Annotated in this window: 26 protein-coding genes and 1 tRNA gene; 9 read left to right on the forward strand and 18 right to left on the reverse strand. The window is 41.1% G+C overall.

Annotated features, from left to right (window positions below):
- The first annotated feature begins 542 nt into the window (after positions 1–542).
- The gene (locus BSCG_RS27045) at positions 543–1751 is read left to right on the forward strand and encodes a hexokinase (RefSeq protein ID WP_008774529.1); all 1209 of its coding nucleotides are present in this window, start codon (positions 543–545) and stop codon (positions 1749–1751) included.
- 154 nt (positions 1752–1905) lie between these two features.
- Here BSCG_RS27045 and BSCG_RS27040 read toward each other — a convergent pair whose 3' ends face one another.
- The 9 genes from BSCG_RS27040 to BSCG_RS27000 all read right to left on the reverse strand — a co-directional run bounded on the left by BSCG_RS27040 (position 1906) and on the right by BSCG_RS27000 (position 17560).
- The gene (locus BSCG_RS27040) at positions 1906–3897 is read right to left on the reverse strand and encodes a glycoside hydrolase family 97 protein (protein WP_008774530.1); all 1992 of its coding nucleotides are present in this window, start codon (positions 3895–3897) and stop codon (positions 1906–1908) included.
- 115 nt (positions 3898–4012) lie between these two features.
- Positions 4013–5107: a cellulase family glycosylhydrolase gene (locus tag BSCG_RS27035; RefSeq protein WP_032849250.1), complete on the reverse strand. Its 1095-nt coding sequence runs from the start codon at positions 5105–5107 to the stop codon at positions 4013–4015.
- A gap of 126 nt (positions 5108–5233) precedes the next feature.
- On the reverse strand, positions 5234–7345 hold the full coding sequence (locus tag BSCG_RS27030) for a beta-galactosidase (RefSeq protein ID WP_008774532.1): 2112 nt from the start codon (positions 7343–7345) through the stop codon (positions 5234–5236).
- 135 nt (positions 7346–7480) lie between these two features.
- Positions 7481–9529: a DUF5125 domain-containing protein gene (locus BSCG_RS27025; protein ID WP_008774533.1), complete on the reverse strand. Its 2049-nt coding sequence runs from the start codon at positions 9527–9529 to the stop codon at positions 7481–7483.
- Between the two features lie 26 nt (positions 9530–9555).
- Entirely contained in the window at positions 9556–10554 is a 999-nt protein-coding gene (locus tag BSCG_RS27020; protein ID WP_008774534.1) for a family 43 glycosylhydrolase, read from the reverse strand.
- A gap of 31 nt (positions 10555–10585) precedes the next feature.
- Positions 10586–12241, reverse strand: coding sequence for a RagB/SusD family nutrient uptake outer membrane protein (locus tag BSCG_RS27015; RefSeq protein ID WP_032849251.1), 1656 nt, complete (start codon positions 12239–12241; stop codon positions 10586–10588).
- Positions 12242–12251: 10 nt separating this feature from the next.
- Positions 12252–15617, reverse strand: coding sequence for a SusC/RagA family TonB-linked outer membrane protein (locus BSCG_RS27010; protein ID WP_008774536.1), 3366 nt, complete (start codon positions 15615–15617; stop codon positions 12252–12254).
- 267 nt (positions 15618–15884) lie between these two features.
- Positions 15885–16898, reverse strand: coding sequence for a FecR family protein (locus BSCG_RS27005; protein ID WP_008774538.1), 1014 nt, complete (start codon positions 16896–16898; stop codon positions 15885–15887).
- Positions 16899–16969: 71 nt separating this feature from the next.
- On the reverse strand, positions 16970–17560 hold the full coding sequence (locus tag BSCG_RS27000) for an RNA polymerase sigma-70 factor (RefSeq protein WP_008774539.1): 591 nt from the start codon (positions 17558–17560) through the stop codon (positions 16970–16972).
- Positions 17561–17748: 188 nt separating this feature from the next.
- On the opposite strand from BSCG_RS27000, the gene BSCG_RS26995 reads away from it, so the two are divergent.
- Positions 17749–19263 carry an SLC13 family permease gene (locus BSCG_RS26995; RefSeq protein ID WP_008774540.1) on the forward strand — a complete coding sequence of 505 codons (1515 nt, stop codon included), beginning with the start codon at positions 17749–17751 and terminating at the stop codon, positions 19261–19263.
- A 61-nt stretch (positions 19264–19324) separates the two neighbouring features.
- Here BSCG_RS26995 and BSCG_RS26990 read toward each other — a convergent pair whose 3' ends face one another.
- The 7 genes from BSCG_RS26990 to BSCG_RS26960 form a co-directional block, all read right to left on the reverse strand.
- The gene (locus BSCG_RS26990) at positions 19325–23353 is read right to left on the reverse strand and encodes a hybrid sensor histidine kinase/response regulator transcription factor (protein WP_032849252.1); all 4029 of its coding nucleotides are present in this window, start codon (positions 23351–23353) and stop codon (positions 19325–19327) included.
- A 242-nt stretch (positions 23354–23595) separates the two neighbouring features.
- Positions 23596–26121 (reverse strand): family 20 glycosylhydrolase, encoded by a 2526-nt coding sequence (locus BSCG_RS26985; RefSeq protein ID WP_008774542.1) that lies wholly within the window; start codon positions 26119–26121, stop codon positions 23596–23598.
- A gap of 7 nt (positions 26122–26128) precedes the next feature.
- Positions 26129–27202: a cellulase family glycosylhydrolase gene (locus BSCG_RS26980; protein WP_008774543.1), complete on the reverse strand. Its 1074-nt coding sequence runs from the start codon at positions 27200–27202 to the stop codon at positions 26129–26131.
- A 34-nt stretch (positions 27203–27236) separates the two neighbouring features.
- Positions 27237–28715, reverse strand: coding sequence for a BACON domain-containing protein (locus tag BSCG_RS26975; RefSeq protein ID WP_032849253.1), 1479 nt, complete (start codon positions 28713–28715; stop codon positions 27237–27239).
- 46 nt (positions 28716–28761) lie between these two features.
- Positions 28762–30177 carry a DUF5125 domain-containing protein gene (locus BSCG_RS26970; protein WP_008774545.1) on the reverse strand — a complete coding sequence of 472 codons (1416 nt, stop codon included), beginning with the start codon at positions 30175–30177 and terminating at the stop codon, positions 28762–28764.
- Positions 30177–31820: a RagB/SusD family nutrient uptake outer membrane protein gene (locus tag BSCG_RS26965; RefSeq protein ID WP_008774546.1), complete on the reverse strand. Its 1644-nt coding sequence runs from the start codon at positions 31818–31820 to the stop codon at positions 30177–30179. The genes BSCG_RS26970 and BSCG_RS26965 overlap by 1 nt, the downstream gene beginning before the upstream one ends.
- Positions 31821–31852: 32 nt before the next feature.
- Positions 31853–35269, reverse strand: a complete 3417-nt coding sequence (locus BSCG_RS26960) for a SusC/RagA family TonB-linked outer membrane protein (protein ID WP_008774547.1) — start codon at positions 35267–35269, stop codon at positions 31853–31855.
- A 327-nt stretch (positions 35270–35596) separates the two neighbouring features.
- Between BSCG_RS26960 and BSCG_RS26955 the strand changes: the two genes are divergently transcribed.
- Complete coding sequence (locus BSCG_RS26955; protein WP_008774549.1) at positions 35597–36184, forward strand: RNA polymerase sigma-70 factor; 588 nt, start codon at positions 35597–35599, stop codon at positions 36182–36184.
- 53 nt (positions 36185–36237) lie between these two features.
- A complete protein-coding gene (locus BSCG_RS26950; protein WP_008774550.1) occupies positions 36238–37281 on the forward strand; it encodes a FecR family protein in 1044 nt (347 codons plus the stop codon).
- A gap of 108 nt (positions 37282–37389) precedes the next feature.
- Here the strand turns inward: BSCG_RS26950 and BSCG_RS26945 are convergent, their stop codons facing one another.
- Positions 37390–39588 carry a GH92 family glycosyl hydrolase gene (locus BSCG_RS26945; RefSeq protein WP_008774551.1) on the reverse strand — a complete coding sequence of 733 codons (2199 nt, stop codon included), beginning with the start codon at positions 39586–39588 and terminating at the stop codon, positions 37390–37392.
- 32 nt (positions 39589–39620) lie between these two features.
- A complete protein-coding gene (locus tag BSCG_RS26940; RefSeq protein ID WP_008774552.1) occupies positions 39621–40895 on the reverse strand; it encodes a histidine-type phosphatase in 1275 nt (424 codons plus the stop codon).
- A gap of 230 nt (positions 40896–41125) precedes the next feature.
- Here BSCG_RS26940 and sppA point away from each other — a divergent pair, with 230 nt between their 5' ends.
- The 5 genes from sppA to BSCG_RS26915 all read left to right on the forward strand — a co-directional run bounded on the left by sppA (position 41126) and on the right by BSCG_RS26915 (position 46098).
- A complete protein-coding gene (sppA, locus tag BSCG_RS26935; RefSeq protein WP_004310621.1) occupies positions 41126–42904 on the forward strand; it encodes a signal peptide peptidase SppA in 1779 nt (592 codons plus the stop codon).
- 10 nt (positions 42905–42914) lie between these two features.
- Positions 42915–44045, forward strand: a complete 1131-nt coding sequence (gene lpxK, locus BSCG_RS26930) for a tetraacyldisaccharide 4'-kinase (RefSeq protein ID WP_004298941.1) — start codon at positions 42915–42917, stop codon at positions 44043–44045.
- On the forward strand, positions 44002–44811 hold the full coding sequence (locus BSCG_RS26925) for a purine-nucleoside phosphorylase (RefSeq protein WP_004298940.1): 810 nt from the start codon (positions 44002–44004) through the stop codon (positions 44809–44811). Before lpxK ends, BSCG_RS26925 begins: the two co-directional genes overlap by 44 nt.
- 16 nt (positions 44812–44827) lie before the next feature.
- Entirely contained in the window at positions 44828–45865 is a 1038-nt protein-coding gene (thiL, locus tag BSCG_RS26920) for a thiamine-phosphate kinase (protein WP_004298938.1), read from the forward strand.
- A gap of 160 nt (positions 45866–46025) precedes the next feature.
- Positions 46026–46098 (forward strand) — tRNA-Phe (locus tag BSCG_RS26915).
- Positions 46099–46111: the final 13 nt, after the last annotated feature.

The following is a 46111-nucleotide window of genomic DNA, read 5'->3' on the forward strand; positions in this document are numbered from 1 at the left end:
GTAGGAAGGAATGAAAATGATTAAGGAAAAACATAAAGATATAAGGTGAATGATACACAGGAAAGCAGTAAACAATAGGAAGTTGATTAATAAACAACACAAGGAAAGGAATAATCGTAAGTCCGGCGAGAGTTCGGGAAAAGCCACAGCCATCATGCATGAGAAATGAGCAAAATAGATAAAAGGAGTATGAGAATAAGAGGAGAAATGAGTTGAAACCGATGAGAAATGCAGCTTTTTTAAGGATAAATGATGGAAATACTATGAGAAATACCATTTTACAGTTTATTTCTCATAGCATTATATTATTGATTTACAAACAAATACCATACCACTTATGAGAACATGAGAAATGAAAATGAAAAATCATTTGCAGGAGAACTTGAATTCAACGAAAGGTTATTTTTTAGGAAAGAGCAAAAAAGAAAGAGATAAATCAGGAATCCGGCCGAATCCATATACCGTATACCGACCGACCGAGCAAAATTCCTTTTCAGTTGTTATTCATATATATCATAGTATACACAATAAAAGTCAATATCATGGAGAAGAATATTTTTCAGTTAGATAATGAACAACTCAAAGAAATTGCCCGTTCATTCAAAGCAAAAGTAGAAGAGGGATTGAACACTGAAAATGCAGAGATACAATGCATTCCAACTTTTATCACTCCGAAAGCAAGTAGTATTAATGGTAAATCGTTAGTGCTTGATTTGGGAGGAACCAATTATCGGGTGGCAATCGTTGACTTCAGTAAAGTTCCTCCAACCATTCACCCCAACAATGGTTGGAAGAAAGACATGTCGGTTATGAAATCTCCCGGCTATACCCGCGAGGAGTTATTCAAAGAATTGGCAGACATGATTACCGGAATAAAACGGGAGAAAGAAATGCCAATCGGATATTGCTTTTCTTATCCGACAGAGTCTGTGCCAAGCGGAGATGCCAAACTATTGCGCTGGACAAAAGGAGTTGACATAAAAGAGATGATCGGAGAAGTGGTAGGAAAGCCTTTACTGGATTATCTAAACGAAAGAAATAAAATCAAGTTTACGAATATAAAAGTACTTAATGACACCGTAGCCAGTTTATTCGCAGGACTTACCGACAGCAGTTACGATGCATATATAGGTCTGATTGTGGGAACAGGTACCAATATGGCTACTTTTATTCCGGCTGACAAAATTAAGAAGTTAAGTTCGTCACATAAGGTTGATGGCTTGATTCCCGTTAATCTGGAGTCAGGGAACTTCCATCCGCCATTCCTCAACGCAGTAGATAATACGGTAGATGTAATCTCCGACAATCCGGGAAGACAACGTTTCGAGAAAGCTGTATCCGGCATGTACTTGGGAGACATTCTAAAAGCGACTTTCCCTCTGGAAGAATTTGAAGAAAAATTCGATGCACAAAAGCTTACCTCTATCATGAACTATCCCGATATTTATAAAGAAGTGTATGTGCAGGTAGCACAGTGGATATATGGCAGATCAGCGCAATTGGTTGCAGCTTCACTTACAGGGCTTATCATGTTGCTAAAGTCATACAATAAGGAGATAAGGAGAATTTGCCTGGTTGCCGAAGGAAGTCTTTTCTGGAGCAAGAACAGAAAAGATAAAAACTATAATATGATTGTCATGGAGAAATTACGGGAACTCTTCAGTTTATTTGGTTTGGAAGACGTAGAGATCGACATAAAAAGTATGAATAATGCCAATCTGATAGGAACAGGTATTGCGGCATTATCCTGACACGTTCTAATTTGTCATTGCACGGCAGGTCCTCAATCGGCCTGTTCATAAAAATTCGATGCTGTATCAAATTTACTGATACAGCATCGAACCTATTTCAGACTTATTAAATCCGGTTCAATATTTAGATAGAATATAGAACCTAAAGTAGCTATTATTTGATCTTCAGTGCAAAACCGCCTCCGGGTGCCAAATGAATCTTCAACTTACTGTCATTCTTTATCCGGAAAGATTCACATTTATAATCACGTCCAACCCGGTGGGCATTCACTCCATCCTTAAATAATGTAGCATCGTATGTCTTGTCGCCCAAGAAGGAACAATCTACTTCAATATCACGTGCCGTCCAATCGGTAATTCCACCTACATACCAGACATTTCCTGCCCGGCGTGCCGTTACGATGTACTCTCCCATTTTGCCATCAAGCACGATACTTTCATCCCATACGGTCGGAATATTGGCAATAAATTCGGTCGATTCCAGTTCGCGCATATAGTTGCTTGGCGCATCGCACAGCATATTGAAAGGAGACTCGAATACCACATACAGAGCAAGTTGGCGACAGCGAGTTCCCTGGCTCATAGGTTCCGAGTTACAAGGATAATAGTTACCTTTCGAAGCATTACGCATCGCGCCTTGGGTGTAATCCATCGGACCGGAAACCTGACGGGTGAAAGGCAACAGTACGTCATACTTCACCTGATCGACCGAAGCCGGACTCCATTTCATCTGTTCCAAGCCATTAACCCCTTCAAAGTTCAACACATTCGGATAGGTACGATTCAAGCCGGCCGGTTTATGCGTTCCATGCAAATCGAGAATCAATTTATATTTAGCACACATTTCGGCAGCCCGATAATTGAATGCTGTCATATACTGATCGTCACGATCCATAAAATCGACCTTAAAGCCTTTGACTCCCATGTCGGCAAAATAACGGCAAACGTTCTCCATATCACGATCGAAGGCATAATAACCAGCCCAAAGAATGATACCTACATTTTTGGAAGCTGCATAATCTACCAGTTCTTTCAGATTAATATCTTTCACTACTTGCATCAAATCCGCCTGCAGGTTGACTGCCCAACCTTCATCAAGGATTACATATTCTATTCCGTTTGCAGAAGCGAAATCAATATATGCTTTATAAGTCGGATTATTTACTCCGGTGATAAAATCAACGCCATCCAAGTTCCAGTTATTCCACCAATCCCATGCCACTTTACCGGGCTTGATCCATGAAATATCCGTCAGACGGGAAGGAGCAGCCAACAAATAGCTCAAGTTGCTTGCCGCCAAATCTTTATCGGAAGTGGTAACAATGCTCATTCGCCATGGAAAACTTCGGGGGTTATCTACTTTGGCAATGTAAGCTTCACGCTCTTTCACCAACATCTGAAGTTGATTGTGTCCGCCCTGCACCGTCTTCTTGGGATAAGGAGCGAATTGACCCGTCAACCGTTTTTCCCCTTCAGCAGATAAATAGAGACCGGGATAATTCTCCAAACCGGATTCTGTGATACAAATCTTGACACCTTCACCAGCATCCACTACTAACGGCAGAAACATCAAACGTTTTTTATTCAGTTTCGATAATCGATCAGTAGTATAAGTGTTCTCGAAAGAATTGAAATATTGGGATTCGTAATCACCGTCTTTCCCCGCTTTTACATACGGAACAGAGGCTACCATATCGGACGGGAAACGGTAATCTACAGTTTCATCCACTACATTGAAAGGTTTCTTCGACCGGCTGACAAAGCGATATGCAATACCATCATTGTAAGCACGAAACTCTACGTTCCAATCTTTCTTAAACCGGAGAGTCAGTTCATTATAGTAATCTCTTAGTTCGTTGGCGCGATAGAAAGGAGAAGGAACCATCTGATCTACTTTTTTCCCGGAAGTGCCGGCCAACTTTGCTTTCTCTCCCCAAACTTCTCCATTCTCCAATGTCATTGAAATTGGAGAAGAAGCCAGTATCTGACGTCCGTCACAATGGATGTCATAAGTCAACTTATCACCGACGGTAATAGTTGTTTGGAGTTTCCCATCCGGAGAGTTCAAGGTAAATTGTTTTTGTGCTTGTACCGTAAGCGTACATGCGACAACACATAGAAATAATAAAATCTTCAGTTTTTTCATGGTTTTAATTATAGTAGTTATCAAATCATAAGAAGAACGATGCAAAAATAAAATAATATATTATAGTAACCTATATGAAAACTAAAAAACAGAAATGAAAAATGAATACGGGATTCTATCTTTTTCCTATCAGAGATTTTATGCAATCGACTTCTTCCCGCTGAAAAGGTACTCCGTTAGAACGATAAATATCATGGAACCATAACTCCGGCTCTTCTCCCGACGGAATCACTTCATCCCAGGCAAAAATAGTATTTGTCTTTCCCGCAACAAATCCCCAATTAATGGCTCCTACCTTCTCTTTTTTCATCAAAGGAAGAACATTGCAAAAGCGGCTGTCATTGCGACGGGCCATATATTCGGTACAGATTAACGGACGATTAAGCATCTTTAGAAACTTGATGCACTCGGCATGCCGTGCCTCATCATCGTAATTATGATAAGAGATAATATCCGAATGATTCAGCATAAATGCATTCAGAACATTTTTGCGAGGAGAATTATAGTCCCAAACACCGGCAGTAATCGGTTGTGACGGTTTACAGTCGCGTACCCAACGAAAAACATTGGTCAATAAAGGCAAAGAGGTTTCTTCGTGTTTACTATTTCCGGGTTCATTATACAAATCCCACATCAATATCCGATCATCATGAGCGTAAGTGCGTACAATATCTTTGATATACTCTTGTAGAAAAGGATACAAAGTCAACGTATCCTTGCGCAAGCTGCATGAAGGGTCCTGCACCCAGCCGGAATTATGAACTCCCGGCTTCGACTCTGGTTGTTTGCCATAAGCCGACTCTGGATTCCAACAATCATCAAAGAACACAAACATAGGACGGATTGAATACTTCCGACAAATATTCAAGAATTCATCCACACGTTTTTTCATTCCTGTTGCATCATTTTGCCATACAACACTGCTCAAGAAAACGCGTAAGGTATTAAAGCCTAGTTCATGTGCCCATGAAAGTTCTTTGTCTATCTGCTCAGAATCGAAAGTAACCGCACTCCACATTTCTATCTGATTGATTGCCGTTGCCGGAATATAATTGCAACCTACCAACCAAGGCTGATTGTCATACCATTCCTGTATCTTCTCTTCCGACCAACGGCTGTTGTTTGAAGAATTAGAATCCTGTGTACAGGCGCATACACATATCCCAAAAAAGAATAAAAACACAACATTAACACACCATTTATTTTTCATGCTATTTCAATTGATTAATATATAAATCTATTTGTTCATTTTTTATCTTAAGATCAAACAAAGAGAGTAAACCCGTAAAGGGTATAAAAGACCAAATTCTTTATCTTCATTTTTCCTGTTAGCTGATTATTTATGCCTGTTGTCTGATTTTTCTTTCCACACCACTACTCCCGCAGCTTCGAGGCGTGCACTGCCGATCAGTATCTCCGCCTTGTCGAGAATGGCTATTTCCTGAACGTCCGATGTATAATTTAAAGCGATGTAAAAACCGTCGCGCCATTCTTTCACTACTCCGTACGGCAGATCTTCGGTCGATACTCCTGCTTCCGTATATACACGACGCACTACCTCTTTTTCTAGTTTGCCGTCATCGGTATCCGTTCCGATATAAGTGACCGTTCCTTTACCCAGTTTGCGGTGTATCACGGAAGCAGCTCCCTTATAGAACTGGTCTGTATAGACAGCCCACACATCTGTTCCGGCAGCCGGTGTCAGTACGTCTCCCCAATTATTCCAGGCAAATTCCTTACCCTCGAAATCGATCTTTCCGTACAGATTGTGGGGCAGATGGTCATAATACAGGCTATTTATTCCGGCTAGTTGATGAATCGGAGCAGCCAAAGGAGCCTCCCACAGTTTGGCGTCACGGTCTTTCTGACCGGTACGGCAAGTCAGGATCAGATGTCCTCCCTTCTTCACATATTCAGTCCAACGTTCCACCAGCTTGTTGTCAAGCAACTGATAGGCAGGAGCTATCAAGAAAGGATAACCGGAAAAATCCTCTTTCTCCGAAATCACGTCTACCGGAGCTGCAAAAGATTTTAGCAGATTGTAATATTTATGCACGTGAGCCATCGTCCGCCATTGATCCGTCTGCCGCTGAAACTCCATTTCCCAATAATTACTCATATCGAAAAGTAAACCAATACGCCGGGAGGCCAGTTGACCGGGCATACGATTTTTCTTATCGTAGGCGGCACGCAGTTTTTTCATCTCCTGCGTAATGCGTACATATTCTTCACCGCCCGGAGAAAGAGTTACTCCATCAGTCATTATCATACCGTAATGATATTGCTCACTGCCTTTCAGAGGTTGACGGAAACGGTAATTGCATACGAATTTCCCACCACCTGCAAAGACGTGATACACCCACATACGGATGGCACCGGGTAAAGGTTGGGGGTTATACACTCCCCAGTTCACCTGCCCGGGTTGGAGTTCCATAACTCCAAAGGCTTTACCTACGCGATTACGGAACTGGTCGTTTGAGAAACCGAGATCTTCCGGAATACCCATCCGGAAACCCTGGCTGCCTATTCCCTGATTATGTCCGGTCACCAGATAGCGGGTGTAGGTCAGGAAGTCCGGATGATCGATCCGTACCGGATCGACCGGATTGAAAATAGGTATCAGGTTGGTAGTGATCCATTGGTCTTTGTGGATATGCCGCCGAAGGATGTCTGCCTGCATATTGACAAAGCCTGCCAGTTCATCCGCCATAAAGCGGTTCAAATCGAGCATGGCGTGAGGATTGGCCTTATCAGGTACTTCCTGCTGGTTGGGAAGGCGAACCTGCTCGAAGTTCTGATAGGTTTCACTCCAGAAAGAGGCACCCCAGGTATCATTCAGTTTGTCAATAGTGCCGTATTTCTTCTGTAACCAGATACGGAATTTGGCTTGTGCATTTTCACTGTAATCTACCACCCCGTAGTGTCCCGGTTCATTGTCAATCTGCCAGCCGATAACAGTGGGATTATTGCCATAATGTATTGCCAGGCGGGAAACGATATTTTCTACATAATGACGGTAGCGATCGCTACTCCAGGAAGCGTGCTGACGTCGTCCGTGTTGAATAGTCACTCCATTATCCCGTTGAATCAGTATGTCGGAATATTTTTTCGACAGCCAGACGGGAGGCGTGGGGGTAGGTGTACACATGATTACTTTCAGACCATACTTCTCCGCCAGAGAGACTGCACGATCCAGCCATTCAAAATGATATTCTCCCTCTTCCGGTTCCATCATAGACCAGGCGAACTCTGCAAAATGGGTGAATTTGATGCCCATTTCCGACATTTTCTTCAAATCACGCTCCCATTGGGAGGAATCCCATTGCTCGGGATAATAGTAAGAGCCCAAAGCAAACAACTCTTCCGGAGGAAAAGACTTATCGACCGGAGACTGGGAAAAGGATGATAATGAAAACAATAAAGTTAAGACAAATAGGAAATTCTTCATGAATATTATTTTTAGAATCTATATAATAAGACATTTCTGAAAGAAAAAGCCACATTGCTATTTGTATAAAGAGGTCGTGTTTCGGTGAAACCCGGCCTCTTTATCTTATGTAACACTAATACCTATGTCAGACTATTATCTCTTTGTAAACGTACAGGTATTTGTATTCATATCCAGTTTGACATGATATATACCGGCTCTGAAATTATTTCCCGGTCCAAAGTTCTCTGTTTCCTTCCATTGATCTCCATCCCAATAACCGCCCCGGGCTATTAAATCACCTTCAGATACGATGGTCACATCAAACGAAGTAATTTCATTATTCCAACCTTTTCTTTTATAAAATCTGAACATGAAATCGTTGTTCAGAAGGAGGTTAGTTTCATATACACGATCTCCGGTCTTCACACAACAAATAAAGTCTTTTGGATTATCCCATCCCCAATTTCCAATGTCATCGGGAAGGAGTCCGCTGATTCTAGGATGGCCGAAGGCAGCTCCAGTTATCCATACTGTTTCCGGGAATTCCGTATCGGTCGTTTTCTCTACATATATAAGTTCTCTATCCTTATTATATGAAATCCGATACTTACCGTCCGGAGCGTTAAACTTATATTGTCCATTTTCATTCGTAAAGTATTCCGGTTGAAGCATATAGTCCAGATAACTAAATCCTTCGAAATCGACCACTTGTCCTTTCGTGAGGTTTAACTCTACAGCGGTATAGCTTGGATTAGTAGATTGAGTCAGTTCCGTACCATTTATTTTATAAGATTCCGGTCCAAGTTGTCCTTCATCCACCTTATCAATAAACATACATATATTCTTATTCAAATCTATCCGGACACGATATACTCCCGGTGTGAAATCCGGTCCGGCTACAAAATCACCGGTAAAATGTCCGCCACCAGTGCCACCTGTTGCCGGATCACTGTAATACCATCCCTTACCCAATAAATTAACAGGTTGCGTATTGACAATAGTACTAGCCAGTTCACCTCCCCAAGGACGTTGTTTGTAGAATTTAAACTGGAAATCTTTAACCAGATAAAGGGTGGTTTCAAAAATATTGTCTGCTACCTTCACACACTGGAATGCATCACTCGGCAAGTTGAAAGTCCATGCACCGACAGTCACCCGTCCGGCTTGAGGATGTCCGAAACTGGATCCGCAAACCCATAACCCATCCGGATAATTTACCGAGCGGTTTTCCAGATATGTCAGTTTGTTTATCGGATCATAATACAATTTATAGTTTCCGTCTACTCCTATAAATGTAGCTTTATCTTTTGTTATGTTTTCAAAGAAATCCGGTTGAAGCATCTTTCTCACATCACCAAAATTGCTGAAAGTCACTTCATCACCTTTATGAAGTTCCAAAGCAATGCCCAGAAAAGATGAAGCCTCTTCTAATATACCCATTTCCTGACCGTTAACTAGGAAAGATTGTTCTTGAATATTCTCATCTTTCGCTTCAAAAGCACAAGTGTTATTGTTCAAATCGAGCGTGATAAGATAAACTCCGGGTTGGAACAGCGGTCCCGGAATAAAATCTCCTCCCGTCTTTCCGGCAACCAAGAAAGGGGTAGTTAGAGTGATATTATCTTCGGGAAGAGTAGTGATCTCATTGTCTCCCTCTCCCCAGCCTCTATGCTTGAAAAACTTAAATGAGAAGTTATTAGCCAGATAGAGAGTCAGTTGAAAAACATTGTCGGCACTTTTATAACAATAAAGCACATTGTTAGGTCCGTCCATACTCCAACCGCTTGTGGTAACCAGCCTCGCTTGAGGATGTCCCCAGTTGGCTCCGCAGAGCCATAATCCGTCCGGATAGGTCGCCCCGGCTTTTTCTATGTACAAAAGCTCATTAGCAGGATCATAAAGCACGTTATAATCAGCAGTCTCCCCTTTGAAACGGGCCTTATTTTCGGACACATATTCAAAGTAATCCGGTGAAAGAATGGATTCTATTTCGTCAATCCCCGAAAACTCGACTTCCTGTCCTTTTTCCAGATGAAGCTTTTTTCCCTGAAAATTGGAATAAATCTCTTCATCCAACACTTGACCTCCTACAGAAAGAGGAGAGGCAAGTTTCCATTCCGGCCACTGATCCCATTTCTGTACGTCATCACTGCAAGATGTCGTTAACAGCAACAGAAGGACCGTATATATATAATATTTCATAATGCAGTCATATTAAGATTATACATTTATTTTTTATATGCTTTCAGCAGAGCTTGATAAACAGTTTCGTTCACCTTCACAATACAGCCGTGTCGTGCGCCGGGTCTGTCCGTACCATCCTTCACATTAGGTCCGGAGAAGGTGCGTTCTTTCCATGGGCCGTCCATAGAGGTCGACTGAAACAGATGATACCCATAAGGCTTGGCTGCATAAGATTCCGCATAAATAAACCAACCGCTATGATTCGGCCGTTCAATAAAAATAGGTGCTTCACGCATCATATCATTCGGAGTGACAGGTGCTCCCGGATTGGTATAGGGACCAGTCAGATTGGAAGAGGTGGCAATACGGACTGTTTTCCCTGTTTCCGGAGCAACAGCCGGATCGCGTTCGTCTTTCATGATCGCATAATAAACACCGTTTACTTTACGGATAATAGCATCGATAATAGCCATATTCTCATCCGCACCAGTAAAATTGAATAATTTCTGTGGTTCCGTATAGGTCTCGAAATCCTTTGTCAACACATAGAGAGTGCGCATGCTGTCCCAATCGTCCTTATCCGGATCGTTGCAGGCATGCCAGCTTATAATGTACTGTTCGCTATCCTTGTCATAAAACATTTTGGGTGCTCCCCAATAATAGGTAGTATAGAATCCCTGTGCATTACTACGATTAAAAATCATTTCATTCAACTGGGTAGATGTCCATGTCACCAGATTTTCCGAACGCCACAAAGCCAGCGGATTGACTGCAATCATATAGAAAGCTCCGTCATGTCCCTGACAAATATCAGGATGTCCAATGTAAGCGCTATTGATGATCCGGCCTTTATTCAGTGTTTCCCAGTTGATGCCATCCCGGGAAACAGCATAATATAACTTTCCATAATTTGCATTAGTCATGTGGGCGAACAAATATCCGCCATCAGTTTCCACCGGAATTTCTTCTCTGCCTGTTTCTGCATCATCCGAACACGACCAACTCATTAAAGACAATAATAGACCAATTATATAGTAACTCATACGTTTCATATCTTTTATTCAGTTAATAGGTTTAATTTATACTTTGTTGCGCTTTGCTCTTATCCTCCGCCCAACCCGGACGTTCCCAAGTCTGCTTCAGCTCTTTTCCATAAGAAATGGCCTGTTCGACTGCATAGTTAGGAATCGGCATGTATTGATGCGTCGGCATTATGCCTTTCGCCTTATACATTTCTTGCGCGTATTTATTAAAACGGATCAAGTCAATCTTTCGATTACCTTCATAGAAAAATTCATGTCCCCGCTCTATCAGAATAGCGTTTAAAAAAGCGTCTTTTGTATTGGTTGTCACGCTCGGCAAGTCCGACAGCCCGGCTCTTTTCCTCACCTGATTCACCGCATTTATAGCAGCTACGGAAGGTACAGTTCCTGTTTTACGCACTTCTGCCTCTGCATACATCAATAATACATCGGCCCATCTTGCCAAAGGAATATCGGTACCCTGGAAAGTAGTCATCGTTTCCTGCGGGAATTTATTTATAATATATCCGTTCCATCTCACCCCCAGATTATCTTTGTTGATAACGACACCATTCTTGTCCTTATAACTGGTTACAATGGTTTTCAGACGACCGTCGTTGCTTTCGAAAGCATCGTAGTATTTCTTGTCCATACTGAAAGCCTGCATCCATCCACCTCCCATCGGGAAAGGAGCCTCTTTTGCCACATCGGAAGGTAAAGCCCACATCAGGAAAGGGTTCGCATTTCCATGTTTCGGATTACCATCGGCAGTCGGACTATAACTGACAGCCATAATGATCTCTTTATTGAATTTATTGGCATTCTTAAACAGGTCAACGTATGGGGTACTTCCAGTTTTAAACAAATCATATTTACCCGTATTGAGTTCATTATACATATCCATCGCTCTCTGATAATAGCCTTCCATGTGTTCACCCTCGTTCAGACAGTGTTTCATCAGGCAGAAACGGGCATAGTCACGCGTATAGCGTCCCAAATCCGGAGCTGTTTCGGGAGCGTTCTTTGCGGCAAATTCCAAATCATCCGTAATCCATTGAGTCATTTCGTCCAAAGAAGGACGCACGGTATTCGATAACGCTTCCGGATCAATTACTTTTTCGGGGTCTAGGATGACCGGTACAGGACCGTAAACATGTAACAGAAAGTACATCATCAATCCACGACACAGACGTGCTTCTCCAAGCAGGTTATTCTTTTTTTCTTCTGTAAGAGCAGTCAGGGGAGCTTTCTCCAAAGTTCCAATCACTTCAGTCATACGGGTTATTTGAGCCGTTTTCGGAAAATGGTTGAGGTTACTGTTATCTTCCACATTTCCGCGCCAATAATAAAAACAATTACTATAATCTCCTAAACTAAAACGTCTCCAGTCCGCTCCTACCGTCGCTGCATATGCACATATATCAGAAGTAGAATCAAACATACGCACCACTCCGCCTGACGGAATATGAATGCCATGTTGCAAACCGCCCGAACCCATATCATACGTCCAAACTGTGGTGTATGGCAAGTAGCAAATCATCATATAGGAAACATACTCCTGCTCTGTAGAAGGATATTCTCCCTGCAACAAAGCTCCATAAATATAAGGATCAAAATTATTCTCACAACTACCGAATAATAGTTGCAAGGAAACAAGCATCGGTAAAAAAATCTTCTTTTTCATACGACATAATTTGTTAGATTTCATAGCTTGAAGTTTAGAAGGTTAATTTTGCACCTATTGAATAAACTCTCATTTGAGGATATTGCCCTCCAGTCAAATTAGAAGAGGAAGTGTTGATTTCAGGGTCATATCCCTTGTATTTGGTAAAGGTCAAAGGATTCTGAAAGTCGACAAACACACGTATTCCCCTAATATACCCTTTAAATACGGATAATTCTTTGGGACCCAGGTTATATCCCAATGTGATGTTTCTCACACGTATATAAGAGGCATTTTCTCTTGTATAATCAAAGCCCAGATTTTCGGGTAAAGCCACTGATTTACTGATTGCAATACCTGGGAAATATCCGTTCGTGTTTGTCTGGGTATTCCAGATGTTATAAGAATAGATACCAACATTGTGCGCATCCACTCCCCTGGAGAGATTTCCGGCATCTGCACTATAACTATATGCGTCATTCCATTTCTTTACACCTAATTGTCCGTACATAAATATATCCAGATCAAAGTTTTTCCATGTAAACGTATTGCCAAAACCAAAATACAATTTAGGAAGCATGTTATCCATGTAAGAGTCATTCACGTCAATGATTCCATCACCATTTTTATCTTCTACAATAGGATAACCCGGCATACAGGCGGCAGGTCCCAATGAACGTTGAGATTCGGGCATATTACTCTTATCCATATCGATAATACCAGTCGTTTTATAATAATAGAATGCATTCATCGGTTCATTTTTCCTTTTCTGATATTTCTGATAATCATAGTTGGGCATACGTTCGATCCATACTGCATTGTAATGGGACATCGTAATTTGAGAGGTCCATTTAAAATCATGTGTCTGAAGATTCAATGAGTTCAGGCTCACATCTATTCCGGTACGTTTATAATGTCCTCCATTGATAGGACGTGTTCCGTGCATTCCCAATAATTCTGTCGGTGCTGTTCCCAACAAATGGGTTACGTCATTACGGAACACGTCTACACTACCCCAGATTCTATCTCTAAAAATAGAAAAATCCAATCCGATATTTTTCATGACTGTCTTTTGCCAGGTGACATCTTCATAGTTAGCGCCGGACAATATGTAGGGAATGTAAGTTACCGAATTATTATTGAACTGAACATCCTCGCGGACTGTCGTTACAATACCGTATAGTGTTGTACCCAGGTTATCGCTACCTGTTTCACCGTAACTTGCTCTTAATTTCAACATATTAATCCAGGAGATATTCTTTATAAATGATTCTTCATTCATTTTCCATGCAAGAGAAACAGATGGAAAGAGGGCGTATTTCTTACTGGGAAAGAATTTATCCGTACCGTCACGGCGCAATGAAGCGGATACTACATAGCGTCCGAATAAGTCGAAACTTCCTCTGACAAACTGTGACCTCTTTTCATTCTTATATTTATAGGAAGTCGGATAAAAAGGACCGTCTGCCATACCTACGCTACTTCCCTGTATATGATCATTGGCATTTTCATAAGATATATCCGAACCATCGCCACTATCAAGATAACGTCCCATACCGGCCATCAAATTCATATCTAATAACTCTCCAAATTTATGTTGGAATGTCAATGTACCTTCGAGAGTGCTTTGCTGCCTTTTTCCATATCCTAAGTTTCCTCTGGATTTACGTTGCAATGCGTAGTAAATATCAGAAGGAATGTAAGAATCACGAGAGGTATTTTCCTTGTTCAAGCCATACAATACTTTGGCTGAAAGCATATTCTTGATAATATCGACATCCAGTGAGAAGTTCATGTAGTAACCATTTTGCTCGGACTTATCATTAATATCATGCATGGAAACAGGATTAGGCGTCCGGCTAAATACATTATATTTCCCTTCGGTATCGTATATTGGAAGATAGGAAGGATAGTAGATTGCTCCGAAAAGTGCCCCGGCTCCCTGATCTCTTAAGTTTCCGACATCTCCGCCGACAGTAGAGTTCGTGTAATTATTCTGATTCAAGTTGACAATTGTTGTCAGTTTCAGGAAATTAGTCAGCTGGGATGTGATGTTTGTACGCAGGGAGTATCGCTCCATATCCGAATTATAAACGGTAGCGTCTTCTTTATAGTAGTTAACGCCCAGATAGTATTTAAACTTTTCCGAACCACCGCTAATCGTCAGATTATGATTGGTCACTGCACCTGTTTTCAGTACCTTGTCCAGCCAATCCGTAGTCGGGGTATTGGCTATTTGTGTCGGTGTAAAGATAGGTGTCCATTTATCGTCATAAGCGGCATTTCCATAAGGATACTGGCCTTTGTCATATAAATAATTCTCTTTACTGAACACATTCACCATGTTCATCAGTTCGGGTCCGCTCAATACATCCAGGTAAGGATAATGTTTTTGCACGGAATAGCTTCCTTCATACACGATGGTCGGTTTTCCCTCTTTTCCTTTTTTGGTAGTCACCAGAATAACACCATCCGCTGCTCCGATACCATAAATTGCTGCAGAAGCATCCTTCAGGATTTCAATGGATTCAATATCATTGGGGTTTAATCCGGCCAGTCCGGCACGATTGACGGAAGAAGGAAGTGACGTACTTCCCGTGCCGACTTCAAAAGAGCCGCTAGGCATAACTACTCCATCCACCACATATATCGGTGTACCACCTCCACGAATGGAGATATTAATACCTCCTCCCGGCTGGGGACTGGCAACGGTTGCCTGCAAACCGGCAGCACGTCCCAGCAACATTCCTGAGATATTGCTAGTAGCCGCTTTGGATATTTTTTCTGTTTTTACGGTAGCGATAGAAGTAGTCAGGTTTTTACGGGAGGTTGTACCATACCCCACCACTACCACCTCGTCCAATATTTGCTGATTTTCAGCCAAGGTGACAGATAAAGATACCCGGTCGCCCACCTTTACTTCCTGTGTCTGATAACCGATATAGGAGACTTCCAATACAGCTCCCGGTGACACTTCCAGAGAGAACTTAGCATCCAAATCAGATGCGGTTCCGTTGGTTGTTCCTTTTTCCTTGATGGTAGCACCGATGATCGGTTCACCGTTGGCATCGCTCACTGTACCTGTGACTTTACGCTTTTTAGTGTCTTTAGAGGTATTCTGCCGCGCTTGCCCTTTTTGGACAATAATATTCTTGCCCTTTACCTCATAAACAACTTCTTGCCCGTACAATATCTGATCGATAGCTTCATTCAATTGTTTTGCCTTTACACTTACAATCTTCCTGGTATCCAGATCTCCCACTTTATATACGAAAGAATATCCGCTTTTATTCTTCAATTGCGTCATTGCTTCTTTCACTGAAACATTATTCATTTTCAATGAAACGGCCTGGGCTAGTATTGCTATGTTAAGGCAAAAGAGAGCCACGACCATTAATATGGCCTTCTTCCTGTAATTCATAAAATAAACAAATTATTTAATTAAAACTTGAATAACTCGTTTTAAAAGAGATGTATTTTGCTAACTTTGCATAATCTCTTTTGAAAACATGCTCACGTTTGAAAGTTGTTGAAGAAGAGATTCAGGAGCCGGAAGATGTTCGAGATCTTCCGGTTTTTATTTTTCTCTCCTTATCATTCACTAAAGACTATTCAGTATTATTTCCTTTACTCATATTCTTCAATTATAAGGTTAAACAATCATAGTATTATAATCTCTGGTAACCGGTTAATAGATAGTTATATTGCGCTCTTCAATTTTATATTGTATTTTCTCTGTAGATGCCAACGCATCCAACACTTCCTGAATACTTTGTTCCCGACGGACGAAGTTTCCGTAGAACCGGAATTTATTTAATGAATCATTAGCTATGTGGATATTCACATTGTAGCTACGTTCCAGTTCTTTCACGATGTCCGGCAAAAGTTCTTCATCAAAAAACAGATAGCCATCCGTCCATTGGGAGGCATTGGAGGCTGTGACCGTTTCTACGGTCATCAATCCGTTCGCTTTGTTTAATATCGCTCTCTCGTCGGGTGCAAGGAAAGCTTCTTTCTCTTTTTTCAGTAAATTATTTAATTCCACTTTCCCTTCCAACAAGGATACTACCACTTCGTGATCTTCCGGATAATCGCGGAAATTAAATTTTGTTCCCAATACCTGCAATTGCAAATCTTTAGTCTTTACAAAGAAAGGGAGTTTCTCATTCCGTTGGACTTCAAAATATCCCTCACCTTCTAATTCTACTTTACGGTTATCTACTCCAAAGCCTTGTGAGTAGGCCATTCGTGAACCGGCATTCAACCAAACCAATGTACCATCAGGCAAATAAAGTTTCGTTCTTGATCCTAAAGGAGCCTCTACGGATATATCTGCAAAAGTGTCTTTTACATTCACTCCTCCCTGCCAATATGAGAAGCATCCTACTGCAAGTATGACTGCGATAATCGCGGCATAACGCCACAACGCCGACAAACGGAATTCCTGGCGAGGAGCTTTCTCCACTTGCTTCCGGCTCCCGATACGATTCTTAAAGGTATCGAATGCCTTGTCTTTATTGTATTTCGACGCGGCTTCACGGCTCACGGCAGAGAACCAGACTTCCCGTTGCTGAATAAAATAATCCTCATTTTCAGGTGATGCAGCTATCCATGCTTTTAGTTCGGCTAAAGCATTTTTGTCCAAACCTTCGGTCAGATAGGTTGCAATCAATTCATCAATATGTTTCTTTTCTTCTTCCATTTTTCTGCGTTCTATAAAGGAGACAGTAGATTTTTAATTGAGGGTAGTCTAAAAATGACTTTTTTTCGTTTTTACCCGAAAAAAAATAAAAGTAGAGTAATCAGATATTTACTTAGATTCGTTTGTAAAGATGCTAATGCATTCTTTATATGATACTTAACCGTATTGACAGAGATGCCTAACTCTTGAGAAATTTCTTCGTATGATTTTCCTTCAAAACGGCTTTTATCGAACACGCGACGACATTCGTTCGGCAATTTATCAATGGCTTTATATATTTCCTCTTCCAGTTCACGCTCCAGCAATGTCCCCAACGGATGCGAATCGGATATCGTCATTTTATCGTCTGTTATCTCATCGAGCATCAGAGATGAAAACGCAATCTCGCGCTTTTCCCATTCTGAATTAAGATAGTTGATACAACGATTACGGACGGCTCTCAACAAATAGCTACGGATGGAAACGGAAATCTCCAGCGTTTCACGAATCTCCCATAAATGAAAAATAGTATCTCCGACGATGGTTTCCGCGAGGAATTGATCTTTTACATAGCCATTCGCGACATGACACAACAAGGCATAGTGACGGTCATAGATGTATTGATAGGCATCTTCATTGCCTGTCTTCAACTGCTCCACGATTAAAGTTTCAGTATGCTCCATGAATGTATTAGTCAAGTTAACGGCACAAATTTAGAGAAATTGCAGCAGACTACCTAATATCCATATTAATATCTTCAAGGACATCACAACCCAAAAAAATTATAAAAAAACTTCTCTCACTGATTTACGAAATATAGAATAAAAAGTTATTTTTGCACCGTTTTTTAATTTTATCTTAAACTAGTATTATGTACAAGATTTTTCACGGCTTTCATCTAGTGGAAGCTTATCAGGATTTAAAGAAAGCCAAACGGTTGGCAAAAAATCAGACAGTGGCCAGATGTATAAAGTTAACCGTAGCTATTACCCTTTCCCTTATTTTATGGCTCCTCCCAATTGACACATTTGGTATAGAAGGGTTAACCGTTATAGAACAAAGACTTATTTCTATCTTTATTTTTGCCACACTTATGTGGGTATTCGAGGCTGTCCCTGCATGGACCACTTCCGTATTGATTGTCGTTTTATTGTTACTCACCGTTTCCGACAGCAGCTTATGGTTCCTTACTCAAGGAATCTCAACAGAAGAATTGGGACAGACAGTCAAATATAAATCCATTATGCATTGCTTTGCCGATCCAATCATTATGTTATTTATTGGTGGGTTCATACTTGCCATCGCAGCAACTAAAAGCGGATTGGACGTATTATTGGCACGCGTCATGCTAAGACCTTTCGGAACCCAATCACGCTATGTACTATTAGGATTCATTCTTGTTACAGCTGTATTCTCAATGTTCCTCAGCAATACGGCTACAGCTGCCATGATGCTCACTTTCCTAACTCCTGTATTAAAAGTACTTCCTGCAGACGGTAAAGGAAAAATCGGTCTGGCTATGGCTATTCCTGTAGCTGCTAATGTAGGTGGCATGGGAACTCCTATCGGCACACCGCCCAACGCAATTGCCTTAAAATACCTGAATGATCCGGAGGGACTGAACCTGAATATCGGTTTCGGAGAATGGATGAGTTTTATGTTACCCTATACTATTATTGTATTGTTTATCGCTTGGTTCATACTTTTACGATTGTTTCCCTTTAAACAAAAAAATATTGAATTACAAATTGAAGGTGAAGCCAAAAAAGACTGGCGTTCCATTGTGGTTTATATCACTTTTGCTATCACAGTCATACTTTGGATGTTTGACAAGGTGACGGGAGTAAATTCTAATGTAGTAGCTATGATTCCGGTAGCCGTTTTCTGTATAACGGGAGTCATCACCAAACGCGATCTGGAAGAAATCAGTTGGAGCGTACTTTGGATGGTAGCCGGCGGCTTCGCTCTGGGCGTTGCTTTACAGGAAACCGGACTGGCGAAACATATGATCGAAGCTATCCCATTCAACACATGGCCTCCTGTATTAATGATTGTCGGCTCCGGACTTATTTGTTATGCTATGGCCAATTTCATCTCACATACAGCTACTGCCGCATTGCTCGTCCCCATCCTAGCCATTGCAGGAAGCAGCATGCGTGAGAACCTATCTTCCTTAGGTGGAGTAGAGACTTTATTGATTGGAGTGGCAATCGGTTCATCATTAGCAATGATATTGCCTATCAGTACTCCTCCCAACGCATTGGCACATGCCACAGGCATGATTCAGCAAAAGGATATGGAAAAAGTCGGAATAATCATGGGGTTAATCGGACTGATATTGGGATATACCATGTTGATCATACTTGGCTCCAACAAATTATTATAAAAAATACTCTTTCCATACAAATAAGCCCTGTGAGAAGCAATCATTCTTACAGGGCTTTTTGCTAATCAGTCTTACTTGGAAGATTAACTGCCGGAGAAGCTCCTGTCTTTTCCGACTCTCCATACTTGCTCGGACTTACACCATAATATTTTTTAAATACCTCACGGAAATATTTCGCATCCGAGAACCCGACCATATCGGTAATTTCTGCTATTGTATATTCGCCCTGCTTTAGCAATTGTGCAGCATGTTGCAAACGTATCATCCGGATATAATCGGCTGGTGCATAACCTGTCAAGACCTTTAATTTATTAAAGAAACTCGTACGACTCATGTGATGGCGACTACTAAGCATTTCTACATTAAAATCCGGATCCCCCATGTTCTTCTCTATACATTCCTTGACCGAAGCTATAAATTTCCAGTCCAGAGTATTAGTACAATTAACCGGAAAACTCTGTTCTTCCTCTTCGATACTATTATAAACCTGACGGAGCAAAGCACGATTCGCCAGTAAATTCTTAATCGTTGCCTTGAGTATTCCTACACTGAAAGGCTTAGTGATATAAGCATCCGCTCCGATTTCCAGCCCTTCGAGCATATTCTTCTCATCTCCCAGTGCTGTCAGCAAAACGACCGGAATATGAGACATCTCAAGATCCCCTTTTATCGCTGAACAAAGTTCATCTCCGCTCATTTCAGGCATCATTATATCGGATATAACAAAATCCGGATTAAATTCCCTGATTATGATAAGTGCATCCTTCCCATTCGGACAAGCCTGAATATTATAACTCGTCTTCAGCATATCCACCAGATAATTACGCAAATCATCATTATCCTCCACTATCAGGATACGTTGTAAGGAACTGTTTATCTGGGATATCTCCATAGCCGGCAAATCAGAAATACTACCCGGTATGATAGTCTCCGGACGTTCATCCGGCAGCTTGGGAGAAATAAATTTAGCTTTATGAAGATGGCTATTTCCTTTCGGGAAAGTAACTCGTACACAAGTGCCTTGTTGTTCATTGCTCTGAATCTGAATCTTGCCTTTATGTAATTTGACTAGTTTGTATACCAACATCAGCCCTATTCCGCTACCTGTCACTTTTAGATTGACAACATTGCTACCTCTAAAACAGTTCCTGAACAATTTCTTCTGTTCGCACGAAGGAATACCAATTCCCGTATCTTTCACCTCAATGCTCCACGTGTTTCCTTCCTCACAAGCGGAAATGCAGACACTACCTTCTTCAGGTGTATACTTCAATGCATTCGACAAGATATTTTTCAGAATAGATCCCATCTTGTCACTATCAAACCACACATTCAGATAGTCAAAATTGCTTTCATAAACAAACCTGACATGTTTCATTTCAGCATATTTGCGAAAAGCAGCACAAACATCATTCATAAAAGTATTCAGCTCATACTCGGAAACATAAAGAGTGGATGAATAGACATCTATCCGTTCGAAATTTATCAAGTTCGTTGTCAGCTGAAGCAATGTATTTACATTCTTAAGAGCCATATTCATATGGGGTAACGCCTGTTCGGTCACCATACGATTTTCTATGACTTCCTCCAGCGGAGCTTTTATCAACGTAAGCGGCGTACGTATGTCATGAGCCGTATTAATGAAGAACCGTGTCTTCTCATCCGACACTTTCTTCTGCTTTTGCAACATGATGATACGAAAGATGATAATCATAACCAATACCAACAGAATTGCATATCCCACCATAGCCCACAAACTGGCCCATACTGGAGGGGTTATAACGATCTGAATGTTCCTAGTCTCATAGGTCTTATACTTCTCTTCATTGGATATGGCACGAATTTGTAACGTATAACTGCCAGGAGGCAGATTTCTGACAAGAATCCGGTTATCCTGACTCGGACGGCTCCACTCTTTATGATAACCGTCAATCTTCCATGAATAAAGAATGTTGGAAGGATAATCATAATTAATGGAAGCTACATCAAGGGAAAAAGTATTTTGTCCGTAGGCTAGTTCCAGCCGGTCAGTTTCGTCAATGTCCTTTTTCAAAGGAGATCCGTCATCACCCGGGTAAACGGGATGATAAGCTATCATAAAATCGCGCAGCAACAAACGTGAATAATGCGGTTCCGGTATCTGTATGTCTGTCGGAAATTTAACAGCACCATCATTACCACCGAAAACAAGCATGCTTTTATTGCAGGTCGTGGCAGAACCTGCATTAAAACTGACACTCATCAATCCTTGTTCACGTGTCCAGTTACGAAAAGAATGTTTCTGGGGAGAATAGATTGTAATACCGGTCTCCGTACCCATCAGAAGACTCTCGTCCTGACGCGGAAGAATTGTATAAATATTGTCGGAAATCAACGCACAGTTATCAGTACGATATTGATGGATAAACTTTTTCTTATTAATGTCATAAACAAGGAGTCCGGCTCCACGGGTACCGATATACAAGATACCGTCTTCTCTCTGGTATAATGCACATATATAGGGAGATTCAACAGGCAGATCAATATACCGGTAAATTCCGGATTCTTTATCAAGCAGGTAGAGTCCCATTCGCGTACCAATCCACATCAGCCGGTCATCCTTCTCCTGAATGGTAGTAATAGAACTTACTCCCGGATATAAACGCACATTTTTAGTCTCAAGATTGATACGCTTCAGATGATAATATCCACCGGACCAGATATCACCTCCCGAATCTTTTTTAATGTCATAAATATATTGATCGGGACGTACTCCTGCAATGGCAGCAGGAGAAAGATAAGTTACCTTAAACCCTTTCTTCTTCTCTATCTTGTAAATACCCGATGTATAACCACCAGCCCACATTACACCGGGAGAGACTTCACACAGCGCTAAAAAAATGTGATTCTCATCATTCGGTACCGGATCAAAGGAACTAAAGAAGGAACGCCATTCTTTTGTATCAGTCTGATAGAAACTGATACCGTTACTGGTTGCAAACCAGAGGTCACCGTCACTATCCTCCACCACATCATGAACCTGATCGTTCACCAGTGACCGGGTATTACCAAGAGAATGTCTTATCAGGTCATAACTTCCATAACGGTTGTTACGGATTGTAATGCCGGTGGGATAATTTGCGAGCCAGATGCGATCTTCTTCATCCACATAGACATCATTAATATTATTTCCATTCATCCCGTTATAACTGCCATAATCAGCTGTTATATAGGGTTCACTCATGTATGTATTCACATCCAGCTTATATACACCTCTTCCCCCAGTAGCCACTAGAAGTTCATGAGCGTTTAAAGCAGCAATCTGGTTAATCTCTACATGATTGGGGAATTGACAAGAGATGATTTTTCCTGTTCCCCCCATGTCATATATAAGTATTCCCTCTTTATAGTTTCCCACAAATAACTGTTTTGAAACAGCATGGTAATAAAGTTCATGTACCGGAGCGATGCTTTCCACCGCTTCATCAGGAACCAGCCTTAACTTCCCCTCTTCTATTCCGGCACGAAATAAACCACTTCCCGTACCTATAAAAAAATGATTACCATCTGTCTGTTCAATGGTAGTTATTTCGCCGTTGACCGGCACCGACATATTTAACACTGTCCCGGTATGGGTATCATACCAGGTAATGCTATCTTTACAGCACAACCATATACGGTCATTCTTGTCCAAATAACCATAATTCAGAAATGCTTGCGACTTATTTCTGATCAGCTCCGGATGTACATAAGCCAGTTCAAACTTGTCATGCTGCGAATCATACCTAAAAATACGACCTTTCTGACCAATTACCCATAATACATTTCTGTTGTCCATATAAAGCCAATTCAAGGCAATCCGTGAATCCAACGTCATGTTATCGTCTGAAAAGTTGTAATGCTTGATATGTTTGCCATCATAACGGTCTATCCCTTCTTGAGTCAGAAACCACATATACCCCCGTCGGTCTTTTTGGATATGGTATATTTTCTGATTATTCAACCCGTCTTCCAGTCCTATGTACTTATAAATCTGTCCCTTGCTTACAGTACAATTAATGAGAAGAAACACAAACAAAAAGAATCCTCTCATTTTTACAAAATTACTCATGTCTTTCACTAATATTCAAAAAATACTCTGCAAAAATATGAAAAAATTAATTAAAACGCAAGTCGAAAATGTATTCATATTTCAACCATCAATTAATATTAATAGTCATATTTCCAGTTTTAAATTTGTTGAATATTGTAAAGAAGAGCTAGAATTTCAGCAGCCCCTTAATATGTAAAATTTCATAAATGCATAAATAAAAAGCTATTCTAACATTATTAAAATAGCTTTTTATTTATATATCATCTATTAAACAATACGGTAGTTACACTCTCTTTTCCTAGATAGAAAGCCTTTGCTTTTATCAGTGGAGCATTGCATACTACCGGAGTTTGCCATTCTATGGAACTTTCCGTAGGCTCACTTCCATCGGTTGTGTACCGGATTACCGCATTGGGAATGGCAGTATTAGCCAGTAGTAATCCATCCCTTGTCATAATACCGGGAGGAGACACCCGGAAATTTATTCCTCGCTTTGCCAAACGTGGCAACTCATAATCTATAATACCGGCATTGTATTTCCGTTTGGCATCCATATATACTTTGCCGTCCGGAGATAATGCCCACGATGGTTGAACATTCCAAGCACGTTCTGCCAATCCGAAGACTTTTGGGAAAAGATAATATTCTACCTGTTCAAAACTACGGATTGTTTCCGACCATATTTGTCCGGATAGACCTTTGATATTCTGATAACCTTCCTTTGTCAAGGGTTGTTTTCCGTTTGAAGCAGCTTTCACATCAACAGGTTCACCTTTCAAATTCCGTCGTAAAGACTTATAAATATCAAAAGGCAACATATCAAACGTCACATATTCATCCACATAACCGCCCCAACGCAATCCCGGTTCCTCCACATGATAGCAATAGGCCATATCCAAATAGAAGTTACCCACATTACAGAGTATAATCGGGTAGCCCGCATTAGCTAGCTTATACGGTACTTCATCCCCACCCTGCTCCGGAATAGTGTTCCAACAATAATTTAAGACCTTACTGTTTTTGAAATGTTCGTTAACGGTATTATCAGGATTCATAACAATGTCCTGCCATCCGACTGCCTGTATGTTACGTTTGTCCAGCATTTCCAATATTTGTTCCAGAAAATAATCCTTCAGATCCCGTATCTTAGTCAGTCCGTTCTCTTGCATAAAAGTGCGGCAGATAGAAGAACCTTCCCAAATACCTTCCGGCACTTCATCTCCACCCACATGGAAAGCAGTCAGTTCTACTCCTGCATCCTGATACATCCGTACGATTTCGTCAATCACTTTTTCAAGAAAATGATAAGTGGAAGGCATGGCAACATTAATCACATTGTCTGTAAAATTTTGTGCAGACAGATATTGGGAAGTATCTGCAAAGTCAGTCAAAAGATATTCTTCCGCTTTCGATTGGTCTGTATCTATATATTTCTGATAACGGGCATTCATGGCTTTAATCGCTGCCCGGGAATGTCCGGGAATGTCTATTTCGGGAATAACTCTGATATGCCTTTCTTTCGCATATTTCAGAATATCCATGAAGTCACTGCGAGAATAATATCCATTGGCCAATGAAGTAGTATCTGTCTCATTCCATCCCCAGGCATACGCAGGATAAAGACATGTCTGTTCATCTATGGTATGTCCTCTGCGAGAAGCTATTTCTGTCAATTCCTCCAATCCGGGTATTTCCACACGCCAGGCCTCATCGTCACTCAAATGCAAATGCAGTACATTCATCTTATAGAATGATAATATATCGATCAGTTTCAGCAGATCCGCTTTCTTTGTAAAGTTGCGGGCTACATCCAACATAATTCCCCGATGCCCCATGTCCGGATAATCGGTAATATGAAGATTAGGTAGCGGAGAAGAAGTTAGTTCCATGTTATCTAATAAGGCAAGCAATGTTTGACAAGCATTAAATATGCCATGTGTATCACTAGCTTTCAAAGTCAACCGGTTATTCTTTATCACGATTTCGTAATATTCATCGGGATATTGACAGGTAATAGGAACCTCCATTTTCTTCAATTCAATGATTGTTTCTTCATCCTTATCGGAAACGCTACATCTTAATAATGAAGTCAATTGACTTTTCAATAAAAGAGCTTCCTCTTTAAACGCATCATCAAACTTCAGACAGACTTTTTGAGAGAAAGAAGAAACCCCGCCCGTCTTTTCCACTTTTTTAGGAGCAGGAAAAAGAGAAAGCATATCACAATCTACCGGTTTGCTGAAATCATCATTCTGCTTATAGAAATAATTCCCATCTGCATAGGGAAAGCTATTCCTCGAGCTAACCCATTGGGTATCGGGCTTAAAAAGCTCGATCTCAATGGGGACATTTTGCGGTTGTAACGGTTTTCCTTTTTCATCGGTAGTTATCACATAGGCCCCTTCAGGAACCGAGGACACATTAATCACATTTCCTTCACTCAATATGGTAAAAGTGATTGTTTCACCCGGTGGCAATGCCTGGTAGTGTTCAGTGGGGTACATTTTATAGTAAGTCGAACCCAAACATTCAATTTCCAGCGGTGCATTAATAGGTTGCTGATAATAAATAGGTGTCTGATTAAAATAGATCACCCAATTATTAGTCAAGGATTTATTCCCATTATTCGTCAGGCAGAATGTATTCTTAAAATATCTGGCTTCCACACTATCTTTTTCCAGTTTCCATGTTAAGGATAGCTGTGAGGAAGGGGGCTGTTTACCAGCCCCGCAACCAAACAGGCATATCCCCAACATCATTATCCATATATTCCTCATAGTTATCATAAGGGAATTATTTAGTTAATGAACGAATACATTCCACTTCTTCTGTCGAATAAGGGGTTCCATCACTACGGAATATATCGTGGAACCACAATGGAGGTTCAACAACATCAGGCAATGGAGTGTCCCATGCAAAGATCGTATTTGTTTTTCCAGCTACAAGTCCCCAGTTGATTGCACCGATATTTTCTCTCTTCAGCATTGGCATAATATCCTGGAAAGTACTATTTTGAGTACGTGCCATATATTCTGTACAAATCATCGGGCGACCGTATTGCTTCAATGTATCAATGAGTTGCTGATGCGAATTCACGCCTTCATACGTGTGGTATGTTATCACATCCGAATTTTCCAATTGGAACTTATTCAGATTAGTCAGGCTCATATCCCAAACTCCGGCCGACAGAGGTTGTGACGGATTCACCGTTCGTCCCCACGTAAATATCTTCTGCAATAACGGCAAACTTCTTTCACCGTATCTATATCCTCCCGAACCTCCGGGTTCATTATATAAGTCCCATAATACGATTCTCTTATCATCCTTAAAGGTAATCAGGATATCTTTCACATAGCTTTCCAATACCGGAAGTATCACTGCCGTATCGCCTTTATAATACAGATCACCCGGGTCACGTGCCCATCCCGAATTGTGTACTCCCGGCTGTGGTTCCGGCTGTTTGCCAGCCTGATATACAGGATTCCAACAATCATCCAGGAAGACGAAGATGGTAGAGATATGATGCTTGTCGGCAATAGTAAGGTATTCATTGATACGTTTCTTAAAGCCTTCCTTATCTGTTTCCCAAACCAGGTGATGCAAATATACGCGCATACAGTTCATGCCTATTTCTTCCGCCCAACCCAGTTCACGATCAATAGTCACCGGATCAAAAGTATCTGCCTGCCACATCTCCATTTGGTTGATTGCCGTGCTTGGAATAAAATCGCATCCACGAAGCCATCCCCATTGTTTATACCACTCATTAGCCTGCTCTTTCGTCCAGACCTCACGAACAGAGACAGTTTTCTGGTTGCAGGCAATCAACATAACACCAATAAAAAAGGAAAGTAATATCTTTTTCATATAATCGTTTTACTTTATCAAATTAAAAATCTTTTTATTTTCTCCACGTAAATATTACCATATCACCCGGTTCGACTGCTATCGTAGAGCCGTCCGGAGTAGTCGTTGAACCATTTTTCAACACTCTACTAACAGAACTATCCACATCGATAGACAGGTTCATCACATTACGAAAATCTCTATTTACTACCACAAGATATTGATTACCACCTTTCTCCAGGACAGAGACAACAGCACCTGTATCACTCGTAGTCAATGATTTTATAGGAGTCGGCAGACTTCCCAAAGCCTTCGTGCCTTCAGGTATTTCACTTCCGGTGTGAGATACTGAAATAACCTGTGCTCCCAAGAATATACCCGCAAGTTGCTGTACTTCCTGATTAACAGTCTTGACCAAATCATACACTTCAGTCGGATCATCATGTTGAAGTCCGCGATAGGTAAAATACTGGATTGCCTGCGCACCATAAGCCAAATCACTGAAAACTTGTAATCTCAACTCAGGCAATGTCGGTATCTTATAAAAATGAGTTTCATCAAGTTTATGGGAAAGTGCAAGTGCAAATGCCCAGAACGGCTTATTATTCTCTTTAGCAGCAGCCGATATTTCTTCCAGATTCCGATACCAGTCCGGACGGACAATGCTGGGAGCACCATTTATAGATACAATAGGATAATTGTCAAACGAAATAAACGGAACAGGGACTTGTTCTATAAACGACTTTACATTTTCAGAATAAAGTTCTTTCCCCCATGCCCAATTGGGGTACAAATTGATATAACAAGGATGATGGCTGTCGATGGTTTTAATTTTCTTCACCAATTCACCCAAACCCGGCAAATCATTCACTTCCGGTTCATCCTTCAAATGATAGGCATACAAAGCCGGATGATTCATCATCGCTTTTACAACCTCTTCGGCAGTAGCAACAGACAAGAGATCCTTACAAGAAGTTATCATTTTCACTCCGGTCTTCTGTGCGGCGTCAAGCACCTTCAATGTTGTTTCCAAATCATCGTACCATCCCAGATAAATATTAATGCCGGATGCTTTCATCACCGGAAATTTCTCCAGCGACTTGTCTGCTTCCACTCCGGTCCATGCTATAATCGGGAATTCTCCATCAGTTGTAGGGATATAAGAATTACCCTGAATGATCTCAATTTCTTGTGTCTTTACTCCATTAGGTACCACGCGGAATACAGCCGTACGTCCGGTTCCTGTATTTGCATTTGCAGTAATTGTCACAGTTCCGTTTCCACTTCCTTTGGCCGGTGAGACGGTAACCCAAGACTGATCCGTCTCGTTTACAAATTTCCATTCCGTATTAGATTTTATCGAATAGACCTCCGTAAAACCGTCATTACCGATCTGTAACTTCTCCAAATTCCCGGAAATAGAAAAAGAGGCTTTCTCCGGATCCATCGAACAAGACATTAATAACATTGGCAACATCGAGAAAAAGAACGTAACCAGAAATTTCTTACTATATGTTTTCATTGATATATACATAATTCTATTGAATATTAAATTAAAGACTATTAATCATGCCCCCCTCTTAATTGTAAGGAGTCAATCGTATCACTTCACTGGCTTTATCAATATGTATTGTATAAAGTCCGGCTTTAAAATCAGGACCGGGAATCAAATCACCGGGAGCGTTTCTCGTTATCAGGTTAGCAGGCTCAACCGTATATAGATTCTTCGTGTCCTCCTCTTGCGCCCAACCATATCCCCGATAGAACTTAAATCCCATAGTTTGGTCAATGTAAACGACTGCTTCAAAGGCACTTGCACCGACCTTTTTAAAGAAGAACCATTGGTGAGGATATGCGAAGTCCCAAGCAAGCGTAGCCACATAAGGTTCGCGTGGAAATCCGACTCCAGTACCGAGAATATACATCACCTCCGGATAAAAAACATCCCGCGGACGTTCCATATACATGAAACCATTTGATGTATTATATTTCAAGTTATAAAGTACCGACGGACCATCGAATTTTGCTTTGCTCCCTGAAACATCTTTAAAGAATTCCGGCCGGAGCATATTGGTGACATCACTACCAAAACCTATAAAATTAATCTTGGCACTTTCTACCAACTGAACATCCAACTGGACATATCCTCCTCCCACATCAAAGAAGCGGGACTTATCAATATCAATGCTGTATGTCAAAGTCTTATCAGCCAGAAAGCTCAACATATCAAAAGTGATATTCTCCAATGTATAACTCCCTACCTTAGGAGTCGGAATCGAAGTAGCTGCATCATCAGTCACAATCGCGATCTTATTGTCTGAATATCCCCATACCAAACCGGAATAATCAGGTTTATTATTTATTATCTTTTCGGCAACTTTAAAATGGTCGCCAATCCCTGCCAAATCCGCCGCACTCGTCCGGAAACTATAATCCGTTTCATTCTGACTCTCCTTGTCCATTTCATACACATTTCCCAAATCATCAACAAGGTATAATTGGGAAGGTGTTTCCGGACGGGTCACCGCCACACTTGCGGCCTCATCCAAAGTCAGAGTCGATTCATTGCCACCTAAATCGTTTACAGCTTTTATAGTCACCACAGGACGTCCATTCTGGAAACCGGCAACAAAAGGTAAAGTAGCTTCCTCTTCAATAACCGCAGAACGTCCGCTCAATCCTTTAGACAAATTCAAGATTTCGGCTCCATCCATTGTCACTAATAATTGGAATGAAACCAAATCATTATATTCATCACTTACTTGTGCAGTGAACTTCACTTTATCACCAGCCGCCACAACCGTTTCACCATTCACTCCCCGCAATACGGCATTTTCTATTTTAGGTTTTGAAGGTGTAGGCCATTCCGGCCATTCACTTGGCTTACTAACATCATCTTTTGCACACGAAAGGAGCAATAACGACGACATGAATAATACGTATATCTTTTTCATTTTTCTTAAGATCTCTAGTTTAACAATAATGAATGATGACATTAATTGCGAGCTGCCGCAAGATCCGCTTTCCATCCCTCACGTTCAAATGTCTGTACCAACACTTTTCCATAAGATTCCGAAGCTTGTTGAACCGCATAATTAGGAATAGGCACATATTGATGTGTAGGAGCCACTCCTTTGATCTTCGCTGTACGCTGCGCATACTGATTAAAACGGATGAGATCTATTTTACGCATCCCTTCATACAACATTTCATGTCCTCTTTCCGTAAGTAAAGCATCCAGGAAAGCGTCAACATTCGCTGTTGCCGATGACGGAAGATCTCCCAGTCCGGCACGCTTACGCACCTCATTGACCGCAGCAATAGCGTCAGCGGACGGAGCCGCATTGTTTTTACGTACTTCGGCTTCCGCATACATGAGTAATACATCTGCCCAACGAGCTAACGGTATATCAGTCCCCTGAAAAGCCGTAGCTGTTTCCACCGGGAATTTATTAATGATAAAACCGTCCCATGTAGTAGTATTCCGGTCAATCCAGGTTCCTGCAGTCGTATAATATTTGGTCAGAATCACTTCACGACGTTTGTCCGAAGGATCATACGTATCCCAAAATTTCGGAGACACGTTGAAAGTTTGTCCCCATCCCTGCCCTTGCAGATAGAAAGGAGTCGGATTTCCCTGATCGTCCACTCTGGCTGCATTATCGGGAGTAGCAAGCATCATCAGCGGGTTAAAGTTGCCGGACTTATTCGTACCATCCGCCGTTTCATCACAACTGACAGCCATAATCACTTCCGAATTAAAGTTATTGGCATTTTTGAATTGCTCGATATAAGGATTGTCCCCTTTCTTGAAAAGACTATACCGTCCCTTCAACTCGTTATACATATCAATCGCTTTCTGATAATAACCGGACATATAATAGCCTTCATTCAGGCAATGCCGCATGATGCATACACGTGCATAGTCTTTATTGTAACGTCCCTGTTCCGGCTGCGTATCTGCAATATACTGATAAGCATAATCAAAATCAGCCATAATCCACTCCGTCATTTGCTGCAATGTCGGACGCACCAGATTTTCCAGTTTTGAAGGATTAATCAGATCGTTCGGATCGACAATCAAAGGAACAGGACCATATACATGCAATAAATAATACATCATCAATCCACGACAAAGACGGGCTTCAGCAATAAATTCCCTTTTACGCTCTTCGGAAACCACTTCGGTAGAAGCTTTCTCCAGTGTTCCAATCACATTGGTGAAGTAGGAAATCTCACTTACTTTCGGAAAGTGGTTCGGCCTTTCATCACTTAACGTACCGCTTGTATAATAAACACACTGACTAAAATCGGCTTTAGAAAGGAAATAATATCCGCCTCCCCAACCATTATTCCACACAGCCACCTCATCTGTCGGATAATCAAAGAACTTCAGTACACCTCCGGCAGGGATATACCAACCGTGCTGATTGCCACTTGTTCCGGCACCGATCCAATAGGTCCATGTTGTCGTAAAAGGCATATAGCAGGTCATCATAAATGATTCGTATTCGGCTTCAGTCACCGGATAATTAGAAACATTCAACGTGCCATACATCTTGGGATCAAAATTATCCTCACAACTGCACATGATAAATGCAATCATGACAAACACCTTAAATAATTTATTCTTATTCATATTTTCAATCTTTTCTTTCGTTACAGGTTTTCTTAGAAACATATTTTTGCTCCGAAGGAGTATGTTCTCGTCATCGGATACTCCGCTTTGGAGCCGTCGCCACCTGTCTTTATTTCAGGATCGACACCTACAAACTTGGTAAAAGTAAACGGGTTCTGACAGTCGATAAAAACTCTGATAGAACTCACATAATCACCCACTCTTCCCAGCTTCTTTCCTGAAAGGTTGTATCCTAAAGTGATATTCCTGACACGTACGAACGAAGCATTCTGATAATCTTCCTCAAAGCCTACGTTACCAGGTAAAGCGACAGCCTTTGTTGAAGCAATACCACGACGGTTTCCATTCTGATTGGTTTGGGAATTCCAGATAGTATATACATATTTGTTCGAATTCTTGGGACTCGTGTAGTACACATCTCCGACAAGTGCCCAACGATATGCATAGTTATAGCGTGTACGTCCGAATTGTCCATACATAAATACATCCAGATCAAAATCTTTGTATACAAATGTATTTCCAAAGCCTATGTGAATTTTTGGAAGTGTATTCCGCATCTTCACATCATCAATCGTTATTTTGTTATCCCCATTTGCATCCTTAATAATCGGATAACCGGGCTGTTGCGCATCTGCCGGCAAAGATTTCTGCGATTCGGGCATATTGCTTTTATCTATGTTGATAACGCCTTCCGTTTCATAGTAATAATAAGCATTCACCGGTTCGTTCTTGCGGATTCGATATTCTTCATAATAATAGTTGGGCATCCGTTCTTTCCAAACGGCATTATGATGTGATAAGGTCAATTGTGAGGTCCACTTAAACACACGGGGGATTTCAAAGTTTAGTGAGTTAATAGTCGCATCCCATCCGTAACGTACATAATGTCCATAATTCATCGGGACGGAAGATGTCATACTAAGCGGAGAGGCAGAATCATATCCCAGCAAGTTGGTTACATCATTGCGGAACATATCAAAACTTCCCCAGATTCTATCTTTCAGGACTGAAAAGTCTATACCTATATTTTTCATGGTAGTCTTTTCCCAGGTAACATTCGGGTAATCAGGACCGCTAAGCAAATAAGGCACATAAGTCACTGAATTGTTAGAGAACTTGATATATTGGGCTGCCAGACTGAAAGTGCCATAAAGCGAACTACCCAGATTATCATTACCTGTCTGTCCATAACTACTACGAATCTTCAACTGGTCAATCCATGATATATGCTTCATAAACGGCTCGTTAGATAATTTCCAAGCCAATGATACTGAAGGGAAATAGGCATATTTCTTTCCCGGGAAAAACTTATCCGTTCCATCGCGACGAATAGTAGCGGCAACCACATATCTGTCGAGTACATCCACACTTGCCCTGGCAAATTGAGAACGACGTTCGTCGGCTGCCCTGAAAGAAGTCGGGTAGAAAGCGCCTTCCGCAGCTTCCACTTTATCAGCAGCAATGTGATCGTTAATCTGTTCGTAGTCAAGTTCAAGACCATTTGAATCGTTCGTATACCTTCCCATACCGACTACGGCATCGACACGTAACAAATCTCCAAACTGCTTTTTGAAAGTCAACGTGCCTTCCATAGTTTGGTTTCTACGTTCAACATATCCCAAATGCCCTCTTGATTTATACATGTCCATAAAATATATATCAGAAGGAATATATAGATTACGATTAGCATTCTCCTTATTAATGCCATACATCAAACGGAAGGACAACATATCCTTGATTATATCCACATCGGCAGCAAAGTTTAGATAATAACCGCTTGTTTTAGTCCGGTCACTAACTTTTATCATTTCGGCCGGGTTAGGGTAATTTGAATATAAGGTAGGTTTTCCGTCCTCACCTCTGATCGGTAAATAAGAAGGATAAGTCAATGCTGATTGTATGGCATCGTACCCATTTCCACCACCTCCGCCACCGGAAGTTGAATTTGTATATTCATTTTCATTTACATTGACAATTGCTGTCAACTTAAGAAATGGAAGCAATTGTGAAGATATGTTTGTCCGAAGAGCATAACGTTCCATAGCGGAGTTTTCTACCGTACCTTCCTGTTTGTAATAATTTCCGGACAGATAATATTTCAGCAGTTTAGAACCACCCGTAATTGTGATATTATGATTATTGATGCTACCATCCTTTAATACACAATCCAGCCAGTCTGTTGTTTGAGCGGCAGCTATCTGTTGAGGTGAGAATTGAGGTACCCATTTATTATCAAAAGGTTTATCACCGTAAGGATACATACCGTTCGTAAATAAATAGTTTTCTTTATTGAAAATGTTGGCAACATTCATATATTCTTCCCCACTCAAAGGTTCCAGATACGGATAGTTTTTCACGATAGAATAATTTCCTTCATAAGTGATTTGGGGACGAGTTTCAGTACCTTTCTTTGTAGTGATTAAAACGACACCATTAGCTGCACCAATTCCATAAATGGAGGCAGATGCATCCTTTAACACTTCGATAGATTCAATATCAGCAGGATTAAGTCCGGCCAATCCCGAACGATTGATAGAGTTGGGCATAACCTGGTTTCCGTTTCCAACCTCTAAAGAAGTGGAAGGCATCATTACGCCATCCACTATAAAGATAGGAGTACCTGCCCCACGAATTGAAAGGTCAACTGCTCCACCCGGTTGCGGGCTTGTCAACGTAGCTTCCAGTCCGGCAGCCCGCCCAAGCAACATCTGTGACATATTACTTGTTGCGGCTCGCGATATTTTTTCCGTTTTTACCGTTGCAATGGAAGTTGTCAGATTCTTACGGGTGGTCGTTCCATACCCTACCACAACAACTTCATCCAACTGTTTCGAATCTTCTTTCATCGTCACATTCAACGTCATCGGTCGGGTAATTTTCTGCGTATATGTAGTGTAACCTATTGAAGTAAATTTCAGTGTCGAGCCTTCCGGAACTTGCAACTGGTAATTGCCATCTATACCGGTTATGGTTCCTTGAGTAGCCCCTTCTATCATCACAGTCACTCCCGGAAGAACCTCTCCGGATTCGTCCACTACCTTTCCGGTCACTTTGATCGGCTGTTTGTTATCCTGTGGTTGAGATGAAACTTTGTTTAATACAATCTGACGTTTTTCAATCGTATAAGATACTCCTTCGCCTTTAAAAAGTTTATCCAGCACCAGAGTCATCCGTTCATTTTTCACAGTAATGCTTACTATACGGCTTACATCAACAATGTCTTTGTTGTATAAGAAACGATATTCTGTCTGATTTTCGATACTAGTCAAGACCTCCTCTACAGTCACATTTTTCAGTCGCAATGTAATTTGGGCGGATTGTGCCAAGATAGGTATACTGATAGCTTGCAAAGCTATACAAAACAACCATATAGCACAGATTCTCCCCATTTTTACATTCGCAGGTACATTAATTCTCTTTTTCATTTTTCTAATTGAAATAAGTTTCATACCTTTACATGTTTGGTTATTGGTTCTACAAATAAGTTGATTAACGAATAACTGAATCTTTGGAAAGGAAGGTGAGTCAGACCTTCCTTTTTTTATCAGTTGTCGGAAGCTGAATTCACTGATTATGTCTTTCTCATGGCTCGTATTATTTAAAGGTTAATAAATGTGTTTTTCTCTCGTTTCTATCAATAAGACGTTTCTAAAAATAAAAGCCACATTGGATATCGCATTATTTTTTCATCTGCATTATTTTTTCTTCAAACTATCGTTTATCCCAAATAATCTTTCTATTTTTACCCCCGACAATAGAACCTTTACTACAATACTATGCCGAATATCCAACAACAGACTTCCGACGACCGTTTTCTGGTAATAGCACTAAAACTGGATGATAAACAGGCTTTTACCCGACTATTCCATGCTTATTATAAAGATTTGGTATTGTTTGGCGGTACTTACATTCCGGAGAAATCTACCTGTGAAGATATTGTACAAAATATCTTTCTCAAACTATGGAATGACCGGAAATCATTGGTAATTGAGAACTCACTAAAATCATATTTACTGAAAGCGGTCAGGAATTACTGTCTGGACGAATTACGCCATCGCAGGATTATAGATGAGCACATTGCTTACGAACTTAAATCGGATTCTATAGATATAGATACGACAGAAAACTACATACTATATTCTGATTTATGCCGGCAACTTAAAAATGCATTGGAACAATTACCTCCTCAAGAAAGAGAAGTGTTCGAGATGAGCCGATTAGAAAATATTAAATATCAGGAAATAGCCAATCGCCTGAATATCTCTGTCAGAACGGTAGAAGTACGTATCAGCAAAGCATTGAAGCAGCTCCGCATCTTATTAAAAGATTTTTATTTACTACTTTTTTTATTTCTTTTCCACTAATGAATGTGGGATTTTCTTTCTGAAACGTCTATTATATATAAGGTAAAATGCATATGATAAATAAAGATTCAGACATAGAAATTATAATCTCCAGATATCTCTCGAAAGAGGCTACAGCAGAAGACATTAAGATACTGGAAGATTGGATATCAGCTACTCCCGAAAACTATAGGAGCTTTCTATCACAAAAGAATGTGTGGGAAGTCAGTCACCCGGCTTTTAATCCAGAAGAGATAGATGTGGACAGTGCGCACAGAAAAGTAATGGAGCAGATTCTCCATCCAAACCAGCCGGTTTCCGTTCGTCCTAAGTTGTCCTTCCTACACTATTGGCAGCAAGTGGCAGCTATCTTACTTCTTCCTTTACTGATATTATCTGCTTATCTTTATTTTAAACCCGCTTCTCAAATTGCAGAGACTTATCAGGAGCTATTCACTCCTTATGGCACTTGGTCGGTAGTTAATCTGCCTGACGGTTCTAAGGTTTGGCTAAATGCCGGAAGTTCTTTAAAGTATCCGACTCAATTCAATGATAAGCAAAGAGTTGTTTCAATGCAGGGTGAAGCCTATTTTGAAGTAGAATCCGATAAAGAGCATCCCTTCATCGTAAAAACAAAACAACTGACTGTAGAAGCTACCGGCACAGCATTCAATGTGAACGCATACGCTCCGGATCATGTAGCAGCAGTGACGTTAGTAAAAGGAAAGGTCGCAGTCACTCTTGACCAGAAAAAGACGATTTCCCTTTCACCGGGAGAGAAAATTGACTATAATCTGGCCACTTCTTTATATAACGTCAATAAAACCAATACTTATAAATGGTGCTCATGGAAAGATGGAATACTCATTTTTAGAGATGACCCGCTGGAATATGTATTCAAGCGTTTGGGACAGACTTATAACGTGGAATTTATTCTGAAAGACGCTGAATTAGGAAAGTATTCCTATAAAGCGACTTTTGAAGGTGAATCTTTAAATGAGATTTTGCGCTTGCTTGAAATGAGTGCACCTATTCGCTGTAAAGAGGTTAGTAATCGCAACACCAATAATGAGAAGTTTGAAAAACAGCGTATAGAGGTGAGTAGGACTATGCAATAAAGGTAGTTTCAGTCTGTGTAAAACGCCGTTTCCGTATGCTCTGACAAGGGATAATTCTCACCGCGATGAGTATTTTTTCTCATCGCAGTGAGAATGCTTGAGAATTTATTACTTCATCTTATACACCAGTGTACCACCTTTTACAATATCTTCATGCGAGATCGTTTTCTTTGTATATGGTTCGCCATTCAATGTAATACTATCTACATATTTATGTTCTTTCGACAAATTCTCCGCAATAATTGTGAAAGTCTTGCCATCAGCCAAATGTAAAGTCATCTTCGGCAACTGTGGAGCACCGAATACATATTCCGCACTTACCGGATCTACCGGATAGAATCCCATCGCACTAAGCATATACCAAGCAGACATCTGTCCGCAATCATCATTTCCGCAAAGTCCGTCGGGTTTGTTTTTATATTGAGTATCAAATATTTCACGAACCAATTCCTGTGTACGTTCCGGACGACCAGCCAGTGCATACAAATAAGTAACATGATGGCTTGGCTCATTTCCATGAGCATATTGCCCGATTAATCCAGTAACATCCGCCAAACTTTCACCTTCTAGCTTAACCGTAAACAATGAGTCTAATTTATTCAAGAAAGTTTTTTCTCCCCCAAACAACTGGATTAATCCTGGAACATCATGTTGTACATGCCAAGTATATTGCCATGCATTTCCTTCCGTATAATCTCCACCGACACTTTCAGAATGTGCCAATGCACTTGGGTTAAACGGAGCTTTCCAAGTCCCATCAGCCTTGCGCGGGCGCATGAACTTCGTCTCCGGATCGAAAAGATTCTTATAATAGTCAGCACGTTTCGCAAAATAAGCGGCATCTTCCTCTTTACCCATACGACGTGCCATATCGGCAGCAGCATAATCATCATATACAGATTCTAAAGTGGAAGATACAGATTCTGCTTTTATCAGATCTGTCGGGAAATAACCATATTTCGTATAAACCTCCCAATCAGACTTCAACGGATGAGATACAGTCTGCGTCTTCTTTATTATATTGAAAGCACGTTCAGCGTCAAAGCCACGGAATCCTTTGCGATAAGCCTCGGCAATGACTGATACGCCATGATTACCAATCATACAGAAATTCTCTTTTCCCCACAATCCCCAAATAGGCAGGAAGCCTTGCACTTCACCCTGTTCGATGAGAGAATTCACAAAACCGTCCACACGTTCGGGAATCACCAATGTATAAAATGGATGAGCGGCACGGTAAGTATCCCACAAAGAAAATGTAGAATAGAAAGCACCAGTTCCGGCTTTTACAATAGAGTCGGCGGCATTACGATACATACCATCTACGTCCGAAATTTGATTAGGCTGAATCAATGCGTGGTAGAAACAAGTATAGAAATTTGTCTTTTCATCATCGGTACCCTCTATTTCAATACGGCTCAAATAGTTATTCCATTCATTGTGGGCGGTAGCTCTTACTCCTTCAAAATCCCAGGCAGGAATTTCTGCTTCCAGATTCTTTTTAGCCCCGTCTATGCTGGTGGTGGAAAGAGCCACTTTCATCATCAGCTCGTCTCCCGGCTGCATGTCAAAAGAGGCAATGATGCGTTTTCCTTTTTCTGTTTCGCCCATCGGAAGATAAAGTGAATCGACTACCGGACGGTTGAATTTCATCACAAAGAAATAATCTTGATTGACCCATACCGTGTTATTGACATGTCCTGTCAGTGTTTGAGCATCTTCCCAGTTCACTTCACAACTGTTGACTTGTGAATGATATTGTTCTTCTCTCCATGCAGGACCATGTTGCAAGTCAATCAATATAGAGGCAGAATCAGCCTTGTGATAAGTATAGCGGTGAAGGGCAGCATGGATAGAGGCAGTCAGTTCTGCTTTTACCTGTGGATCAGAGAGCTCTGCAGTGTAATATCCCGGAGTAGCCGCTTCTTTATCTTTAGGGAAATGACTGCGATAAGCATCCCACGCACGGGCACGTGTGCCAGTGACCGGCATCACCAGAATATCGCCTAAATCCATACAGCCTGTTCCATTCAAATGTGTCTGTGTAAATCCCCAAACCAGAGAATCCTCATAAACATATTCAGAACAGTAACGCCAACCGACTGCACCCGTCACAGGGCTGGTCTGTATCATACCGAAAGGATAACATGCGCCGGGAAATGTATGCCCGTTGTCTGCGCCACCGATAAAGGTATTAACGTATTGAGTATAATCTTTTGTATCCGTCTTTTCAGCCGGAGTACAAGAAGAATAAAAAAACAAGCCTGCTGCCAGAGTTGCAGCCATAAAAGGGGTTTTTCTTCTCATGGTAAATATAATAATGTTAAGTTAATGTCGCATTATATATGCTGATATTTATCTAATTTTTCACGATAGTAGCTTTCTACATCTTTCCAGTGGTAATAAGGAGCTACGTCTGTTTTCACCGGTAGTTTAGCTTCCTTTTCATTAAGTAATACTTTTACCAATACATCGTTACTTCCTTTTTTATGGAAAAAGACGAATTGCACGTTACTAGCCATCGGGAAAATATCATACGCTCTCCATTGTTCGGATAACTTTTCTACGTCAGGGTAAGATTCTCCATAATGATTCAGTTCCAATAAAGCGACTAACGGTAACAGACAAGACTCATGACCAAATCTTAAAGTGGCCTGGTTCTTACCTTCTTTCAAAGCAGCATCTGCCCTATCTAAAATATTACGCAACAAGTCGGCTTCCCGATAGGGCATCAAACCATCCGTTACAGGAGAACAAGCGTGTGTCAGATACCAATATAAGTTGTTACAACTCCATAAATCATAACACTCTTCATCCGTGAAAAGAGAATATAGCTGCATATCTGTATCATGACTCTGCATATTACAAGCCAAATCAAAAAGACGTCTCATCAGGCGCGCTTCATCAACGTTTGCTTTTACATACGCTTCGTCTGTAAACAATGTTTTCATCAACCGTTGCGGACGTACATGGGTAGCTTCAAAATCTTTCTGAACCTTCTTCACTTTATCGGAACTAGCTATTTTACTCAAATCCTTAGCAGGAGGATTCATGTAATACATATCATGGTAACTTGCATCATTCTTGATACATAGATTAGGATTCATCGCCTGCAATTGGAGGCATTCGGATGTCATGGATAATATACACCGGATGACAACTGTGGAACGGACATCCACTTCTGTTCCATCCGCAAATATCTGTGGGAAATTAGTATACATACGCTTTGCAATTCCTCTGTGTTGGCGTGCTCCCACCGAAGTCAGTTCACCAAGACGACCTTCCGCCATATCAGCCATGCGCAAAACAATATCCAGTGTGTTTTTACCTATTGCAGTAAGTTTGTTTAAAGAGTCGGCTTTTAATAAAGTTTGCTTGGGGAAACGATAATCATTCGGATCAATCAAATACCGTGAACCATGACGCATATATGTGCTGATATAAAAAGGTTCGTACCCCTTAGGAGCAGCTGTCTGCTTGGCAGTAGGCGTGGGATATGCATAATAATTATTAGCGGATAAATACCGGTTTGCACGGATCTCTTCACGAGCAGTTTGTGCTTGTACCGTCCATACAAACAAAAGCAATAAAAGGATAGATGTGAGTTTTTTCATGATAGTATTATTCAATGTATTAATAGTTGTGCCACAAAATTAGAGATTTCTTCTCATTTAAAAGGATTTGATACAGACAAATATACTTAAATCTTAAATGAAGGAAGTTCCTATTTATATGGATTCGCTGTGATAAAACAAAAATTCGTACGACTTATTGAATAAATATCAACTCAATTATTTATCTTTGTTAGCTTAATAACAAGCTGGCGCAAAAAACAATAAGTATAATGAAAGATTTCTTGAAATTTACACTTGCCACGGTGACAGGTATCATTTTGTCAAGTATTGTATTATTTATAATCAGCATGGTAACGTTGTTTGGCATCATGTCTGCTTCGGACACGGAAACAATCGTAAAAAAGAATTCTGTAATGATGCTCGACTTAAACGGAACGTTGGTTGAACGTACGCAAGAAGATCCGCTGGATATTTTATCACAGTTGTTGGGTGACGGTTCTAACACGTACGGACTGGACGATATTCTTTCTTCCATCCAGAAGGCTAAAGAAAACGAAAATATTAAAGGGATTTATCTACAGGCAAACTCATTAGGCACCTCCTATGCTTCTTTGCAGGAAATCCGCAACGCACTGCTCGACTTCAAAGAAAGTGGAAAATTCGTTATTGCTTATGCAGACTCCTATACGCAGGGACTTTATTATCTTTCCAGCGCAGCCGATAAGGTGTTGCTCAATCCCAAAGGAATGATTGAATGGCGGGGTATCGCCTCTGCTCCCCTGTTCTACAAAGATCTGCTGCAAAAAATAGGAGTTGAGATGCAGGTGTTCAAGGTGGGAACTTACAAATCTGCCGTAGAGCCGTTTATTGCTACGGAAATGAGTCCTGCCAACCGCGAACAGGTTACCACATTTATCACTTCTATCTGGGGACAGGTTACGGAAGGGGTATCTACTTCACGTAATATTTCTGTAGACTCACTGAATGTTTATGCAGATCGCATGCTCATGTTCTATCCGGCAGAAGAGAGTGTAAAATGTGGATTGGCTGATACTCTGATTTATCGCAATGATGTGCGTAATTATCTTAAGAAATTGGTAGAGATCAATGAAGATGATAATCTTCCTATATTAGGATTGGGCGACATGATGAACGTAAGGAAAAATGTGCCGAAAGATAAAAGCGGTAATATCGTAGCTGTTTATTATGCATCCGGTGAAATTACAGACTATCCGAGCTCTGCAACTTCCGAAGATGGGATTGTCGGTTCGAAAGTAATTCGTGACCTGCGCAAATTGAAAGATAATGATGATGTGAAAGCTGTTGTACTCCGTGTCAATTCTCCAGGTGGAAGTGCTTTCGCCTCGGAACAAATCTGGCATGCTGTGAAAGAGCTGAAAACAAAGAAACCGGTCATTGTCTCTATGGGTGATTATGCTGCGTCAGGAGGTTACTATATCTCTTGCGTTGCCGATACGATTGTTGCAGAGCCTACTACCCTGACCGGTTCTATCGGAATCTTCGGTATGATTCCTAATGTGAAAGGATTGACTGACAAAATCGGCTTAAGTTATGATGTCGTAAAAACGAATAAATACGCTGATTTCGGAAATATCATGCGTCCGTTTAACGAGGATGAGAAATCATTGCTTCAAATGATGATAACTGAAGGATATGATACCTTTGTAACTCGTTGTGCCGAAGGACGTCACATGACGAAGGAAGCTATCGAGAAGATTGCCGAAGGCCGTGTATGGACTGGGGAAACTGCTAAAGAACTGGGATTAGTAGACGAATTAGGTGGCATTGACAAGGCACTGGATATTGCTGTTGCAAAAGCCGGTATCGAAGGCTATACCGTTGTGTCTTATCCTGAGAAACAAGATTTCCTGTCTTCCCTGCTTGATACGAAACCGACGAATTATGTAGAATCACAATTACTGAAAAGTAAATTAGGCGAGTACTACCAGCAATTCGGTTTACTGAAAAATCTGCAAGAACAATCCATGATTCAGGCACGTATTCCGTTCGAACTGAATATTAAATAAACCGTAATACATGGACGAACACTTTATCAAGATACATAAGTGGCTCTACCCTGCCTCCTGGCTCTACGGAGCAGTGGTAATGATGAGAAATAAACTCTTTGACTGGGAAGTTCTTCAATCAAAGAGTTTTGATATACCTATTATCAGCGTGGGTAATCTCGCTGTAGGAGGGACAGGAAAAACTCCGCACACTGAATATCTGATAAAGTTTCTTTGTAATCAATATAAGGTAGCTGTATTAAGCCGGGGATATAAACGGCACACGAAAGGTTATGTATTGGCAACTCCGGAAAGTACGGCAAGAAGCATTGGCGACGAACCTTACCAGATGCATCAAAAATTCCCGTCTGTCACAGTAGCTGTCGATGAAAAGCGTTGTCATGGCATAGAAAAGTTGCTTGCACTGCAAAAGCCTTCAATAGATGTTATCCTATTGGACGATGCTTTCCAGCACCGATACGTCAAACCGGGATTGAGTATTCTGTTAACGGATTATCACCGATTATTCTGTGATGACACTTTGCTCCCCGCAGGACGGCTTCGTGAACCAATTAGCGGCAAGAATCGGGCGCAAATCGTTATTGTCACCAAATGCCCGCAAGACATCAAGCCTATTGATTATAACATTATCACGAAACGGCTGAACCTTTATCCATATCAACAGTTATTCTTCTCATCGTTCCGGTATGGTAACCTGCAACCAGTGTTCCCTACCATGTCTCCGGACACAAATGCAATTTCGACAAACCATGAGGTTGCTTTGTCCTCACTGACAAACACTGATATATTATTGATGACGGGAATTGCCTCACCTGCCCCTATTCTCGAAAGACTGGAAGGTTGTACCAAACAAATAGATTTACTATCGTTTGACGATCACCACAATTTCACTCATCGGGATATACAGCTTATCAAAGAACGGTTTCATAAACTGAAAGGAGAACACCGGTTGATTATTACCACCGAGAAAGATGCAACACGCCTGATTAACCATCCGGCTTTGGACAAGGAATTGAAACCATTTATCTACGCCTTGCCTATTGAAATTGAAATATTACAAAATCAACAAGATAAATTTAACCAACATATTATTGACTATGTTAGAGAAAATACAAGAAACCGCAGCTTATCTGAAAGGTAAGATGCATACCAGTCCGGAAACTGCTATTATACTAGGCACCGGGCTTGGCAGTTTGGCAAACGAAATCACCGAGAAGTATGAAATAAAGTATTCGGATATCCCCAACTTCCCGGTATCTACCGTCGAAGGTCATAGCGGTAAGCTGATTTTCGGCAAACTAGGCAATAAGGATATCATGGCTATGCAGGGACGCTTCCACTATTACGAGGGTTATTCGATGAAAGAAGTAACTTTCCCTGTACGTGTCATGCGTGAATTAGGTATCAAAACCTTGTTTGTATCCAATGCCAGTGGCGGTACAAATGCAGATTTCGAAATCGGTGACCTGATGATTATCACTGACCATATCAACTATTTCCCCGAACACCCGCTTCGCGGAAAAAATATCCCTTACGGACCTCGCTTCCCGGACATGAGCGAAGCATACTGCAAGGAACTGATTAGTAAGGCTGACGAGATTGCCAAAGAAAAAGGAATTAAAGTACAACACGGAGTGTATATTGGTACGCAAGGTCCTACTTTCGAAACTCCTGCCGAATATAAACTATTCCATATCCTTGGTGCTGATGCAGTTGGTATGTCTACCGTTCCGGAAGTTATCGTAGCCAACCATTGTGGTATCAAAGTTTTTGGTATTTCCGTCATTACCGACTTAGGAGTAGAAGGAAAAATCGTAGAAGTAACACACGAAGAAGTTCAGAAAGCCGCTGACGCTGCTCAACCGAAAATGACCACGATCATGCGTGAACTTATCAACCGTGCCTAAACAATCATCCCGATTTATGAGAACTGAAATAGCATCTCTTGGTGAGTTTGGTCTGATTGACCGCCTCACCGAGGGAATCAAACTGGAAAACGAATCCAGCAAATATGGAGTGGGCGACGATGCCGCCGTTCTCTCCTACCCTTCAGAAAAGCAAGTACTGGTAACAACCGACCTGCTTATGGAAGGTGTGCATTTTGACCTGACTTATGTTCCCTTGAAGCATTTGGGATATAAATCAGCAGTAGTTAATTTCTCCGATATTTATGCCATGAACGGTACTCCCCGGCAGATTACGGTATCTCTTGGTCTTTCCAAGCGTTTCAGCGTGGAAGATATGGACGAACTTTATTCCGGTATCCGTCTGGCTTGCCAGCAATACAATGTCGACATTGTGGGAGGCGATACCACTTCTTCTCTGACAGGTCTTGCTATCAGCATTACTTGTATCGGCGATGCCGATAAGGATAAAGTAGTTTACCGTAATGGAGCCAAAGACACTGACCTGATCTGCGTCAGCGGCGACTTGGGAGCAGCCTATATGGGTTTACAACTTTTGGAACGTGAAAAAGTCGTATTGCAAGGTGATAAAGATGTCCAACCGGATTTCTCCGGCAAAGAGTATTTATTAGAACGCCAATTGAAACCGGAAGCGCGCAAAGATATCATTGAGAAATTGGCAGCCGCCAATATTGTCCCTACTTCTATGATGGACATTTCCGACGGCCTGTCATCAGAACTGATGCATATCTGCAAACAAAGCAATGCTGGTTGCCGCGTTTACGAGGAGCACATCCCAATCGATTATCAGACAGCTGTTATGGCTGAAGAGTTTAACATGAATCTTACGACTTGTGCCTTGAATGGTGGAGAAGATTATGAACTACTCTTTACTGTTTCCATCGCCGATCATGAGAAAATTTCACAAATGGAAGGAGTTCGTCTCATCGGACATATTACCAAACCCGAACTTGGCTGTGCATTGATTACCCGTGATGGACAAGAATTCGAACTAAAAGCACAGGGATGGAATCCATTAAAAGAAGATAAGCAATAGATTTCATCACATACCTGAAATATTTTCATCTTATACAACACTGATAATTAGCCGACTAACTTTTTATCAGTGTTTTTTATTTCCATAAGGCTTGCAGAATCCAAAAGTTTCACTACCTTTGCAACCGCAAAAGAGATATTACCGGACCGAACAAGCACGAGGTGCCATAGCTCAGTTGGTAGAGCAAAGGACTGAAAATCCTTGTGTCCCCGGTTCGATTCCTGGTGGCACCACTATCGATTCGGT

Origin of the sequence: Bacteroides sp. 2_2_4 (genome assembly GCF_000157055.1) — a bacterium.
GTDB classification, from domain to species: Bacteria; Bacteroidota; Bacteroidia; order Bacteroidales; family Bacteroidaceae; genus Bacteroides; species Bacteroides ovatus.

What these genes read in the sequence shown, in the direction of transcription:
- sppA (WP_004310621.1), top strand. Translation starts at nt 41,126, where the DNA reads ATGAAAGATTTCTTGAAATTTACACTTGCCACGGTGACAGGTATCATT.
- BSCG_RS27045 (WP_008774529.1), top strand. Translation starts at nt 543, where the DNA reads ATGGAGAAGAATATTTTTCAGTTAGATAATGAACAACTCAAAGAAATT.
- BSCG_RS26990 (WP_032849252.1), bottom strand. Translation starts at nt 23,353, where the DNA reads ATGAGTAATTTTGTAAAAATGAGAGGATTCTTTTTGTTTGTGTTTCTT.
- BSCG_RS26945 (WP_008774551.1), bottom strand. Translation starts at nt 39,588, where the DNA reads ATGAGAAGAAAAACCCCTTTTATGGCTGCAACTCTGGCAGCAGGCTTG.
- BSCG_RS27040 (WP_008774530.1), bottom strand. Translation starts at nt 3,897, where the DNA reads ATGAAAAAACTGAAGATTTTATTATTTCTATGTGTTGTCGCATGTACG.
- BSCG_RS26955 (WP_008774549.1), top strand. Translation starts at nt 35,597, where the DNA reads ATGCCGAATATCCAACAACAGACTTCCGACGACCGTTTTCTGGTAATA.
- BSCG_RS26985 (WP_008774542.1), bottom strand. Translation starts at nt 26,121, where the DNA reads ATGATAACTATGAGGAATATATGGATAATGATGTTGGGGATATGCCTG.
- thiL (WP_004298938.1), top strand. Translation starts at nt 44,828, where the DNA reads ATGAGAACTGAAATAGCATCTCTTGGTGAGTTTGGTCTGATTGACCGC.
- BSCG_RS26950 (WP_008774550.1), top strand. Translation starts at nt 36,238, where the DNA reads ATGATAAATAAAGATTCAGACATAGAAATTATAATCTCCAGATATCTC.
- BSCG_RS26940 (WP_008774552.1), bottom strand. Translation starts at nt 40,895, where the DNA reads ATGAAAAAACTCACATCTATCCTTTTATTGCTTTTGTTTGTATGGACG.
- BSCG_RS27005 (WP_008774538.1), bottom strand. Translation starts at nt 16,898, where the DNA reads ATGGAAGAAGAAAAGAAACATATTGATGAATTGATTGCAACCTATCTG.
- BSCG_RS26965 (WP_008774546.1), bottom strand. Translation starts at nt 31,820, where the DNA reads ATGAATAAGAATAAATTATTTAAGGTGTTTGTCATGATTGCATTTATC.
- BSCG_RS27015 (WP_032849251.1), bottom strand. Translation starts at nt 12,241, where the DNA reads ATGAAATCTAACAAATTATGTCGTATGAAAAAGAAGATTTTTTTACCG.
- BSCG_RS27020 (WP_008774534.1), bottom strand. Translation starts at nt 10,554, where the DNA reads ATGAGTTACTATATAATTGGTCTATTATTGTCTTTAATGAGTTGGTCG.
- BSCG_RS26995 (WP_008774540.1), top strand. Translation starts at nt 17,749, where the DNA reads ATGTACAAGATTTTTCACGGCTTTCATCTAGTGGAAGCTTATCAGGAT.
- BSCG_RS26925 (WP_004298940.1), top strand. Translation starts at nt 44,002, where the DNA reads ATGTTAGAGAAAATACAAGAAACCGCAGCTTATCTGAAAGGTAAGATG.
- BSCG_RS26970 (WP_008774545.1), bottom strand. Translation starts at nt 30,177, where the DNA reads ATGTCATCATTCATTATTGTTAAACTAGAGATCTTAAGAAAAATGAAA.
- BSCG_RS27035 (WP_032849250.1), bottom strand. Translation starts at nt 5,107, where the DNA reads ATGAAAAATAAATGGTGTGTTAATGTTGTGTTTTTATTCTTTTTTGGG.
- BSCG_RS27000 (WP_008774539.1), bottom strand. Translation starts at nt 17,560, where the DNA reads ATGGAGCATACTGAAACTTTAATCGTGGAGCAGTTGAAGACAGGCAAT.
- BSCG_RS27010 (WP_008774536.1), bottom strand. Translation starts at nt 15,617, where the DNA reads ATGAATTACAGGAAGAAGGCCATATTAATGGTCGTGGCTCTCTTTTGC.
- lpxK (WP_004298941.1), top strand. Translation starts at nt 42,915, where the DNA reads ATGGACGAACACTTTATCAAGATACATAAGTGGCTCTACCCTGCCTCC.
- BSCG_RS27030 (WP_008774532.1), bottom strand. Translation starts at nt 7,345, where the DNA reads ATGAAGAATTTCCTATTTGTCTTAACTTTATTGTTTTCATTATCATCC.
- BSCG_RS27025 (WP_008774533.1), bottom strand. Translation starts at nt 9,529, where the DNA reads ATGAAATATTATATATATACGGTCCTTCTGTTGCTGTTAACGACATCT.
- BSCG_RS26975 (WP_032849253.1), bottom strand. Translation starts at nt 28,715, where the DNA reads ATGTATATATCAATGAAAACATATAGTAAGAAATTTCTGGTTACGTTC.
- BSCG_RS26960 (WP_008774547.1), bottom strand. Translation starts at nt 35,269, where the DNA reads ATGAAACTTATTTCAATTAGAAAAATGAAAAAGAGAATTAATGTACCT.
- BSCG_RS26980 (WP_008774543.1), bottom strand. Translation starts at nt 27,202, where the DNA reads ATGAAAAAGATATTACTTTCCTTTTTTATTGGTGTTATGTTGATTGCC.